We start from the raw sequence: 42,144 nt of genomic DNA, 5'->3' as shown, positions 1-42,144 counted from the left end.
AATTCCTCTGACTAACATATGATCGGCTAAAAATTTCATTAAAGGCATTCCTTCAGCCCAACCGTAGGCACCAAAAACTTCAGCTAGTGTCTGTCCTTGCTTCTTAGAATCCAAGTGGCCTAAGGAACTACCGAGTTTAGCTAAACCGTAATGAAAAAATTCACCATTCCAGCCAGAATTTGTCATCGATTTAAATTGATAATTATCCATGCCAGGGAGGATTTGATTCAATACTACATCAACTCCAGCCATATCCTGTCCTGCTAATGCTCGGTAGTAGTGGCCATCTCCGGTTCCCAATCGCGCATGTGCTCCATTGTCTTCGATCACATGTTGGACGTTATGTTCATGACACCAATCGGCTAATACTTGAGTAAAATTTTCAGAATAGAGTTTGCTGATGAGATTCATGTATTTATAGCGAATTCTTTTTTCTGAACCGTTAGCTGTGACATTAGTTAACAATGGCAGTTGAAGATAATCCTCAGCAAAAAATTCTGTTAGCATATTAGGTCGCCAAGGTAAAACCATTTCTAATTGACCAATTTGAGCATATTTACTATGGTTATTTCCTAATTGAGGTTCATCACTAAAGAAACCAGCAATTGTGTTGCCAAATAGTTTTTGATAGTGGCGATAATGGGGTTGATAAACTTCGTTAATCAAAACCTTTGTAGCATCAGCAACCAAAGGATTTAAGTAATCTTGAGTTTCAGGCGCACCACCAGAATATGTTTCCACCAATATGAAAATTCGCCATTCTCCTTGAGGAATATTCCAGTGTAATCGTTTATCAGCAACATTATTGGTTAAATCAACCATAGTATTTAGATCAATGGAATTACTACCATTTTTTTTGGCAGCGAGAACTTTAATAATATGATCGGTTGCAACAATTTTGGCCGAACTTAATGATGCTCTTGCGTTGGGATTAAGATACTTCAATAAAATAGTAGAATCAGTTAAAGGACCACAAAAGTCCAATTGTTTAATGTATAAATATAATTTACGATATTGCTGATATTTCTTTTTGATGGCTCCATTAGCATACCCTGTTGGAAAATGTGAGTCATCTAAGATCCAAACCTTCATGTTTTTATCTTTAGCAGTTTTTAAAATTAAGTCCATATCTTGCCACCATAAAGGACCAGTAAAATCGGGATGAGGTCTTGATTCGACACAAAAAGCAGTAATCCCAGAAGCAAAAATTTTGTTGATGTTATCAACTAGTATATTTGCTGGTTCATGGTGTAACCACAAAAATGGAAAAATATGATTATCTTGATGAGATGATAAAACTTGATTTAATTGATTGTCCATGTCTATCCTCTATTCTACCGATAAAACTTGATCATCGGTAGTCAATTGTTTTTGATTGTTGATAAATTTTATATTATTAAAAGTTGAAGAATCGGTTAAAATGATGACTGTTGTTGAGTCTAATTTGGCGTCCTTAATTAGTTGCCAATCAGCTGTTGCTAGAAGCTCTCCTTTTTTAACATGGCTATTTAGATGAACTTTAATTGTAAATGGTCTTCCATTCAAGTTGACAGTATCTATACCCATGTGAATCAAAATTTCAATTCCGTTATCTGCCTTTAGACCAATTGCGTGCTTCGTATCAGGAATCATAACAACTGTTCCTGAAATCGGTGCTCTAACTTCACTTGATTCGGGTATTATTCCAAAGCCTTGTCCCATTGAACCAGAAGAGAATACCCGGTCGTTTACATCTTTTAGAGAAACAAATTTCCCCTTTATAGGAGAGTAAATGGTTGTTAATTTATTATTTGTAGATGTTGTCTCTGTTGGGTCGTCTTTGTAACCCCATAAATAGGTGCAAATAAATGTAACTACGACTGTTACAATACTTGAAACAATGTATGCCCAAAAACTATTATCTATTCCTTTAGGACTAATAAACATTGGAGCAGCAAAGATGGCATTGGCACCGAAAGCATAACACTTAGCTTTCATTAAAGCCATAATTGCCCCACCAAAAGCACCTCCGATAAAGGTCATTCCAAAGACTTTTTTGTATTTTAATGAAACGCCGTAAATCGCAGGTTCTGTAACCCCTAAAAATGATGTTACCGCTGCGCTACCTGCAATTGCTTTTAAGTCTGATTTTTTGGTTTTAGCCCACACACCTAAGGTACCTGCCATTTGAGCAAAAACAGTAATAGTTAAAATGGCGTTGATTGGATCAGAGTGCAGAGTTGTTATGTTATTCATCAAAATTGGAATGAATGCGTAGTGTAATCCTAAAACCACGATCAATTGCCAGAATGCTCCCAAGATAACACCTGCTACAACTGGTGCAAGGTTATAAATTCCAATAATTCCTTTTGATAAAAGAGAGCTCAATTCAGAAATAATTGGTCCGGCAATCAAAAATGTTGGAATAATTGCTCCCAACAAGGAACAAAAAGGAACTACAATACTACGCAAGGATTCATTTATGCGTGGAGTCAAATAGTGTTCAATAACTGATTGTATCCAAACTGCAAAGATTACAGGAAAAAGAGAAGAAGTATAGTTAGCTAGTACGACTGGAATATGAAACAGAGTGAAGGTCTTATTGGCTGAGAATGCTGTGACTAGCGTTGGATAACAAAGTATTAATCCAAGTGTTGATCCTACGAACAAATTAGCTTTAAATCTTTTGGCAGCAGAAAACCCCACTAACGCTGGTAAAAAATAGAAAGTAGCATTAGCAATTGCATACAACATAATATACGTAGAGGATTTTTCATCAACCAATTTGATTGAAGTTAATAAAGCTAACAGTCCTTTTAAAATTCCAGAGACCGCAATTATGGGAATTATTGGACCTACGACAGCAACAATCATATTAATAAATCGATTAAAAAGATTACCAGCGGTTTTCTGTTTTTTAACATCATTCTCATGAGCAGGTGATATTGCGGAATTGTCAGCTAAAGATGGATATTTTTGAATGATCGCATCGTAAATATTTTTAACTTTGTTACCGATCACCACTTGATATTGTCCGCCGCTTTTGACTACAGAGATAACACCAGTTAGATTTTCAATTTTTTGATCGTCAGCTAAGTTGTTATCTTTAAGATTAAAACGAAGTCTAGTTACACAATGGATTAAAGAAATGACATTTTTTTGACCGCCGATATGCTTAATAATTGCTTCGGCTAAGTGTTCTTCATTCATCATAGATACCTCCTTATATTTACTGTTATTATATTTGTAAGTGTTATCATTAAAAATGATGAAACTTAATTATAAGGAGGACGAAACTTAATAATAATGAATAAAATTGAAAAAACATTGCTCCGCTTATCTGCTACTGAACAGCAGTATAAGATAGATAATTTGGTTAATGATAAATATTATCGACATTTGCAAATCGTTAAGTATCAGCAAGGAAATCCCGTTTATCTATTTACTTTTAATTCAATGGAAGAAAAGTTCATGTCTAAAACTATCAAACTATCAAATTCATTGTCTAATGAAATTACTTTGATATTGGGACAACATACTCGCTATTCAGTAGTGCCACTTCATATACATGACTATATTGAAATTAATTATGTAATGCATGGTGATGTTACTGAATATATTGAAGGAAAATTATATCATCTAACTCAAAATGATTTGTGTTTTCTTAATACGCAAACAGTTCATACTTTATTACAAACGAACCAAGAAGATATTATTATTAATTTGTTAATTAAAAAGCCTTATTTTACTAGTGATTTTTTGAATAAATTGCCACAACATGGAGAATTAACGGATTTTATCATGAAGTGTATTTCTAATGAAAATAATCAATCCGGTTTTTTGATCATTAAAAATGCTGCTTCTATTCATAATATTATTTTACAAATTTTACAAGAACAAGACTCTTGGTTGCTTGGTGCAAAAACAGTAATGGAATCTTTGTTATTAGTTTTTTTTATTAATTTAACAAGAGGAACGGATTACTATTACTATCAAAACCAAAGTATATTATTTAGTATTCAGGAATATATTCAAGCCAATTTTCGTAATACTAATCTAAAAGAGGCAGCTCAAAAATTCTCTTTTCATCCCAATTACTTTAGTTCGTTAGTCAAAAAAATGACCGGTAAGACTTTTAAGCAATTAGTGCAAGAAGAGAAATTAAAAGCTGCGGCTAATTATTTAATAAAAACTGATTGGTCAGTTAATCAAATTATCAATGAGATTGGTTATAGTAATTCTAGTTTCTTTTATCATAAGTTTGAAGAAAGATATAAAATGTCTCCTTGTCAATATCGTAAAGATAAATTGCAGGACTAAATTATCAATTACTTAAAAAATGTTGACAAACCTACTATATTACTCGTTAGTCGATATTAGAGTGTTGTTTTTAGTATAAATGTGTAACATTAAAGTTTCATTGTATGAAATATGAATATATTATGGTCAGCATAACCAATTTAAAATTTAGAAATTTTAAAGCGGATGGTTCTGTAATGATTGATGAGTAACGATGATACAATGCTGCTGTAAACCGTTGTTTCCAACTCTAATCAAAAGAGATTGCTTAACTCTTTTTCTCATACTTTACTAATGTAAAAACGTGATTGTGGCACTAAAAAAGTATTTTTTTAAGATTAAGCAAAAAAATCATAAAAATACTTTCATTGATCTATCACAATTTCACTGTTGTATTAACAAAACAGGCTTTAAGGGTATACCATATTAATTCCTATTACATAGCTTTCATTTGCGATTTATATATACGCATTGTGCTATTTAAAAAATAGTTGAAATAAAAAGCTTGACTAGGCTACACTTTGGACTGTTATTCATTATCAATACTGAACAATAATTTGTATAAATAGATTATTTCTTCTAATTCTGCACGTGATACATGATCAACAATTGCTTCATCAGTGACGTGTCTTGCCCGCAAATCTAGGGCGATTGTTTGATCTAATAATACTTTTTCATATATTGTTTGGCTACTAGTTAGTCGATGATACATTGGAAAATCACGTTCTGTACTGCTAATTGGGGCCACAATCGTCATATTACTTGTTTGACAAACTAGATCATTACTTAGAGCAATGGCTGGCCGCTTATTCAGCTGTTCATGACCACGGCTTGGATTAAAGTTAACATAAAATATATCGCCTTGGCTTACCATTGAAGTTCATTGCCTTCTGACTTTTCCCAATCCAACTCGTTATCCCGCTTCCCATCATCTTGCCAGTCCTTGAATAATTCGTGAATATTGGTTGGCTTCTTTTTTATTGGAGTTAAAACGATTGACTCATTTTCAATTGTCATGGTCATATATTGGTTATCATCTAATTTCAATTGTTTAATAATGTTGCTAGGAATTCTAATAGCTTGAGAGTTTCCCCACTTGGATAAGTGTGTTTTTTCATTAATAAGTGTCATATTTTTCCTCCCGAATTATTATTACGCTCAAAGTATATTCTATGTAGATACAAAATGCAATTATTCTTCCGTGAAGTTATTAATATGCAATCAATTTGATGATGTGAATATTATGAAAACGAAACATCAGCGAATTTTTAAATTTGAAGCTTTTAGTGAACAATCAACGGTGCTGCAGTAAATTCGCAGGATGAATCCAACTTTTAATGTAGTTTTTTCCTCGCCGCGGAATGGAGAGTTGATGGCAGAAAATTGTAGTAAGGGGCAGGCATTAACGCAGTTAATGCAGGACTTAGACATCGATTTAACTCAGTGTTACGCCATTGGTGATAGCGAAAATGATCTGGCGGTGTTTCAAGTTGCTGGTCAGAGTATTACCATGACAAATGCTGTGAAAGCCGTGCAAGCACAAGCTGATTTTGTCACTAAAACCAATCTTGACAATGGAGTAGCGATGAACATTGAACGGATTTTAAATGCATAATTAAAAAGGTAACCAGTTAGCTTAGGACAGTAAATTATGATAATTTCCGCAAAACTAGGTCATCTAGAAGGCTGAATGAAGATAATAAAAAAAGAAACTGGAACCATCAGAATAATGTTCGTATCCTATCGTCAATTAAGTGAACATTAATTCATTATTGTTCTCCAAAAGTCCATATTTGTTGCCGACAGAATTGAGATTTTATTCTGCGAGTATGCAACTGTTAAACGACTTTTGATCCAGTTTCATTAGAAGTAATATTTTAGGAGCAATGTAATAAAACTTAGTTTAGTTTTATTGGGCAGTATAACCGCCGTCAATAGTAAATTCATTACCAGTAGCGTATTGGGATTCGTCAGAGCCCAGATAGACACAAAGTTGACCAATATCTCTGGGTTCACCAATATGACCCAAAGGAATTTTCTTGACAAATTCTTTTACAGCTTCTGGATGATCATCTAAAATTGGTGTTCTGATTTGTCCCGGAAAGACAGCATTGACCCTAATCGGATAATTTTGAGCGGCAGCATCTAACGCAGCTGCTTTGGTTAACATTCTAATACCACCTTTGGAAGCAGTATAAATATCATAGAAGGCAATACCAACTAGGCCGTTAATTGAAGCAATGTCAATGATCGAACCACCATTTTTTTTCATGGCAGTAAAGGAATGCTTAATACCTAAAAATTGACCAGTTAAATTAATATCCATCACTTTTTGCCAGAGCTTTAAATCAACGTCTTCAATTGATTGAGCTACTGGGGCAATCCCAGCAGCATTGACTAAGATGTCTAAGTGACCAAATTGCTTGACTACGGTGGTGATTACTTCTTGCCACTGGCTTTCAGATGTCACATCCAAAGTCTGATAAGAAGCGAGTTCATTGTGAGCCACAAATTCTTTTTCTAATTCACTTTCTTGAACATCAGTTAGAACGACGGTTGCTCCTTCTTCAACGAAGCAAGGTGCAATCCCGGCAGCAACCATTCCTCCAGCACCACCAGTCATCAGCGCAACTTTACCTTTTAAACGATTGACCATAATTGTTTGCCTCCTACAGAATTTAAAAGTAGCAGCCAGCGAGGGTATTTTGGTGTAAGTTAATTGCTAACTGCTAAATTATATCAGTTATTTTATCATTATTGTGAATAAATTATCAATCATATATTGTGAAATAATTATTAAATGTTAGCTAGCTTGGTATGATTAAGTTAATGCTTGAATTTAATCAATTGCTTTAAACAAGTATTCATAGCGCTGAGTATAATCAAAGCATATCAATAGGTATTCGTTAATAACCTCTTCTTAAGAGTTTAGATTGATTGAATTTATACTCAAGAGGTAGTATTATTTGATTGCAAAAAGGAAGGTTGAGCCAATCATGGTAGTTAAAGAAAAGAAATGAATTCAGGTTCAAATTGATAAAGATTTGGTGCTGAGAATACTGAAGCGGTTTAATGAGCTGGGATTAAATCCAACTACGGCAATCAATATGTTTTATAAGCGAATTGTGGCTGATGGTACTTTGCCTTTTAAACCTGCCTTAAATGTGGAAGAAAAAGCCAGTTTGCGTTTCCTCAAGGCGACAGAAAAGACGCCGTTGACGGAATTAAAAGATGCCAAAGAGGTGGCCGCTTGGCTTAATGATCCAGATGAGGACTAATGATTTAATCACATTATATGTTAGTTTTGTAGAAACTAATGGTGGTAAGTCGCGACCGGTATTAATTCGTCAAGTATCAATGCGAATAGTTGAAGCTTTTATAATTACTAGTAAGTATCAAACTAAAGCGGCTGACATCAAGCACCAATATTATCCAATTAAAAATTGGCAGTCGACTGGATTAAAAAAGCCATCATGGGTTGATCTTGGGCATCTCTATCTTTTTCCAAAAGCTGGATTAAAATTGAAAGTAATTTGTCATTTAAGTAAGTTAGATCAAAATCAAATTGTTACTTTTGATCTTAAATTCAAAGCACGAGAAAAGTGGCGCTTACATTGTGATTTAAAAAAGTACTCAGTTTTTGTGGATCAAAAATCAGAAAGTAAGTAACCAGACGCCAAACTTTCGGAAAATTTGTGACTATAATTTTTGCATCAAGTTCAATTGCGTGGTTCAGCTATCGCGCTTACAGGCATTGGTGGTTTACCAAAATTATTAAATGTCATGAGTGACTGCTAGTAGCCAAAGAATGGAGAAATTTTATGGATAAGTATGTTGCACAAAATCAAGTAACTATTAATAATTGGATTGCTAATGGTTGGCAATGGGGGCAACCACTGAGTCATGCTGATTATCAGATGGCTTTAGCTGGTAAATATTCTTTATTTTTAACACCCACGACACCCGTTCCGCAAGATTGGTTAGGAGATTTAAAAGATAAGAAGGTTTTAGGCTTAGCTGCTGGCGGTGGTCAACAAGGTCCGATCTTAACCGTCTTAGGTGCTCAGGTTACAATAGTGGACTTTTCAGCTAAGCAGTTAGCCTCTGAACAATTAGTGGCTACGCGAGAACATTACAAGATTGATACAATTCAAAGTGATATTAGTCAAACACTACCTTTTATGAATAATTATTTTGACTTAATTATTCATCCCGTGGCCAATGTTTATATTCAAGATGTGTATCCAATCTGGAGGGAAGCTTATCGGGTTTTAAAGCCAGGTGGTGAATTATTATCAGGGTTGGATAATGGAATGAATTATCTGGTTGATGCTGAGGAGAAACAAATAGTACAACATTTACCATTTAATCCTTTAAAAGATAAACACCAAATGCAACAAATCAAAAAAGAAGCGGCTGGTATCCAGTTTTCACATTCGATTGAAGAACAAATTGGTGGTCAGTTAAAAGCAGGATTTACGTTGCGAGATGTATATAGTGATACCAATAACGCTGGACGTTTAGCAGCTTTAAATATTCCCTCTTATTGGGCAACCAGAAGCCAAAAGCCTAAAAATTAATATTAATTTTAATTCCAACGGGTCATTTAAATAATTTTAAATTTATAATTAAAAGAGCAATTATTTAGTTGTCCAGTTTGGTATTAAGTTTAAAGTTAATATTAAATCTCATGAGCTTTGCTTAAACCAACCATAAGGAAGTCACAAGGAAGAAATTTCATATGGTAAATTATTGATGTGGTTAAAATCAAAATTTCGTTTTCTGAAATCTATTAGTTGAGTAAGAAAGTGTAATAGCTATGGAAAAGTTTTTAAAGATTATGTCTAGTTCTCTAAGAGAAGTTACGGTATTAATTATTTTAAAAAATAACATTCGAATAAATGTAAATAAATATCCTGATCTCAATGATTTAGGATATTGGGTGCCGACAAAGAGTGAATCTAGATTACTTTTAAGAACTAAATTAGCACAAACGACTGTAGCTAACAGGTTTCAGCAGATAACCAAGCTATCTGATCAAAATTTTGATATTGGGGTTGTATCGAGTATAAATAGTATTTGGTAATTCGTATATATTTATTTAATATGATTGATGCCAGTTGTAATAAGAAGACTTAACTAGTCTGAGGTCGTGACAATAAGCTTAAAGCTCTGATATTATATCAAATTACACGAACCTTGATTCATTATTGCTTTCCAAAAATCAACAGTTTGTTCCTAATGGAATTGAATGTTGGTTTGCTTCCGTTGTTTATCCTAGTTTAAAAGTAGGTTGGAACAATGTTTGTTTTAAGATATTTTGGAAAAGATTAACTAGCATCACGCGTATATAAAAGTATTTTATTTTTAATTGAATATTGTTAAAATAAGTTAGTAGTTTAGCTAACTATAGTGAGCAAAATTTTTTAAAATATTGATTTGTCAATTTTTAGAGAGCTGTTAGATCAATGAAATTTAGAATTAATAGGTTCTATGTTGGTATCGAAAAGTTTTAGATAGTTGTTAGATCAATAGGGTTTAGATTGAAAAGGAAGGATATTGTCTTTCCTTTTTTTCTTTTTTTAATTTTTGATCTGGTTCAGCAGTGGCAAGTTGATACTGAATTAAGTTGAATTTAACACGGTCTCGGAAGTCACAATGATTGTTGTATTTGCGGGGGCGTTTACTAGTATTAGTGGAGATTTACTTATTACACTTTAGCCATTTATTCGATTTACAATTATTGGTCCGTTGGTCGATTAAAACATTTATTTTTGATAAATTTGGTTTTGATTATAGTCTTTAAGATTTGTTGACGTAAGCGATAATTTTCTTTAGGTAGATGTTCACTTTACTGAGCTCTTTTGGTTATTAGTTGCATCTATACATAAAGAATTGTTGATATCGGTTTGATTAAAGAATGTTAGTACTAAATTGGCTCTTGGCTTACTGTTATTTTCGACTACCTAGAATAATAGCGATTAAACCATAAATGCCAAAGCTTAAGTAGCTAAAGGTTAGACTCCAGTTACTCAATGTAGGGAAAAGTAAACTCGTCATTGGTGGAGCTAAAACTAAAAGCGAATTAGCAATCGTGACAATTCCACCTAAACGAGCAGCTGGAAAGACGCGAATTACTTGGGCAGAAAAATGTGGTGAGATTAAGCCCAATAAAAAGGCAACACTAGCGACACTCCAGAAAATTAGATAGATGTTGTTCAGCAATAAACCGACTGTAGTTAAACTCAGCCAGCAATCGGCGCTGATGGCTAATTTTTTAATGGCAGTGTTGGTCAGTATTTTATTACTTTGACTGTTACCTAGAATCATCATGCAAGTTGTTAGCCCGGATAATAAAGCAATTTTGATCGAATGTGGCACCAATAAAAGATTGTGATTGTGCTTGAGAAATAAGACAAAAATGGGGGTTAAGCCACCAAAGAAGCCATTCAGCAAAACTAATTGACTTAAAGTGTTCCATAAATGCGGTTGGGTCTTTAATAATTTGAAATTTTGCAAAGTAGTTATCCAGGTTGAAGTTTGCCTATTATTAGGAATTTGGCGTTTGGTTGCCTTTAAAGTTGGTTGCAAAGCCCGATATCCGAAACCAACTACTGAAAAGATTCCCACATTAACGAGCGCTATTAACTTAGGAGGCCACAAAATTAGTAAAATTGAACCTAAAAGTGTTGCTAACACATTAACTAATTGATTGGTTAAACTAATTAATCCTTGAGCCTGTTCTAAGTCTGGTGAACGCACTAAACTTTTCGTGAACGGTATGACTAATGAAGCTGAGTAGTTGCCCAATAGATCAGAGCAGAAGTTCAAACTAGCCATCATGATTAATAGTATTAAGGTAGCGTGTCGACTGACTATAATAGCGATTAAGCTATAAAAAAAGGCGCGCAAGAGGGAACTATGACTCAGTAAACGTAATTTATTGGCCTGTTGATCAGCTAAACTGCCTAGAAAGAAGCTAAAAACAATTGGTAATGTCTCACTGACAGAGACAATAGTAACCGCGATTTGATTTTGTGGTAGGGTGGCAGCAATTGTTAGCATCGCCGTGTAAAACAAACGATCTCCTAATTTGGAAAGCAAATTGATGCCAGCAATTTGTACGAAGTTAATGTTTTGTCGAATAAACTTAAGCATGTTTCAATCAATCCTTTAGTTTTGATAAAGTTATTATTCAATGCTTAAATGGACTTAACTTGAAAAAGTTAACTTTTCTTAACTAGGTGGTGTTGAAATGTATGGTCCAACGATAAAAAAAATTCGTTTGGCAAAAGACTTATCGCTCAAAAGCGTTTATTTAGGAATTTGTTCCAAGCCGAACGCAATTCAATTTGAAAAAGGGCTACGGATGCTAGCTGCGGATAAATTTAACCAAATTTTGGATAACTTAATGATTAGTTTGGAAGAATTTCAATGGATTGATCAGGGTTATCGGCCACAAAGAGCTGCTTATTATCAGTTTCTAGCAACGCGAGCGTTTAACAATGGTGATGTCCAAGATTTTGCGCGCACGATACAAAACTTAGAGAATAATCCCGGTAAAATGCAAAGCATTCAATTAGCGAGTTATCGTTTATTAAATTGCTATCAACAAAAGCAGTCTTTGCCGAAATCAGAGTTACGGTTAGTTACCAATTATTTTGCTAATTTGGCGACTTGGACTTTAGCGGATGTGAAATTTTTTGCGAATAATTGTTATATTTTGCCGTATCGTTTGATGATCAATTTATTGACTGAAGCCCTCAAAGTGCAACAACGTTACCAGCATTATCCACATGGTGATGAAATTTTTGCTACATTATTACTAAATTGTGCCGATCGGATGATTGAACAATGTGACTTTGATCAGGCAAAACAAATTTTACAATTGAGTTCAGAACTAGTAATAGGTATTACCCTGAATGGATTTCATTTGTTACAAAAATATGAGTTAGCTAAAATTTTATTCTTGAAAGAAGACCCCCTTCAAGGTAAACAGCAATTATTACAAATTAAAACCATTGCAGAATTTTTAAATGATCAATCTTTAGCCACAGAAATTAATAAGTTAATTAAAACTAATTAATTTTATTTCTCTTAGATAATTTAGATACAAATAGATTGACAAAATTGATCTAATTGTAGATTTTATAATAATTACACGGATTATAATCTGCTTTTTAATCGGCATAACAATACTGCTTTACTTGAGTTTGATAAATATGTTATTTTATTATTAAATTAATATATTACCATTAAAATAAAAAACTATTTATTATAGAATCAATATATTAATTTTAAAACAATTCAGAATATGGGGAAACTAATGATTAAAATTGACATGCGTAAGTTAGAAGAAAATAATTATGACTTACAAAAACAAGTTAAAGCTTTAAAAAGTGCGTTACAAGATACTAGTGCCAAAATGAAAGCAGTGCCGAATTCAGAAGGCTTCAGTGGGAAAACGCAACAACAAATGTCCGAGTATGTAGAAGCGACTCATGTCCGTGAACCGCAAGAATTAATGAATGAGTTAGATCAATTAGCGCAGGGCATGCAACGCTTAATTAATGATTTTAAGGCAGATGTTGATAGTAGTAGTCAAGCCAAAATTGATACCGATAACTTAGATGATATTGAAAAAATACTGACCAGGGCTAAAGAAAGAAATCGTAGAACAGTTGCCCGATTGAACAAAGCTTACCGCTTAGCGATTGAAGCGGGCGCTAATTGTCAATTAATCGATGATCAAGCCGATGAAGCATTGGGCGAAACAATTCAGCTGGTACAACAAACGAAGCGCAAATTGTTAAATTACAATAATCGCACTCTACCGTTAGCGTTAAAAGAGTTGGATCAGAATTTAGTTGATGTTAAAAGTGAGCTAGCAGTGACTGCGGGGATTAAAGGTCAAGGCAAAGATCACTTTCAAATTGCCGCTTTTCTAGCAGAGTTAGGTCGTGATGGTTGGAATAATGTGGCATTAACTAGTTATGAACATTTCTTGAATGATAGTATCAAGAACTTAAAGGGAGTTAAATTATCAAAACAATTAAATCATTTATTTAAGCAGGCGCGTCAAGTTGGATCTGCTGCTTTTAATGCTTTATTTCGACCGTATGCACAAACGGGAGTTAGTAAAAAAGCAGCTAGTTCAGCCTTAACGATTATGCTGAAATACTTAGGAGCGACCGTGGAAAATGGTTATCTGAAGTTAACAAATGGTTTTCCAATGTTGAATCCTTTTGAAAATGAATTGTTACAAATTTTGTTGCCCAAAGTCGTGCAAACTGCTTTTCCATTCACTAAAGGCAAAAAGGGTGGTCTAGCTACAGCCAGTGGAATGTTAGCTACGGAGATTCACCAATTGCGCTATTATATTTCTGATTCTAACGCTAAATATGTCGAACAAATGGCTAAGAAATTACATGTCACTCCAGGCGAATATTTAGATGATTTAAGTCAAACTGGGCAGTTTAAAGTCGGCAGTGAAAGTGCGAGAGCACATAATAAATCGAAAACTAAAGATTTTTATCCGAGCATTGGTTCTTCAAATAATTACAAATTACTATCTAACTTTCATGTCGAATTTATTATTAATAATCAAAGCGGGAAATTGTTACATGTTGATCCGGTAACGACCATTGGTAAAAGTGGGCAAAGTTTAGCGGAATGGCAAACGGATGATTTAGCCGGTTTTGTGAATGGACCATCGTATAATTACGCCAATCAAAATGATATGAATTTACCCAATGTAGATAGTTCACATTTTAATTATGATTACTCTTATGGAAATATGGATATGCCCAATAGGAATGATATGTTAGTAAAAGATAAAACTAAAGATAAGAAAGTTCTTTATAAAACTCCTGACAAAAAGGGCAAAAATAAATATCAGCCAGTAGACAGCTATTCGGATTATCATCGTAAAAATCAAGGTAAATAAAAAATGAAAAAAAGTTATAAAAGCTTTCTGTTGGCGATGATGGTAGGATTAAGTATTTTTACCATGGGACTGAGTAGTAATCCCCCCAGTAGATCAGAAATGACACCAAAATATCAAAAAATGAGTAATAAAAAACTACAGGTCCGCAAAGATGAGGGTGCTGTTTTAACACCCAAGATTAAAGCTAAAACGACTAAAGATTTGATAGGACAATCCTTTTCCTTTAATTCGTCAGAATTTGAATATTTTCCAAGAGAAGGCGATGGCGAATACTTTTTAAAGTTAAAACCCAATCAAACCTTTGTTTTAGTATATAACGATGCCTTTAAAGTACAGACAGTGCAAGAGGGGGGAGGAGATGGAATCAGTATTGAAACTTATGCAGGTAATTACAAAATAAGTGAGAAGAAGATCAAGCTATTTATCCAAGATTATTGGATAACGATAAAAAACGCAAGCGAAATTCATCCTTTAAGAAGAGTGAATAGTTGGCCAATAACACCAAAATCGATAGGATTGAATACCAATTTGTATAATCAGTTACCGTTAGATTTACAACGAAAAATTCCATCTGATAAAGTTCATTACGATTACGATAACAATAAAGAATATGGTTTTGCGGAGAAGAATTATCCTAAAAAATATGTAAAATATTTAAAAAATTCAGGAAATTATGAAATCGCTAAATATCATAATTATTGGCAAGTACAAATACCTGGAGTAGATATGCAAGACGATCCAAAAAGAGAAGATAAACATATATTTTCTAAGAAAATTGATAAATATGGTTACCTTCACAAGTATGATCATGTTTACCCCATTCCCGATTCAGTATCTGAAGATTTAATAAACAAGTTTCGAGCTAGTGGTAGTTATTAATAATAAGCTTTTAGATGGGAGATAATTTTAAATGGATGTTGCCGCTATTTTACAAGCAATTCAGCATAAGCAAGCATTATTAAAAAAATTGCGCCAGGCACAACAAGAAGCTAAAGCGGAGGTGGATGACTTACAAAGAGTTGTTAGTGATATTCAAACAGGTCAATCTACTGCAGCACCATGGCGCGGTCAGAGAAAAAATAAATTGGAACGATTACAAACAAATAACCGATCAGTTACGAAAAATAATGAAAGTAAAAATGATGATAATTTAAGTTCCATCCAACAAAGAATCAGCCAATTAGAATCAGAAATGGCCCAACTAGAATCAGAATTGGCATTAGCCCAAAGTGCGGAGAAAAAATAATGACTACTATTAAAATTGTTCAAGCTAACTATAACCAAAATGTGCGCCAAGCGAAAAGTGCAGTTCAACAATTACAAGTCCAATCATTAACAGCTACCAATATATCTGGAACTAATTTAAAACCGTTTGTTCAAGCAATCAAATTAGAAAAGGAATTGGAACAAGTTGTTAAACGCTACGACTCAATTGCTGAACACGATACAATGGAGTATTCTCAGGTCTCAAGTGAGTTGGAAGCAGCAGATACCAAAATCGCAAATTCGTTTCAGTAAACCAATAATGATTATTTTATATTGTATTTTTGTAATTAAAGTGTTGAATGTTATAGCAATAAAATAAAACCACTTAGTATTTTGACTTCAAGTCATAAGTGCTAAGCGGTTTTTTTCAATTTGTTTGAATGAATCCAGCTTGTAAACTCGGACTAATCTCAATTAGCGTATCTAAAATTTGATACGAGTCCAGTGTTACTAGTAACAAAATTAGTTCTGTGTGGTTTAGTTTGTAAATAACAATCCAGTTATTATATGTTTTACCATGCAGAACCGTTAGGTTTGCTTCGTCCCGTTTCCCAAGCTTCTACAGTTCTAATAGATTCACCCATAATTAATGCAAATCCCTGTTGAGTAGTATTTATTTCTTTTCGCAATTTCTTAATTTCATTTCCGCTAAAAACAGGTGGCTTGGATAATATACGTTCATGAATTTCTACACCAGGATCACTTCCATCTAATAGTTGATTAAGTTCTATTAAGCTTTGATCCAATGTTGTTTTAGTCATATTGGTTATCCCTTCTTTAGTTTTTGGACTATCTTTTTCAGTACATTTTTTTCCGTATTAGAAATATTTTCTTTTTGATGTTTGGAAAAAATGTCTAAAAAATATATTTAATTTTTGGGTGCTTTTAGGGTGTACTTAAAAGAAATCGTTTAAATAATGTATTATAATTAACCTTGTATATGATTTGTGATTTTAATACTTTTTTTATGGGAGAATAAAATAAATATGTATAAAGAAAATGATGACCCTATTGCACTTATTAAATTTAATGATCATGCGGATGAACTTAATAAAGGAGAGATTTGTTTGTCTAAGATTCAAACGTTTCTTCACAGTGACAAAAATGATGACGTTTGTGATCAAGAAAACAATAAAATTTATGATTCTAATGAGGGTTTTATTACTTTTAAAGATGGCACAAAATTAAGCTATGTGGATATAGTCAAAAAATTCAGTGATTTCGATAGTGTTCAAACTTATCTTAGTAGTTTTACCATACTGTATGAAGATGATTTTGATGAAAATGAATGTATTAAAAGAGAGACAGTCGAAAGATTAAGAACTTCCTATAATCCATGTGGTGAAGAACGTAATTTCGTACTATTTAATTACAAAGAATTTAAAAGTTGGTTAGATCTTTTAAATAGCAAAAGTTTTAAAGAATTTAAAGAAAAAGATTCCAATAATGATAAATGTACTATTGATTTTGACACAGAAGATAGGAACCTTCACTTTAACGAGATTGATAAAAAAGAGCAATCAATTACTACTTTTTATGCTAATAAAGTTACTTATAGTGATTGTCCTTATTATGATACATGTAAAAATCTTACTAATTATATAAAAGCCAATGATAATAGAAATGATAGTGTTAATGAAGTTCTTAAGAAAGCTATCTTTACAAAGTCAAGTAAATATTCTGACCAAAGGGAATTTAGAATATTAATTACCAAATTTGAAAACAGTAATTTATCGCCCGAAAAAATATTTTTAAAAATTTCCTCAAAAGGTTACTCTTCGATGCTTCGTGAAAATTGTGATCTAGAGGGAATAAGAAAATCGGATGTGGCATGGAAGGTTATTCCAGATAATGAATTTAAGGATTGGTGGAAGAAGATTGAAGATAAATGAAGGAAAGAGGATTTAAACAAAAAGTGACATAACTTAATGGTTGTGCCGCTTTTTTACTTGTCTTTTAATTTAATTAAACTAGTTAAAATACGTCATAACTTACCGACATAAACACATGCTATATTTTTTGGAATGGAGTTAAAAGTATGGAAACTATTTTTATTTTAATCCGAGGAAATTCCGGGAGTGGCAAAACAGTTTTAGCTGATAATCTACAAAAATATTTAGGTTATGATAATTGTTTCTTGCTTCATCAAGATGTTATCCGCCGTGATATATTGCATGCTAACGACCGTATAGATACACCAGCAATTAGTTTAATAAAAGAATTAGTCGAATACGGGTCTAAACATTATCATGTAATTATTTTAGAGGGTATTTTACGCAAAGATGTTTATGGTGAAATGTTAGAAAATTTAATCCAACTTTTTGGTCGTAATGCTTTTGTCTATTACTTGGACGTACCTTTTTCTCTGACAGTTAAGCATAATCAAACAAAAGATTTTCCCTTTTCAATAGCAAGTTTGAAAAAATGGTGGCGGGCTAATGATTATTTAGAATATAATGACCGCCATTTGACAAATGGCGACATAAAAACTTTTTTTAAGCAAATTATCCAAGATATAACAGAAAATAATTTATAACATGAAAGGATTTTTACATGAAATACGGCTATGCACGAGTGAGTACAACTGACCAAAAATTAGAAAATCAAATCCAGCAATTAAAAGAAGCAGGTACTGAAAAAATTTACCGACACAACTACTCAACGCCCAAAGGTTAATGAACTGTTAAAAATATTAGCCCCTGGCGATACGTTAATCATTACCAAGCGCGATCGTTTCAAATCATTTTGGTACCTAATCGAAAAACAAAGTCTATACCTTCCGCTTCTATTACCAGATAATTGTTTTTTACACTTTTGTATTCTTAAGTATGTTATAATGAATACAAATATACAAAGGAGGATTTATAATGACAACAACTCCAACTACTATTCGGATAGATGACCAGTTAAAAAAAGCTGTCGAACCGCGTCTAAAAACTGCCGGATTAACATTGAATGGTTATATTAACATGGCAATTAAACAGTTCGTTATTCAAAATAAAATTCCATTTGAAATTATAGTTCCTGACGAAATACCCAATGATACCACTCATAAAGCTTTGATTGAAGCACAAGCTAAGGAAATGGGCTTAATACCAGATGACTCTCCTGAATTTGAAGATACCAATCAGATCATGGATTTTTTGAATAGTGATAGCCAATAATGAATAACGTTAATTACAAGATCAAAATCGAACCGCAGTTTCAAAAAGATTATCAAAAATTTAAAAAACACCATCCAGAATTGATTTCAGAGTTTAGAATTGCGTTAAGTGAATTACAGCTTCATGGCCGTGTTCCTGATTCTTATAGTCCACATAAATTGGATAATCGGGGTGGTTTATATAATGATACTTTAGACTTTCACTTGTCAGAGGGCAAAGTAGACGTTGTAATCATTTATCTGCCACATAATACTAATCCGGTAATTAGGTTAATTCGAATAGGAACGCATAAAGAGCTTTTTCAAGGTAAAATAAAGTAATGGATAGAAAAAGCGATCAGTGATCGTTTTTTTATTTATCCATCGTTCATGAATTTCTACACTTGGATTATTTCTATTTAATAGTTGATTAATTTCTATTAAATAAACTTTGCTCTAACACTGTTTTAATTATATTGATTATCTTAAAAGATTCTTAACCATATTCGCCAAAAGTAAGTATTAATGATTGACAAGATGTGCTGCAGGTTAATAAAAAACAACATTCCGTTATTGAAATCTGTCAGGTATTAGATAGTCCAACGAACTTCATCATTAGCTGCCTTTATTAGAGATAGTCGAATATATTCTGATATGGTTAAACCTTGTTTGGCTAAATTTACTTTAGCACGTTCACTAATCTTGCTATTAACACGAGTGGAAATAGTTTTATCTTTCAGAGTTGAATTACTCAAGCCATTGCCCCTTCTTGTTTGTTAACGCTTATATTTGTATTACATTTTGGTGCTAGTATAAATTTATGTGTGTTGAATTAGATTAATATATAGATATTAGTTGACAACAATAAAGCAGCATCTTAAAAATCTAGATATACTTCGAAGCCAATCTAGGAATTCTTAAGTTTACAATCAACAAAGGAGCAATTTGTAATGAAAAAGTCTTTGATTTTAGTAATAAAGTGGTTGGTGATACCCGCAAAATTAACTTTTCAATTAATATTCCTGGCTGGGTTACTACTATTATCTTAATACTGTTTGTATGCTGGTTAATTTTAAAATAAATAACATAAGAATATATTTTTAATAATGCAAAGGGAGTAAATTTAATGGAAAACACAAAGAATAGTCAAACCGAAGCTAATAAGCGCTGGCAAGAAAAAAATCGTGATCGTACTAAATATTTGCGAAACCGATCAACTGCTAGAAGTTTTATTAGAAAATGGGCAACTCTTACAGATATTCAAGAATTAGAGCAACTTATCGTTGAACGTAAAGAATTGCTAAGCAAATAGATTTTAAAATGTGCTTTCATTGGTCGTTTGACAGGCATATTTTTACTCTTTTGGGGTGGATCAATGTGGACGCGCTTTTTTCTGCGTAAAATATGCAGGTTGCACCTCGCAACGGAACTATATATTTACCAGATTTACTTTACAAATGGTTTCATTGATTATTTATGGGTGTCTAATAGCACTTTTTACTAAGCGGTTGAATGATAATTTAATATTTTAGATGTTGTTTTGAGGACTTTCCTGTGATTTGTATATGAAATTAATTCAGTACGTTTGATACAAGCTAAAGTAACTTCAACGTCTAGAAAAATATTCTTTGGTTGATGTTCGCATTGAAGTGATGCATTAATACTGTTAATTAAAGATTTAGGAGTCAGCGTCAAGTGAAATTATTTCAACGTCTTTTCCATAATGAATACAAATATAAGAACATGTTTGTCTTTGTTTTAGTCTTCTATTTAGCAATGGGCGTCTCCAAATACGCTCAAGTTTTGTTCTTTCAACAAAATCATGGCCTGTTGAATTATTCTATCTCTTATTCGGCGATGGCAGTGGCAGGCTCATTGTCCTTTTTAATCAGTAACAATTTGGTCAACTTGGGGTTAAAAAAGATTGTCAAAGTTTTTTTGCCGATCTATGCTGTGGGGATGTTGTTAAGAGTGATTCCTAATAACGCTTTTATAGCGTTGATTTCGGGTATTATTGCCGGTTTCGGAGCCAGTATCACGTTACTAGTGATTCGTTCTTGGATTTATTTTGAGTCAGACCAAGATGAAGCAGCTAAAGAAGCATTGGTCTCATCGCGGTATACAATCATGCAAATTGCTACTTTAATGGCCACTATTGTTGCTGGCTGGTTGATTTCTATAGTGCATGCTGCAAATTATATGTACTTGCTTTTAATTGCTATAGCAGCTGTCTTGATGTGGAGTCTGTCATTGACTAGCAGCATTCCTGACGGTAGGGTTCAAAAAAAGCCGCATAATTTGTTTGTGGCTTTACCAACTAATCGCTTGGCCGGCATACTATTATTTTTACTGGTTTTCTTGTTGGGATTAACTAATGCTTTAATTGATCCCATTTTGCCGGCCATTTTACGGAAGACAGGTCTAAAAATTAGTGCCGTAACTGTTTGGACGACAATTTTTAGTGTCTTAACGGTTTTAACATCACTTTATTATCAACGCAGACACTTGCGGATATCTGCAGGATGGGCCTTTCTTATCAATGAAGTCATTGTTGGTTGTAGCATGTTGGTAGCATTGCTAGAATTTGGCAAGGGCATCTATATTTCATTAATTGCTTATACAATTATGTCAATTGGTATTGCAGGCTTTTTTATCTTTAAAGAGTTGATGGAATACGATATGTTTCCTAAATCCGAAAGCTTTCTGTATTTGGGAATAGCCCAATCAGGCTTTTTGGTAGGTGATGCCTTAGGCTCACCGGTAGGAACTCTGTTGTTTCAACAGTCAGGTATCAAATGGTTAATATTAATTTACGGAGTGTTGACGATAGTTTGTGGAGTAGGTTATAGCTTGTTTTATGTTTATTTACGAAAATCAAACAATTCTTCATCTAATTAGCAATTGTTTGAGTAGTTATTAAAATTCAGAATAACTCAGCATTACTTCTTTCTTTAGTGTTTTATTTTATCTAAATCTCAAAATTAGGACGAATTTTGGAAGAATTACTTTTTCGAGGCTATGTACAAAACATGTTCAACTTGGATCCAAGGATAAATATATTATTGTCGGCGGTCATTTTTGGTTTAATGCACGTTTCCAATGATCCAATTTATTTTATTTCTAAAGTGGTTATGGGATTGATTTTAGCCTTGGTTTACTGGAGAACTAGGAATGTCAAAGCAAGTATGTTTGGTGCATTTGATTAACAATCTGACTTCTTTAATTTAAAAAAATAAAGCCTCCCTTACTCTATCGGAAGGCTTTGTACATAATGAAATTTAATTACATTGGATTAAACTGAATTGATAATTGCTGATTTGTAGCCTGAGCAATTTCTGCTAATAATTTTGTTGAAGCGTTCATATTGCCACTTTCAATTCTAGCAATCGTGGATTGAGGTTTATTTATTAATTTAGCAAATTCTCGTTGACTCATGCCAAAACTGTCACGTAAACTACGAACTTTAACAGCAACTTCTAAATTAATATCTTCTTGCTCTACTGCTTTTGCAAATTTTGGATCGGTAGTACTTCTTTTTTCAATATATTCATCATATTCATCAATTTTTGTCATTATTTATTCCTCTCCTAAAAATTTCCTTCTTCTATTTTGGGCAATCTTTTTTTCACGTTCGGGAGTTTTTTGAGATTTTTTAGTAAAAACATTAGTAATTACATAATGGTCATCTTTTACTTGGAAATAGATTGCCATTTGAATATTAGCAGCTCTTTTAGAACGTATTTCATATAAATTGTCTTCTAATTTTGTAATCCATTCTTAACGAATAGCAATACTTAATCCGTATTGTTCAATTTTTTGAATAGTAGTAAGCAGCATCTTTATAATTTAAACTGTCTAGAAACGATTCAAATTCGTCATAATCATAATAGCCAAACTCTATCTTCTTCACATTTATCATGATGGCAAATTAGCGTTCAAAAAGCAATAGTTTGCAGGAGTTAAAATTTCAACTTTTTTAGTTAAGTAGTTTTTAGGGTGTAGTTATATTATCCATCTATGGCTTCTTCATTAATTATGATAATCAATAATTTTGACGTCAATAAAATCATTTTGGTTCCTAATTAATTGAAAAACCAAGCCTGTACTGTTCATTAATTCTAGTACTATATTGTCCGTTTCTATTACCAGATAATTGTTCTAAATGGGGCATTCTTAGATCGTTAATGTTGTTTGCATTGTCTAACATAATCAACTTTCGCAATGCTGTTTCTTGGATTGTCTGTGGCAATCTTTTTGAGAATTTTTGATTGTATATTTTTTCGGTTTATTTGTTAGCAAAAGATTGTATCATATTTTACTTTCTAATAATTTAATTTAACTATGATTAAATCTGCTTACGATGTACATGTAAAGAAGATGGTAAAAAATTCTTATGTTTAAAAAAGGTGTTTTTAGGGTTACTTTTAAAGAGGTAAATTAGAAGTTATTTAGTTGTTGTGAAAATGGATGATATTTGATGAATATTCTTGGTGAAAGAAAAGATGCTGTTGCACTTATTAAATTTAATTGTAATGCAGAGAAGTTAAATAACGGAATTTTATACTTTCCTAGTACGCGTGGTGTTAGTTAATTTTTTTCAAAGTATCTATAAATAAACATTGTTCCGATCGACTTCTGAATCCTGCTAAACAACGGGCACGGTTATGTTTAATATCAAGCATTTTGTTCAATTGAGCAAAAACTGTTTCAATTTTTGAAAACGAGCAAGGAAACACGTTTTTTTAAGGACGTGATGAATTGTTAGAATTCGAATAGGATAAACCTCTACTAAGTTGCAAGACAAAGCTTAACAAGTTAAGTCTGTTCCCAGAAGCTCGGTATTTTAGTGCCGATGTAGTTCACGAATAATAATGTGTGTACTTTTTGTCACATTTGAAATAATAAAATATTTACAATTCTGTATTTTGTCAGATAAATTGGGTAAAGATCTGAATATCAATTTTTCACAAACTTTAACTGATGCCATAGCGGATCTAAAAATAAATCATAACTAATCAATAGCCTAAAGCCTGAATCTTCGGGTATAATAAATTAAAAAGGAGAAATATTAATGATAGGATTACACATTTTTTTCGGAATAATGATCGTTGTAGGTGCTATTGCCACTGCAATTTCTTTTCAAGGTGACACTGCTAAGCTGACTAAAGCGCAAAAATTTTCTTTGATTCTGACAATATCTGCGATTGGGCTAACTATCGTTACTGTTATTTCAGTGTATGCATCTATTTACATTGGCTTATTACTGTTATTGGCACTAGTGACCTATGAGTATTTTGCTTTTGTACGGGTAGTCCACAGCAAGTAGTAATGGCTGAAAAGCGTGTTTTATAGAAGCACGCTTTTTTTATTATATAAGGTGAAAATAAACCACAAGTTTTACTTGTGGGGGGCAGAAATAGCTTTAGCGTTAAAAACTCCCTTTCGATATAATAGTTTTTGGCTACCAACCAATACTGTTATCGAAAGGGAGTTTTTCTAATCTTGAAACAAGATACTAATAGCCTAGCACATACAAGATGGAATTGTAAGTATCACATTATTTTTACGCTTAAATATCGTCGAAAAGTAATTTATGGAGAATTACGGCAAGACATTGGCCGAATCTTAAGAAGGTTGTGTGAATTGAAAGAAGTGGAAATTATTGAAGCTCATGCCATGCCAGATCATATTCACATGTTGGTGAAAATACCGCCAAAAATTAGTGTTTCTAGTTTTATGAGCTATCTAAAGGGTAGAAGTGCAGTTATAATACATGAGCGGCATGCCAATTTAAAATATAATTATGGCAATCGTAGCTTTTGGGCGCGAGGATTTTATGCTAGTACGGTAGGATTAAACCAGAAGACGATTGAAAAATATATACGTGATCAAGAATGGAAGATCGGATCAAAGATAGTATTAGTAAGAAAGAATACATTGATCCATTTAAAAAGTAAGAACAAATAAAAATTATGAGCAGTAGCGGTTGGTAGTGTTTTGTTGGGCCCCTTAAAGTGTTTTTTTGCGTCGGGTGGGAACCCTTTTAGGGCTAAATAAAAAGCCACCAGCTCAGCTGGTGGATCTTTACTATTAAAATTCAGAATAACTCAGTATTACTTTTTTCTTTGGTGTTTCATTTTATCTAAATCTCAAAATTAGGATGAATTTTTGAAAAATTACTTTTTCAAGGATATTTATACATGAAGAAGTATATCAAAGCAATTCAAAAATTAACTATTAAAGGTGTTGTCAACTATAAAGATAAGATAATTGGGCAATCTAGGGAGATCATAAACCAAGAAATTTTTGAAAATTAGCAAGAACACATATTATTTTGTTTCTATAATATTGAGTGTTGATGAATAATTTCATTGGCACTTTTTTATATAAAACAATTTATTCTTGAATATAAAAACAATATTGCCGTCCCTGCGTGATAATTAATCATCCAACCTATTGCAAAACTTTTAATTATTTGTCTAAAATTTGATGCGTGCCAGTGGTTACTAGTAACAAAATTAGTTCTGTGTAATCTAGTTTGTAAATAACAATCCAGCCATCATATGTTTTACCATAATTACCATACCTCGAAGGATGAAATTCTCTGTATCCTTGCCATTGACCTTTTAAAGCATGATCCTTAATTTTGTGAAGAATATTAGAATCTTGTTCGATGATAGCTTTTATACATGGTTTTAGTATCTTAACAGGAAAATGTTTTTTAGCTAGTTTTTTTAATTCTCGTTCGAATGATTTTGTGATCTTAATTTTCATCTATTTTGTCAATCCAATCGTTGAAATCTGCGATTGAACCAACCTCAGTTACTTCATTGTTTTCAGCTTCATGCTTGGCCTCTAGAGCTTCTGATGAATCTAAAAAACTGACCAAGCGTACTTCATTATTAGCTGCCTTGATTAGAGATAGTCGAACATATTCTGAGACAGTTAAACCTTGTTTTGCTAAATTCGATTTAGCACGTTCACTAATTTTGCTATTAACGCGAGTAGAAATAATCTTATTTTTTAGAGTTGAATTACTCAAGGCATTATTCCTCCTTGTTTATTAATGTTTACATTTGTATTACTATTAATAATAGATTCAATTTAGTATAAATACAAGTATCTGAATTCAGAACAGGACTTTCTTAATTAAAAAAGTTCTTCTGATGATGTGGCCTACTTTTACCTTGATTTTTATTTTTAGTTTTCTGTAATCATATTCTCCGGAAATTTACAACTGTTGAATTTTTTGGAGGTGCCAGATTATGAATTAATCTTCAAGTTTTTATATTGCTTCCTTAAATTGAATACTATTATTTATTTTTGTTTTGAGGATTAATTGACATCTAATTAATAATATTTTGATAGTTTTATCTTTAAAAAACATGGATACGAATAAATCCTTCCCAGTAAGGAAGGATTACATAATCTCTTTAAGTTAATAAATTCTTTTTTTAACTTTCTGTTCTGACGTTTAAGAGCCAACGGATAGTTAAGGCCATAATGATCATTGTGGCGGCAAATAACCCAATACCGAGATAATTTTTAAAGGTTTTGAATAGGAGACCCCCGATTATACCAGCGCAGGTTTCGCCTAAATACATAGCAGAATTGGATAATGAAGAAATAGTACTGCCAGCATGGGGCACCGTCGTTTGAAACATGGTCATGAATAAGGGCAAGATTAGTCCGTTTAACAAATAAATTAAGATTAAAATAATTTCTGCAAACCAAAAGTTCGCGGCAGTAATGGTTAGTAAATCTACAATGATTAAAAGTAACGCAATACTCATGAACGATTTTTTTAGGCCAAAATGTTGAACGATTTTATCGCTGATGAGAGAGCCAATTAAATTACCCAGGCCAGCAACCAAGAGTGCTGTACCAATTGTTGATAAAGAGAGCTGAAAGTCCGTCTGAAACCAAGTTGAGACAAAGGTCATGACCGTAAACGCGCCTGTTTGAAAAATTAAGTAAACGATTAATTGGCTTAAAGCTTGGTTGTTAGTTAAAATTTGTTGATAGATTTGAATAAAGGAGAGGTGTTTGCGGGATTTAATTTCTAATTCGGGTAAAGTTAAAAATAACAATAGTAATAACAAGAAAGCTGCCCCTGAGATAACATAGAATGGAGCGTGCCAAGAACTAGCGGCTAAAATAACTGCCAATGGGAATCCCAATGACCTGTGCGACAGAGATCCCTGCTGTGGCGTAACCCATGACTTTGACTACTTGTTTTCGCGGAATCACTACGGGAATTGAGGCCCAAATTTGTGGTGTCACAAAAGAAGCACTGACGCCAGCCAAAAAGCGAAAGATCAGCATTAAAGGAAAACTGTTAGCAAATGCGCAGAGTAAAGTTGCAAGAGCAAAACTTAATAAGCCCCATAACATGACTTTTTTGCGATCATGGCCGTCAGAAATGGGTCCGGAAATTAAAGCAAAGATTGCATAGCCAATGGCATAAGCACTCACCAACCAACCGGAAATTGCAGTTGGAATATGATAAATGTGGCTCAAAGTAGGTAATAATGGCGAAATTAAAAATGTATCCGTACCAATTAAAAACATTGTTAAAAAGAATAAACTAGCATATTTTTTCATCTATTGAGGACTTCCGTTTCATTTAATAATAAAGTTGTAATTCGCTATTTCTAAATATATCGAAATTAGTTTTAAAATTTTTTAGTTGTCCGTCAAAGTTGTTAAAAATCCGGGCAAGTACTGTGCGAATGTAGCTTCGTTGATGCTGATCAAACGTGTTTGTGCATCTTTACGGGTCTTGGTTAAACCGGCCTCCCGCATAGCTCGTAAATGATATGAAACGGTGGAATCACTTAAGTTTAAGTGCGTTGCAATTTCACCACAGGTCATTTCACGGTGATTGTTAGACAGGATGCGAATAATTTTTAAGCGTCCTTCGTCGGCTAAAGCTTTGAGGATTTTTACTCTAATTTCGTCAGAATTCATTTTTTACTCCTTGTTTGTATTTTTAGAAATATCGAATTAATAATTTGTATTAAAACATTATCGAAGTTAAATGTCAAATTTTAAGTTTAATCAATTACTCTGATGTGCAGATTAACTAGTAATTGAATTTGGAGAATAATGACCTTACTGCCTAGCTGAAATGTGCTAATATTTGCTTTGGAACATGATTAAACTGCCACCAAAGAATTTGTTACTATAGAGCGGTAGTTCACGGAAGGAAAATAAAAAATGTTCAAGAAAATTCATGATTATGTCAAAGAAAACTATGAAGCTGGCAATTATGATAATGTGCAAGTGGCATATACAGCTTGGCAGCAACAAAAAGCTCACCAGGACCACGCATTGGTGACAGATTTTGCCATGGGCGAACAGCAGGCTCAAAGCGATTATCAGCAACGGGGATCTTTCAAAGTTTATCCTGAATTAGCAGTTGATGTCTTCAACGAACTCTTTGATCATCGGGCGGGTGAAATTGCAGAGTTTATTAAGGGCTATAATTCTTACAAAACAAAAGTTGAACATTCTTAATTAGTTAGTCAATCGCTGACTTATTAAAATTTTAAACTTTGTTTGTGACCTCAAAAGTAGGTCTTTGATTAGAGCAAAGGAGAGAATATAGCAATGAAAAGTGCTTTTTTATGTTAAGCGTTCTACTTTTTATATTAGTTTCTGTAAATGCAATTTCTCTAGCTATCAATTGGCATTGGTTTGCATTTGTATTAAGCATAATTTTTGGGACATAATTTGGATGTTTTTATTTTAACAAAAAGATAAAAAATGAGTTAATCTGAATTTTGCTAAAAATTGATATTAAAATTTTTTCTAATCAAAAAAAGTTTTTCATAAATGTCCTTATTGTAATCATGGCAATTATTATTGATCGACATTTATGGTAAGACTGTTTTTACATAATTAATGATTAAATAGGGAGCGCTGTTTATTGAACTTTGATTTAAATGATAATATTTTTGACATTATTGGTCGCTAGTAAGAAATAAGCCAGCGGCGTAGCAAACTAGTAAATTACCAATAATTAGACCTAAGAACAGAAAAGATAATCCAATGACTAAAGTCCAATTATGAATAGTCATTAAAGACAGCCAGTAACAGCTGATGATGCCACTAACGATTCCTAGAATTAACCCAGGTGTGTATGCTTGAGCGATTAAAGATTGTAAAATATGACCAACAATGTGGTAATCATACGCTAGTATTAACGCCGCATATAAATCGAGCCTCAGGGGATTTTGGAGAATAAACCACGTAAATAAAAGTAAAATGATTAATTCTTCTAAGATAATAGCAGCAAACCTGGAAGTAGAAATCTTAAAGATGGCATGCGGAATTTTTAATTTTAATTTCAGCAAAATTTTACTTTGAAGTAATGGTTTGATGTGGGGTAAAAAAATTATTTCCTCTAGTTTGTGAAGCATAAATAATCCTGGAAACAATGCGATTAAATTAGTGAAATTGCTCGTCATTTGAAATCATACTTTTTACTGAAAGCCGCCGTAATCAGCAGTGCGATGGTGATGACCACCAGTAATAATAAGGTAGTGCCGCCAAGGAAGTCTAATTTTTGCAGCAAGTAATATGCTACAATGCCCACTAACCACCACCAGAAATTCCAGAAAAAGTGGAGTCTTTTTTTGATTAGGAACACACTGACGAATAAAATGGCAAATAGTGGCGTAAAAATAGCGCCGATAAAATTCAAAAAGTTTTGGTAGTACTTTAAAGAAACATTGAGTGCAATTAATAAGCCCAAGACTGTGATACCAACAGCCCAATAATTGACATGTTTTAAATGCCAGATATTATCTAAACTAGTTGCTGCGGAGTAAGCATCCATAAAGGTTGTTGTAACGGTCGCAAAGATGATGATTAATAAGGCGATGATGCCCAAATTGGTTTGCGCTAAAGTTTGATTAAAGTTAGTTTGACCAGACTTTAAGACAGCTAATAATCCTAGGACAAACATGGCACAGCTGCCTAAAAAATAGCCAACAACGCTGACTAAACTTTCCTTTAGCGGTTGTTGTCCTTGGTAAGTATAATCGCCAATCAATGGCAACCACGATAAAACCATCGTCACATTAAGTTCGATAGCACTGCCAAAACTGATTGGTGTAAGTTTTAATTGTTGCGCATGGGAAAATGTGTGTGTCAGCAAAATCCCAGCTACTAAAAGCATCCCAATGGCTAAGAGAATAACTACTAAATTATTGATCCGAAATAACCATTGATGATTCAATAGTAGCCAGATAATAATTAACCCGGCTACAATTACTGCCATCACGACAGCACTGTGATAATTAAATAATTTTTGCGATAAACTATTTAAGGCTAATTGCGCATTGACAATCATGACCGCTGTCCACCCCAGCAGCTGTAAAGCATTGAGACCAGAGAAAATTATCACTCCCGACTTACCAAAAATACTTTTGGTAACAGCCATGGCGGGTTGATGCTTGAGCCCAGAAAGGTAAGCTGCCGGTAATAAAAATAAGCAGCAACCAATTAAGTGTCCAATGATAATGGCACTGATTCCTTTCCCCCAACTTAAAGGAGCCATCAAGGTTCCAGTGACGATTTCGGCGATGGAAATCGCTGTTCCCAACCATAATAAAAATAAGTTGCTTAGTTTTGTTTGCTGCATTTTGCTCACACTTTCCTTGTAAATACACATTTGTGGCAATAAAAAAAGTATTCTTTGGCGTTTCAGCAACAACTTCGCAAAAAGAATACTTTTAATTGATCACAATTCCTACGTTTGTCTTAACAAAACAGGTTCGAAGGGTCTGATTTTAATCATTCTCAGCACAGTGGCTCCCCTTTGCGATAGCTAGATATTTATATAAAGTTAGTGTATAACGTTTACATAGAAAATACAATCTTAAATCTTAAAATTTTTAACTGAGTGCTTATTTAATTTAAAGCGGGCTTCGTTTGATTAGCTAAAATCCATTGGCGGTTGGAGCCCAGACGAATATATGTTTGTTGATTAATTGTTTTTACGCCAAAAGTAGCATAAGTCATATTAGTATTAACGATCTTGCCAGTTTTAACTCCGAATTGGTTGACCAAATCATTATTAGTGTTTACCGTAACAACTTTTGGTAATAAATACACTGCTGCAGCTGAGACCCACTGATTATTACCTAAATCTACGGCGTAGACATACTCTGATTGATTAGCAAAATCTACTTGATTAATTGTCCAATCAGATACTTTATCACTTAACTTTCCAACCGACTGAGTAAGTTGTGGATCTTTGTACACTGGAATCGGCTGACCATTAGAAAAAGCTTCTTTATAAATGTATGCACCTGATTTTACTTCATGGCTGACTGCATTAAATGGGGCACTGACCCATTGATTATCACCTAAGTTATAAGCTGTTGTTTTACCAGAAGCGTCAACGTTTTTTTCATAAGTTTGCCAAGCACTAATTTGAGATAGGAGTCTAGTGCCAATGGGTTTACTTAATTGTGGATCTTGATAAGTCATATTCCTCTGTCCATGTGAATAATAAATATCATGACTAGGTACGACAACTGCTTTGGTTGATATTATTGGTAAACTAATTGCGATAATTATCATGGCAAGCAATCTACTGCTTAAAGATTTTAAATTTGATTTCATGGCTACTAATTTCCTTTTTTCTATTTAACTTTTTAACTTTCAAAAATATATAATTTTAACTAAATTAATTTATATAAGCCTCATTTAAATTAGCCCACTGACGGTTTGACCCCAACTTAACATAATTTTGACCATTAATATTTTTTATACCATAGACTTTATAAAAATCAGAAGCTTGTATTTTATTTGTTGGTGTTCCCCATTGATTAAATAATTGTGTTCCAATGTTAAAGTCATACATCCAACGAACAGCAACGACGTTATTGGTGGTATCAACCCATTGATTAGCTCCTAAATCAACACGTGTAATCGGATTGCCGCTTGCACTATTGCTGGCAAATTTACTTACTTTCCAATCAGCAATTTTAGGATCTAGATAACCAGTGATATGCCATAATTGTGGTGAATCATAGATTGGAACCCGTTGATAGTTAGAATACGCTTCTAACAAGTTATTTGGCTTTTTGTTTTTGACGACACCGCCGACAAAAACATCGGTACTTTTGACCCATTGATTAAAACCTAAATCAAAGGAATTAAATGGTACGTATGTTGTATCGTCTTTAGGACGACTCTTTTGACTAATAGCAGTGACTGCCCAATCATTGATGTTAGTTGCTAAGGTTTTACCAGTTGGTTGGGTGCACTCAGCATTATAATAGATTGGCACCGCTTCCTTTCCAGAACTGATCTGAAAATTGCCGATTGATCTAACATAAAGTTGTGCATTAACTCGTTGACCAGTTAAAAGTAAACAACTAAAAATGACAATAACTAAACTATTAATTAATGACGATTTTATTTTCATGATTCTGATCCCCCCTTTTTTTAATATAAATTAATTATATCGCAAATATATGCTTTTTTATCAATTTTCTTAAAGTTTTTACATAATTATCATTAAAATGTTTATTGCCTTTATAAAATCTATTTTTTAAGCATATTTTTGTGATATTTTGGATATAAGTTAGTAAAGGGATAAATTATCAACTGCACTTTTTATTTAGACTTAGTAATTATTACTTTCAGTTAATACTGATACAGTTGATGTTACTAATTACAATAGATATCTAATTTTATTGATGTGCGTAATCGTAACAATTATGGTTAAGAAGACTAGTAAATGAATTACTTTGTAACTACCAATACATGAAAATGTGACACAAGCTGATTTTTAACTATAATGTCTGATTTTGAATCTTGCAATTAAAATATCCTTGACAAATCGCAATTAAAGTTTTAACATTCATATTAAATTTAAATGATAATAAAATTAGAAAAAAGCAATGACAAAGTAAGTAGTTACAAAACTGCGGTTAGCGAACCTGGTTTAGTGCGAGCAGGGACAAAGTTTTGTCAATGAAGATCACTTTGGAGCTATCAACTGAATTAAGTAAGCCTGATCGGCCGCCACCGTTATCAGAGGTAAGCAAATCGTAATTGATTTAAAGTTGCTGTTTGTTAAGTTAAACATGAGGTGGTACCGTGCATAATTGCACCCTTTTAAGAACAATTCTTATAGGGGTGCTTTTTTTATGGAACTGTGACAATCAGATTAATGATCGTATTTTGATAATTGAACGAGCATTAATTTATATTACGTTTCTAGCAATAAAAGCTACGCCTAACCTTATTTAGTTGAGATGAGGTTAGGACAATAAGATTAAGGCTCATATCAAAACGACTTTTGTCTCAGCCTCTTAATAATTTTATTTTTCAAATAGAAAAGGAGTTAATTGATGATGTCGGGTAGCAAAATTTTAACTTTAAAGAATGGTTTTCATTTATTTACGCGCACAGTTGGTGAAGGTTCCGTCAAATTATTATGTGTCCATGGTGGTCCCGGTAGTAATCATGAAGAATTTGAGAATTTCCATGAGCATTTAACTGGTGTGCAAGTTTCCATGTATGACCAATTGGGTTCGTTTTATTCAGATCAACCTGATTTTTCCGATCCTCAAAATCAAAAATATTTAACTATTGACTATTATTTGTCAGAGTTGGAGGAAGTTCGCCAGCAATTAGGTTTAGACGATTTTTACTTGCTGGGCCATTCTTGGGGTGGTGTCTTGGCTCAAGAGTATGCTCTAAAATATCCAAAACATCTTAAAGGTTTAGTATTGATGAGCATGATTGACAATATTCCTGAATATATTACGCATATTAATGCACTGCGTGAGCAAATGTTTTCTCAGTTTTGGGTAGATTACATGAAAGATGTTGAAGCCCAACAGCGTTTTGACGATCCTAAATATAATGAGTTAGTGACACAATTATACAAGGTTTATGTTTGTCGTCATCCTGAAAATGGCGGTCATCATACTGTTAGTACCAATGCCACGGCGGTTTACAACTATTTTCAAGGTAATAATGAATTTGTGATGACCGGCACTTTGAAAAATTGGGATCGGCGCTCGGACTTGTACCAAATCATGACGCCAACGCTGTTAACTTTTGGTGATCACGATACGATGCCACTTTCTGTTGCTCGACGGATGCAGCAAACTTTACCTAATGCCCGTTTGGTCATTACCCCGGATGGTGGTCATTGTCACAGTGTTGATAATCCACGGGCTTTTTTTCAAACATTGGGGCAATTTTTAGATGATGTTGAAGCTAATCCGCAGTTGAATTTGAAAGAAGGGTTAAGTCATGAAAACTAAATGGAGCTTGTTGATTGGTGGGGTGTCTTTAGTATTTTTAGCTGGTTGTGGTTCTAAAACCACCACCTCGTCTTCTAATCAACAAATTAATTTGATGCAAACTGGTGATTTGTTATCACTCGATACCTCCGAGCATGCTGATTTACAAACTTGGAATACTTTAGAAAATTCCATGGAGGGTTTATATCGCGCCAATAAAAAGAATCAACCCTCAGCTGCCATGGCTACCAAAGTTGTTAAACCAACGAACCAGGGATTAACTTATACTTTTCCTTTAAGAAAAAACGCTAAATGGAGTAACGGGCAACCAGTGACTGCGCAAGATTTCGTGACTGCCTGGCGCCGTTCAGCTTCACCGACTGCTAAGTCGGGCTACAATTATATTTTTGCCGGCATTAAAAATGCCCAAGCGATCGCTAAAGGCCAGAAGAAGCCTCAAGAGTTAGGCGTCACTGCTCTTAACGACCATACTTTACAAGTACAATTAGAACATCCCATGCCATATTTTGACAAAATGATGGTGATGCCAGCATTCTTCCCCGAAAATCGGACTGCTTTAAAACAATTCAAATCTAAATATGGTACACAGTCTAAGTATTTATATTACAATGGTCCCTTTAAAGTTACGCAATGGAACGGTAATAGCGACAGTTGGGTGTTAAAACCTAATCCACATTACTATGCTAAAAAGCAAATTCATCTGAAGACGATTAAGTATCTAGTGGTTAAAGATGCTAATACTGCCAATGAATTATTTAGTCAAAAGAAATTAGATGATGCTACGATTACGGGTGTCACTGCTAAAGGCTTGCAAAAATCGAAAAATTTGATTCATCAGCGCCGGGCGGGGAATTACTATTTGCGGGTTAATCTCAGTAATCAGCAACCATTAACTAATGTGAAAATGCGCCAAGCAATCAGTTTAGTTATTAATCGAAAAGCTTTGACTAAAAATGTCTTAGCTGATGGTTCTCAGCCAGCTTACACTTATACTGCCAAGGATTTAACGACCGATCCCACTACCGGTCAAGACTTTGCGACAGAAACGACGCCATCAAGGACTTATGATTTAAAACAGGCTAAGACTTTATGGCAGCAAGGTCGTCAAGAAACACATTTGAAAAAGCATGTAACTTTGCAACTATTAGGTGATGATCAAACAATTACTAAGAATGTTGCCCAATTTTTACAAAACTCTTTGGAAAAAAATTTATCTGGTGTTACTGTTGATTTACGCAATGTTCCAGAAAAAACTAGTTCCAGTGAAATGCATAGCGGTAAGTTTGCATTGGGCCAAACTTTATGGTTAGCAGATTTTGCTGATCCTATTAGTTTTATGGGGATTTTGGAAAGCTCCAATCCACAAAATTATGGAAAATATCATGATGTAACTTATGATCAATTATATCAACAAGCTAGTTTGAATAGTAGTAATACTTCTAAGGAATATTGGCAAACTATGCAGCAATTACAACTGCATTTAAATCAATCAATGCCAGTTATTCCGTTATATCAGATGGTAGAAAGTCATTTAGTTAATCCTAAATTAAAGGGAGTCTTACGACATACTGTTGGTGAAGATGATTATACGCGGGCTTATTTAAAATAATATATAATTAGTTTTAAGCTAAAAAACAGGATAATCCTAAATTTATTTTCTACCATTATTCAAGTAAAACTTTGATTAATTGGGATCTAATTTTATCTTAACCCTTAGGTTTATTATTTTAAGATGTTGAATTACCTGTGTTCTATGATTTTTGGCAATACCAAATCAACACCTTAACCAGCGATTTTTAAGGTGCTAATAAAAATTTAAATTAATCATTATCTTAGTTGATAATTATACTTTTGATTTGTTAAAATAAGGTGATATATCGTTCTGATGAGGCGGTTTATCGCAGCTATGGCAATCTTCTTGGTCATTTTTGATCCCGAAGATTGCTTTTTGCTTTGATAAAAGTCACAGATATGATTCCTGCTTGAAAGATGTGTTCCCGCCGAGACAATATTCAATAATGGTTCGATATAGGCATTGACTTTATTAGGTGATTTAAAACGTCTAATATCTCCTAATTCGGCGATTATTAAATTAGCACTGACTTCGCTGATTCTAGGAACACTACATAAAATCTCAAATTCAGGTAATTCTTGCGCTAATTGACTCATCATCCACTGCTGAATAAGAGACTTGTGCTATATCTCCATTAAATTTTGTGCGCTGATTTGAGCACGTTTCTGTGACATAGATTTCGGTGTAGAAGCTAAAAAAATCTGAGTCAAACTGTCTAAATTTTGTTTCTTAACCAAACTAGCTATGGGAAATAATTGAACTAAATTCCAATACATCTCACCGCACGGATAACTCAATAAATGTTCAATTTCCGGGAAAGTCAATTGTAAGATACGATGCAGCCGATTTTTAGCTCTAATTAAATCAGCAGTTAATTCCTGGTAAAAACGAATCATATCTCTTAATTCTATGTAAACCGGATCTTGTTGATATTGTGCAACTCTATTCAAAACAAATAAATTATAAGCATCAGCGCGATCCGTTTTATACGGTCGTAACTTGTCAATTTGTTTCTTGGCCTGTAAAGGATTTAAGCAGAGATGTACTGATAATGATTATTTGATAGAAAAGCTTGTAAACGCCGTGAATAAACACCAGTGGCTTCAAAAACAATTTCTGGTTGATTCATTGTTTTTAAATCGGCTAACAATTGTTCAAAGCCCAAGTAATCATTGCTAATTTTATATTGTTTAATCACCTGTTTTTCAACAAATACTGCAACATTAGAAGATTGACTACTAACATCAATGCCAAATACTACTCGCATAATTAATACCACCTTATGATATGAAACGGACTTATCAATCTAATTTTCTATACACGACGTTTTACGTCCAACATTTTTCGAACAGATTTAGATAAGATTATGAAATTGCCAGTTTTGGTTGCGGCGTCTGGCGCCAAAGAAAGTTTCGACTTATCAATTTCATACCCACTTTTAATTATCTATCCACCACTAAGCTTAGAATGTTTTTATGTTGCTTGTTTAATAATTAATAAATTATTACTGGTACTAAGTAATTTTTTTATGGCGTTTATTCAACAAGATTTGACTAACCTTGTTAGATTTTGGGGGGCATATTAAATCGTGTATTATATTTTGGCTTTTTGATTAACGGTATCAATTCTAATTGGGATTTTCTGGTAAATCAAGCAAACTAAGTTAGTAGCAATTGGAACTTGCATGTACAATTAAGGCATACGGCTAATAATTTATTTAAATTAACATTACAACGTTTTAATCTTGAATTAAATATAAGAGATTTTTGGTTATACTTAACAAGTAGGTCTGACATGGATATTAATTTCTTATTATAAGTAACTAAAAAGCATATCCTAGTTAGGTTTTTATTTTAATTATTTTTTAACTGTAAATCATAAGATTATCCAGCTAATCATATTGCTGTTAAAAATAATAATGTTTTTTCTTGTTATCATTAAAATCACATGAATTAAGTGATGCTAATAATACTTATTTAAAATAAAAAAATGCATATGTAGGTAATATATAAAAATAAGTGACTTAACCAACACCTAATCCACAATTATGTTGATATGCATATTGATTATATTAATGTTGCATGATTTTTAAATCAATTATAATCAAAAAAATATATAAAAGATGGGCTATATAATTTAAAAAAATGAAAGTTAACTAGTACTAAATGTTTTTATAAAAAAGAAAAGTTTGACAAAAAAGTAAGCTGATTTAATAAATATTATAACTAAATCAAATGGAAATTAGTAATATTAATTATCAAAAGAAATGGATAAAAAATATAAAGATTCAAAAAGAGTCAAAGCAAGATAGTGCTATGAGCTAAAAAAACATTATTATTTTTAACAGCAATATGATTAGCTGGATAATCTTATGATTTACAGTTAAAAAATAATTAAAATAAAAACCTAACTAGGATATGCTTTTTAGTTACTTATAATAAGAAATTAATATCCATGTCAGACCTACTTGTTAAGTATAACCAAAAATCTCTTATATTTAATTCAAGATTAAAACGTTGTAATGTTAATTTAAATAAATTATTAGCCGTATGCCTTAATTGTACATGCAAGTTCCAATTGCTACTAACTTAGTTTGCTTGATTTACCAGAAAATCCCAATTAGAATTGATACCGTTAATCAAAAAGCCAAAATATAATACACGATTTAATATGCCCCCCAAAATCTAACAAGGTTAGTCAAATCTTGTTGAATAAACGCCATAAAAAAATTACTTAGTACCAGTAATAATTTATTAATTATTAAACAAGCAACATAAAAACATTCTAAGCTTAGTGGTGGATAGATAATTAAAAGTGGGTATGAAATTGATAAGTCGAAACTTTCTTTGGCGCCAGACGCCGCAACCAAAACTGGCAATTTCATAATCTTATCTAAATCTGTTCGAAAAATGTTGGACGTAAAACGTCGTGTATAGAAAATTAGATTGATAAGTCCGTTTCATATCATAAGGTGGTATTAATTATGCGAGTAGTATTTGGCATTGATGTTAGTAGTCAATCTTCTAATGTTGCAGTATTTGTTGAAAAACAGGTGATTAAACAATATAAAATTAGCAATGATTACTTGGGCTTTGAACAATTGTTAGCCGATTTAAAAACAATGAATCAACCAGAAATTGTTTTTGAAGCCACTGGTGTTTATTCACGGCGTTTACAAGCTTTTCTATCAAATAATCATTATCAGTACATCTCTGCTTAAATCCTTTACAGGCCAAGAAACAAATTGACAAGTTACGACCGTATAAAACGGATCGCGCTGATGCTTATAATTTATTTGTTTTGAATAGAGTTGCACAATATCAACAAGATCCGGTTTACATAGAATTAAGAGATATGATTCGTTTTTACCAGGAATTAACTGCTGATTTAATTAGAGCTAAAAATCGGCTGCATCGTATCTTACAATTGACTTTCCCGGAAATTGAACATTTATTGAGTTATCCGTGCGGTGAGATGTATTGGAATTTAGTTCAATTATTTCCCATAGCTAGTTTGGTTAAGAAACAAAATTTAGACAGTTTGACTCAGATTTTTTTAGCTTCTACACCGAAATCTATGTCACAGAAACGTGCTCAAATCAGCGCACAAAATTTAATGGAGATATAGCACAAGTCTCTTATTCAGCAGTGGATGATGAGTCAATTAGCGCAAGAATTACCTGAATTTGAGATTTTATGTAGTGTTCCTAGAATCAGCGAAGTCAGTGCTAATTTAATAATCGCCGAATTAGGAGATATTAGACGTTTTAAATCACCTAATAAAGTCAATGCCTATATCGAACCATTATTGAATATTGTCTCGGCGGGAACACATCTTTCAAGCAGGAATCATATCTGTGACTTTTATCAAAGCAAAAAGCAATCTTCGGGATCAAAAATGACCAAGAAGATTGCCATAGCTGCGATAAACCGCCTCATCAGAACGATATATCACCTTATTTTAACAAATCAAAAGTATAATTATCAACTAAGATAATGATTAATTTAAATTTTTATTAGCACCTTAAAAATCGCTGGTTAAGGTGTTGATTTGGTATTGCCAAAAATCATAGAACACAGGTAATTCAACATCTTAAAATAATAAACCTAAGGGTTAAGATAAAATTAGATCCCAATTAATCAAAGTTTTACTTGAATAATGGTAGAAAATAAATTTAGGATTATCCTGTTTTTTAGCTTAAAACTAATTATATATTATTTTAAATAAGCCCGCGTATAATCATCTTCACCAACAGTATGTCGTAAGACTCCCTTTAATTTAGGATTAACTAAATGACTTTCTACCATCTGATATAACGGAATAACTGGCATTGATTGATTTAAATGCAGTTGTAATTGCTGCATAGTTTGCCAATATTCCTTAGAAGTATTACTACTATTCAAACTAGCTTGTTGATATAATTGATCATAAGTTACATCATGATATTTTCCATAATTTTGTGGATTGGAGCTTTCCAAAATCCCCATAAAACTAATAGGATCAGCAAAATCTGCTAACCATAAAGTTTGGCCCAATGCAAACTTACCGCTATGCATTTCACTGGAACTAGTTTTTTCTGGAACATTGCGTAAATCAACAGTAACACCAGATAAATTTTTTTCCAAAGAGTTTTGTAAAAATTGGGCAACATTCTTAGTAATTGTTTGATCATCACCTAATAGTTGCAAAGTTACATGCTTTTTCAAATGTGTTTCTTGACGACCTTGCTGCCATAAAGTCTTAGCCTGTTTTAAATCATAAGTCCTTGATGGCGTCGTTTCTGTCGCAAAGTCTTGACCGGTAGTGGGATCGGTCGTTAAATCCTTGGCAGTATAAGTGTAAGCTGGCTGAGAACCATCAGCTAAGACATTTTTAGTCAAAGCTTTTCGATTAATAACTAAACTGATTGCTTGGCGCATTTTCACATTAGTTAATGGTTGCTGATTACTGAGATTAACCCGCAAATAGTAATTCCCCGCCCGGCGCTGATGAATCAAATTTTTCGATTTTTGCAAGCCTTTAGCAGTGACACCCGTAATCGTAGCATCATCTAATTTCTTTTGACTAAATAATTCATTGGCAGTATTAGCATCTTTAACCACTAGATACTTAATCGTCTTCAGATGAATTTGCTTTTTAGCATAGTAATGTGGATTAGGTTTTAACACCCAACTGTCGCTATTACCGTTCCATTGCGTAACTTTAAAGGGACCATTGTAATATAAATACTTAGACTGTGTACCATATTTAGATTTGAATTGTTTTAAAGCAGTCCGATTTTCGGGGAAGAATGCTGGCATCACCATCATTTTGTCAAAATATGGCATGGGATGTTCTAATTGTACTTGTAAAGTATGGTCGTTAAGAGCAGTGACGCCTAACTCTTGAGGCTTCTTCTGGCCTTTAGCGATCGCTTGGGCATTTTTAATGCCGGCAAAAATATAATTGTAGCCCGACTTAGCAGTCGGTGAAGCTGAACGGCGCCAGGCAGTCACGAAATCTTGCGCAGTCACTGGTTGCCCGTTACTCCATTTAGCGTTTTTTCTTAAAGGAAAAGTATAAGTTAATCCCTGGTTCGTTGGTTTAACAACTTTGGTAGCCATGGCAGCTGAGGGTTGATTCTTTTTATTGGCGCGATATAAACCCTCCATGGAATTTTCTAAAGTATTCCAAGTTTGTAAATCAGCATGCTCGGAGGTATCGAGTGATAACAAATCACCAGTTTGCATCAAATTAATTTGTTGATTAGAAGACGAGGTGGTGGTTTTAGAACCACAACCAGCTAAAAATACTAAAGACACCCCACCAATCAACAAGCTCCATTTAGTTTTCATGACTTAACCCTTCTTTCAAATTCAACTGCGGATTAGCTTCAACATCATCTAAAAATTGCCCCAATGTTTGAAAAAAAGCCCGTGGATTATCAACACTGTGACAATGACCACCATCCGGGGTAATGACCAAACGGGCATTAGGTAAAGTTTGCTGCATCCGTCGAGCAACAGAAAGTGGCATCGTATCGTGATCACCAAAAGTTAACAGCGTTGGCGTCATGATTTGGTACAAGTCCGAGCGCCGATCCCAATTTTTCAAAGTGCCGGTCATCACAAATTCATTATTACCTTGAAAATAGTTGTAAACCGCCGTGGCATTGGTACTAACAGTATGATGACCGCCATTTTCAGGATGACGACAAACATAAACCTTGTATAATTGTGTCACTAACTCATTATATTTAGGATCGTCAAAACGCTGTTGGGCTTCAACATCTTTCATGTAATCTACCCAAAACTGAGAAAACATTTGCTCACGCAGTGCATTAATATGCGTAATATATTCAGGAATATTGTCAATCATGCTCATCAATACTAAACCTTTAAGATGTTTTGGATATTTTAGAGCATACTCTTGAGCCAAGACACCACCCCAAGAATGGCCCAGCAAGTAAAAATCGTCTAAACCTAATTGCTGGCGAACTTCCTCCAACTCTGACAAATAATAGTCAATAGTTAAATATTTTTGATTTTGAGGATCGGAAAAATCAGGTTGATCTGAATAAAACGAACCCAATTGGTCATACATGGAAACTTGCACACCAGTTAAATGCTCATGGAAATTCTCAAATTCTTCATGATTACTA

General features: G+C 33.2%; 42 protein-coding genes, 6 pseudogenes and 1 riboswitch. Of the genes and pseudogenes, 25 read left to right on the top strand and 23 right to left on the bottom strand.

What is annotated here, in order from left to right:
• Positions 1-1,320: glycosyl hydrolase (locus AC3B7A_RS09470; RefSeq protein ID WP_489756664.1), on the bottom strand; the 1,320-nt coding region annotated here is incomplete at its 3' end.
• A gap of 9 nt (positions 1,321-1,329) precedes the next feature.
• Positions 1,330-3,192, bottom strand: coding sequence for a beta-glucoside-specific PTS transporter subunit IIABC (locus tag AC3B7A_RS09465; RefSeq protein ID WP_489755736.1), 1,863 nt, complete (start codon positions 3,190-3,192; stop codon positions 1,330-1,332).
• 93 nt (positions 3,193-3,285) lie between these two features.
• Between AC3B7A_RS09465 and AC3B7A_RS09460 the strand changes: the two genes are divergently transcribed.
• Positions 3,286-4,299: an AraC family transcriptional regulator gene (locus AC3B7A_RS09460; RefSeq protein ID WP_489755737.1), complete on the top strand. Its 1,014-nt coding sequence runs from the start codon at positions 3,286-3,288 to the stop codon at positions 4,297-4,299.
• Between the two features lie 508 nt (positions 4,300-4,807).
• Here the strand turns inward: AC3B7A_RS09460 and AC3B7A_RS09455 are convergent.
• Together AC3B7A_RS09455 and AC3B7A_RS09450 are read right to left on the bottom strand one after the other, a co-directional pair.
• Complete coding sequence (locus AC3B7A_RS09455; protein WP_489755738.1) at positions 4,808-5,152, bottom strand: type II toxin-antitoxin system PemK/MazF family toxin; 345 nt, start codon at positions 5,150-5,152, stop codon at positions 4,808-4,810.
• Positions 5,146-5,409 (bottom strand): AbrB/MazE/SpoVT family DNA-binding domain-containing protein, encoded by a 264-nt coding sequence (locus AC3B7A_RS09450; RefSeq protein ID WP_489755739.1) that lies wholly within the window; start codon positions 5,407-5,409, stop codon positions 5,146-5,148. Before AC3B7A_RS09450 ends, AC3B7A_RS09455 begins: the two co-directional genes overlap by 7 nt.
• Before the next feature lie 190 nt (positions 5,410-5,599).
• On the opposite strand from AC3B7A_RS09450, the gene AC3B7A_RS09445 reads away from it, so the two are divergent.
• Complete coding sequence (locus AC3B7A_RS09445; protein ID WP_489755740.1) at positions 5,600-5,893, top strand: HAD family hydrolase; 294 nt, start codon at positions 5,600-5,602, stop codon at positions 5,891-5,893.
• Between the two features lie 294 nt (positions 5,894-6,187).
• Here the strand turns inward: AC3B7A_RS09445 and AC3B7A_RS09440 are convergent, their stop codons facing one another.
• Positions 6,188-6,934 (bottom strand): SDR family oxidoreductase, encoded by a 747-nt coding sequence (locus AC3B7A_RS09440; protein WP_489755741.1) that lies wholly within the window; start codon positions 6,932-6,934, stop codon positions 6,188-6,190.
• A 364-nt stretch (positions 6,935-7,298) separates the two neighbouring features.
• Here AC3B7A_RS09440 and AC3B7A_RS09435 point away from each other — a divergent pair, with 364 nt between their 5' ends.
• The 4 genes from AC3B7A_RS09435 to AC3B7A_RS09420 all read left to right on the top strand — a co-directional run bounded on the left by AC3B7A_RS09435 (position 7,299) and on the right by AC3B7A_RS09420 (position 9,364).
• Complete coding sequence (locus tag AC3B7A_RS09435) at positions 7,299-7,556, top strand: type II toxin-antitoxin system RelB/DinJ family antitoxin (RefSeq protein WP_489756572.1); 258 nt, start codon at positions 7,299-7,301, stop codon at positions 7,554-7,556.
• Positions 7,546-7,947: a hypothetical protein gene (locus tag AC3B7A_RS09430; protein WP_489756573.1), complete on the top strand. Its 402-nt coding sequence runs from the start codon at positions 7,546-7,548 to the stop codon at positions 7,945-7,947. The genes AC3B7A_RS09435 and AC3B7A_RS09430 overlap by 11 nt, the downstream gene beginning before the upstream one ends.
• Positions 7,948-8,099: 152 nt before the next feature.
• Positions 8,100-8,858, top strand: a complete 759-nt coding sequence (locus AC3B7A_RS09425; RefSeq protein WP_489755742.1) for a class I SAM-dependent methyltransferase — start codon at positions 8,100-8,102, stop codon at positions 8,856-8,858.
• Positions 8,859-9,097: 239 nt separating this feature from the next.
• Positions 9,098-9,364, top strand: a complete 267-nt coding sequence (locus AC3B7A_RS09420; RefSeq protein WP_489755743.1) for a hypothetical protein — start codon at positions 9,098-9,100, stop codon at positions 9,362-9,364.
• 866 nt (positions 9,365-10,230) lie between these two features.
• Here the strand turns inward: AC3B7A_RS09420 and AC3B7A_RS09415 are convergent.
• Positions 10,231-11,436, bottom strand: coding sequence for an MFS transporter (locus AC3B7A_RS09415; RefSeq protein ID WP_489755744.1), 1,206 nt, complete (start codon positions 11,434-11,436; stop codon positions 10,231-10,233).
• Between the two features lie 97 nt (positions 11,437-11,533).
• Here AC3B7A_RS09415 and AC3B7A_RS09410 point away from each other — a divergent pair, with 97 nt between their 5' ends.
• The 5 genes from AC3B7A_RS09410 (at position 11,534) to AC3B7A_RS09390 (ending at position 15,742) form a co-directional block, all read left to right on the top strand.
• A complete protein-coding gene (locus AC3B7A_RS09410) occupies positions 11,534-12,364 on the top strand; it encodes an Rgg family transcriptional regulator (RefSeq protein ID WP_489755745.1) in 831 nt (276 codons plus the stop codon).
• Between the two features lie 240 nt (positions 12,365-12,604).
• Positions 12,605-14,224: a DUF3114 domain-containing protein gene (locus AC3B7A_RS09405; protein ID WP_489756663.1), complete on the top strand. Its 1,620-nt coding sequence runs from the start codon at positions 12,605-12,607 to the stop codon at positions 14,222-14,224.
• Positions 14,225-14,227: 3 nt separating this feature from the next.
• Positions 14,228-15,103: a hypothetical protein gene (locus AC3B7A_RS09400; protein ID WP_489756662.1), complete on the top strand. Its 876-nt coding sequence runs from the start codon at positions 14,228-14,230 to the stop codon at positions 15,101-15,103.
• 31 nt (positions 15,104-15,134) lie between these two features.
• The gene (locus AC3B7A_RS09395) at positions 15,135-15,470 is read left to right on the top strand and encodes a hypothetical protein (protein WP_489756661.1); all 336 of its coding nucleotides are present in this window, start codon (positions 15,135-15,137) and stop codon (positions 15,468-15,470) included.
• Positions 15,470-15,742 (top strand): DUF5344 family protein, encoded by a 273-nt coding sequence (locus tag AC3B7A_RS09390; RefSeq protein WP_489756660.1) that lies wholly within the window; start codon positions 15,470-15,472, stop codon positions 15,740-15,742. Before AC3B7A_RS09395 ends, AC3B7A_RS09390 begins: the two co-directional genes overlap by 1 nt.
• A 260-nt stretch (positions 15,743-16,002) precedes the next feature.
• Here the strand turns inward: AC3B7A_RS09390 and AC3B7A_RS09385 are convergent, their stop codons facing one another.
• Entirely contained in the window at positions 16,003-16,251 is a 249-nt protein-coding gene (locus AC3B7A_RS09385) for a helix-turn-helix domain-containing protein (RefSeq protein WP_489756659.1), read from the bottom strand.
• Between the two features lie 225 nt (positions 16,252-16,476).
• Here AC3B7A_RS09385 and AC3B7A_RS09380 point away from each other — a divergent pair, with 225 nt between their 5' ends.
• The 5 genes and pseudogenes from AC3B7A_RS09380 to AC3B7A_RS09360 all read left to right on the top strand — a co-directional run bounded on the left by AC3B7A_RS09380 (position 16,477) and on the right by AC3B7A_RS09360 (position 18,974).
• On the top strand, positions 16,477-17,382 hold the full coding sequence (locus AC3B7A_RS09380) for a hypothetical protein (protein WP_489756658.1): 906 nt from the start codon (positions 16,477-16,479) through the stop codon (positions 17,380-17,382).
• A 146-nt stretch (positions 17,383-17,528) separates the two neighbouring features.
• Complete coding sequence (locus AC3B7A_RS09375) at positions 17,529-18,026, top strand: zeta toxin family protein (RefSeq protein ID WP_489756657.1); 498 nt, start codon at positions 17,529-17,531, stop codon at positions 18,024-18,026.
• A 17-nt stretch (positions 18,027-18,043) separates the two neighbouring features.
• Positions 18,044-18,227: pseudogene (locus AC3B7A_RS09370) on the top strand (recombinase family protein); the annotation flags it as partial.
• 130 nt (positions 18,228-18,357) lie between these two features.
• Entirely contained in the window at positions 18,358-18,654 is a 297-nt protein-coding gene (locus tag AC3B7A_RS09365; protein ID WP_489756656.1) for a type II toxin-antitoxin system RelB/DinJ family antitoxin, read from the top strand.
• Entirely contained in the window at positions 18,654-18,974 is a 321-nt protein-coding gene (locus AC3B7A_RS09360; protein ID WP_489756655.1) for a type II toxin-antitoxin system RelE/ParE family toxin, read from the top strand. The genes AC3B7A_RS09365 and AC3B7A_RS09360 overlap by 1 nt, the downstream gene beginning before the upstream one ends.
• Before the next feature lie 260 nt (positions 18,975-19,234).
• Here the strand turns inward: AC3B7A_RS09360 and AC3B7A_RS09355 are convergent.
• Positions 19,235-19,387 (bottom strand): annotated as a pseudogene (locus AC3B7A_RS09355) (RelB); the annotation flags it as partial.
• 371 nt (positions 19,388-19,758) lie between these two features.
• On the opposite strand from AC3B7A_RS09355, the gene AC3B7A_RS09350 reads away from it, so the two are divergent.
• The 3 genes from AC3B7A_RS09350 (at position 19,759) to AC3B7A_RS09340 (ending at position 21,838) form a co-directional block, all read left to right on the top strand.
• A complete protein-coding gene (locus AC3B7A_RS09350; RefSeq protein ID WP_489756654.1) occupies positions 19,759-19,944 on the top strand; it encodes a hypothetical protein in 186 nt (61 codons plus the stop codon).
• Between the two features lie 383 nt (positions 19,945-20,327).
• Positions 20,328-21,530 (top strand): MFS transporter, encoded by a 1,203-nt coding sequence (locus AC3B7A_RS09345; protein ID WP_489756653.1) that lies wholly within the window; start codon positions 20,328-20,330, stop codon positions 21,528-21,530.
• Between the two features lie 95 nt (positions 21,531-21,625).
• Positions 21,626-21,838 (top strand): CPBP family intramembrane glutamic endopeptidase, encoded by a 213-nt coding sequence (locus tag AC3B7A_RS09340; RefSeq protein ID WP_489756652.1) that lies wholly within the window; start codon positions 21,626-21,628, stop codon positions 21,836-21,838.
• 76 nt (positions 21,839-21,914) lie between these two features.
• Here AC3B7A_RS09340 and AC3B7A_RS09335 read toward each other — a convergent pair whose 3' ends face one another.
• The 3 genes and pseudogenes from AC3B7A_RS09335 to AC3B7A_RS09325 all read right to left on the bottom strand — a co-directional run bounded on the left by AC3B7A_RS09335 (position 21,915) and on the right by AC3B7A_RS09325 (position 22,845).
• Positions 21,915-22,196 (bottom strand): helix-turn-helix domain-containing protein, encoded by a 282-nt coding sequence (locus tag AC3B7A_RS09335; protein ID WP_489756666.1) that lies wholly within the window; start codon positions 22,194-22,196, stop codon positions 21,915-21,917.
• Between the two features lie 12 nt (positions 22,197-22,208).
• A pseudogene (locus tag AC3B7A_RS09330) lies at positions 22,209-22,542 on the bottom strand (type II toxin-antitoxin system RelE/ParE family toxin).
• Positions 22,543-22,710: 168 nt separating this feature from the next.
• Positions 22,711-22,845, bottom strand: a complete 135-nt coding sequence (locus AC3B7A_RS09325; RefSeq protein WP_489756665.1) for a type II toxin-antitoxin system RelE/ParE family toxin — start codon at positions 22,843-22,845, stop codon at positions 22,711-22,713.
• Between the two features lie 858 nt (positions 22,846-23,703).
• Between AC3B7A_RS09325 and AC3B7A_RS09320 the strand changes: the two genes are divergently transcribed.
• Both AC3B7A_RS09320 and tnpA read left to right on the top strand, forming a co-directional pair.
• Positions 23,704-23,958 carry a hypothetical protein gene (locus AC3B7A_RS09320; RefSeq protein ID WP_489756651.1) on the top strand — a complete coding sequence of 85 codons (255 nt, stop codon included), beginning with the start codon at positions 23,704-23,706 and terminating at the stop codon, positions 23,956-23,958.
• A gap of 176 nt (positions 23,959-24,134) precedes the next feature.
• Positions 24,135-24,589, top strand: a pseudogene (gene tnpA, locus AC3B7A_RS09315) (IS200/IS605 family transposase).
• A 514-nt stretch (positions 24,590-25,103) separates the two neighbouring features.
• Here tnpA and AC3B7A_RS09310 read toward each other — a convergent pair.
• From AC3B7A_RS09310 to AC3B7A_RS09290, 5 genes are all read right to left on the bottom strand, one after another.
• The gene (locus tag AC3B7A_RS09310) at positions 25,104-25,406 is read right to left on the bottom strand and encodes a type II toxin-antitoxin system RelE/ParE family toxin (protein ID WP_489756650.1); all 303 of its coding nucleotides are present in this window, start codon (positions 25,404-25,406) and stop codon (positions 25,104-25,106) included.
• Entirely contained in the window at positions 25,396-25,674 is a 279-nt protein-coding gene (locus AC3B7A_RS09305; protein ID WP_489756649.1) for a type II toxin-antitoxin system RelB/DinJ family antitoxin, read from the bottom strand. The genes AC3B7A_RS09310 and AC3B7A_RS09305 overlap by 11 nt, the downstream gene beginning before the upstream one ends.
• A gap of 412 nt (positions 25,675-26,086) precedes the next feature.
• Positions 26,087-26,800, bottom strand: coding sequence for an MFS transporter (locus AC3B7A_RS09300; RefSeq protein WP_489756648.1), 714 nt, complete (start codon positions 26,798-26,800; stop codon positions 26,087-26,089).
• Positions 26,778-27,236, bottom strand: coding sequence for an MFS transporter (locus AC3B7A_RS09295; RefSeq protein ID WP_489756647.1), 459 nt, complete (start codon positions 27,234-27,236; stop codon positions 26,778-26,780). Before AC3B7A_RS09295 ends, AC3B7A_RS09300 begins: the two co-directional genes overlap by 23 nt.
• Before the next feature lie 81 nt (positions 27,237-27,317).
• Positions 27,318-27,602 (bottom strand): ArsR/SmtB family transcription factor, encoded by a 285-nt coding sequence (locus AC3B7A_RS09290; protein WP_489756646.1) that lies wholly within the window; start codon positions 27,600-27,602, stop codon positions 27,318-27,320.
• A gap of 249 nt (positions 27,603-27,851) precedes the next feature.
• Here AC3B7A_RS09290 and AC3B7A_RS09285 point away from each other — a divergent pair, with 249 nt between their 5' ends.
• Positions 27,852-28,151 carry a hypothetical protein gene (locus tag AC3B7A_RS09285; RefSeq protein WP_489756645.1) on the top strand — a complete coding sequence of 100 codons (300 nt, stop codon included), beginning with the start codon at positions 27,852-27,854 and terminating at the stop codon, positions 28,149-28,151.
• Between the two features lie 446 nt (positions 28,152-28,597).
• Here AC3B7A_RS09285 and AC3B7A_RS09280 read toward each other — a convergent pair whose 3' ends face one another.
• The 4 genes from AC3B7A_RS09280 to AC3B7A_RS09265 all read right to left on the bottom strand — a co-directional run bounded on the left by AC3B7A_RS09280 (position 28,598) and on the right by AC3B7A_RS09265 (position 32,076).
• A complete protein-coding gene (locus AC3B7A_RS09280) occupies positions 28,598-29,104 on the bottom strand; it encodes an HXXEE domain-containing protein (protein WP_489756644.1) in 507 nt (168 codons plus the stop codon).
• Positions 29,101-30,282 (bottom strand): putative hydroxymethylpyrimidine transporter CytX, encoded by a 1,182-nt coding sequence (gene cytX, locus AC3B7A_RS09275; protein WP_489756643.1) that lies wholly within the window; start codon positions 30,280-30,282, stop codon positions 29,101-29,103. The genes AC3B7A_RS09280 and cytX overlap by 4 nt, the downstream gene beginning before the upstream one ends.
• An 88-nt stretch (positions 30,283-30,370) precedes the next feature.
• Positions 30,371-30,469: riboswitch (TPP riboswitch) on the bottom strand.
• An 82-nt stretch (positions 30,470-30,551) separates the two neighbouring features.
• Positions 30,552-31,226, bottom strand: coding sequence for a hypothetical protein (locus AC3B7A_RS09270; protein WP_489756642.1), 675 nt, complete (start codon positions 31,224-31,226; stop codon positions 30,552-30,554).
• Positions 31,227-31,332: 106 nt separating this feature from the next.
• Positions 31,333-32,076 (bottom strand): hypothetical protein, encoded by a 744-nt coding sequence (locus AC3B7A_RS09265; protein ID WP_489756641.1) that lies wholly within the window; start codon positions 32,074-32,076, stop codon positions 31,333-31,335.
• 931 nt (positions 32,077-33,007) lie between these two features.
• Between AC3B7A_RS09265 and AC3B7A_RS09260 the strand changes: the two genes are divergently transcribed.
• On the top strand, positions 33,008-33,931 hold the full coding sequence (locus AC3B7A_RS09260) for a proline iminopeptidase-family hydrolase (RefSeq protein WP_489756640.1): 924 nt from the start codon (positions 33,008-33,010) through the stop codon (positions 33,929-33,931).
• Positions 33,921-35,540 (top strand): peptide ABC transporter substrate-binding protein, encoded by a 1,620-nt coding sequence (locus tag AC3B7A_RS09255; protein WP_489756639.1) that lies wholly within the window; start codon positions 33,921-33,923, stop codon positions 35,538-35,540. Before AC3B7A_RS09260 ends, AC3B7A_RS09255 begins: the two co-directional genes overlap by 11 nt.
• A 218-nt stretch (positions 35,541-35,758) precedes the next feature.
• On the opposite strand, the pseudogene AC3B7A_RS09250 reads toward AC3B7A_RS09255, so the two are convergent.
• Positions 35,759-36,771: pseudogene (locus tag AC3B7A_RS09250) on the bottom strand (IS110 family transposase).
• 1,716 nt (positions 36,772-38,487) lie between these two features.
• On the opposite strand from AC3B7A_RS09250, the pseudogene AC3B7A_RS09245 reads away from it, so the two are divergent.
• Positions 38,488-39,500: pseudogene (locus AC3B7A_RS09245) on the top strand (IS110 family transposase).
• 218 nt (positions 39,501-39,718) lie between these two features.
• On the opposite strand, the gene AC3B7A_RS09240 reads toward AC3B7A_RS09245, so the two are convergent.
• Positions 39,719-41,338, bottom strand: a complete 1,620-nt coding sequence (locus AC3B7A_RS09240; protein ID WP_489756639.1) for a peptide ABC transporter substrate-binding protein — start codon at positions 41,336-41,338, stop codon at positions 39,719-39,721.
• Positions 41,328-42,144 (bottom strand): proline iminopeptidase-family hydrolase (locus AC3B7A_RS09235; protein ID WP_489756638.1); only part of this gene is annotated, 817 nt, incomplete at its 5' end. The genes AC3B7A_RS09235 and AC3B7A_RS09240, both read right to left, overlap by 11 nt.

Source organism: Bombilactobacillus sp. ESL1202 (assembly GCF_058107125.1).
This window is presented reverse-complemented; position numbering and strand designations above follow the sequence as displayed.

Bases quoted from the DNA above. Each gene is read 5' to 3' on its own strand.
- AC3B7A_RS09465 (WP_489755736.1), bottom strand. From the start codon at position 3,192: ATGATGAATGAAGAACACTTAGCCGAAGCAATTATTAAGCATATCGGC.
- AC3B7A_RS09460 (WP_489755737.1), top strand. From the start codon at position 3,286: ATGAATAAAATTGAAAAAACATTGCTCCGCTTATCTGCTACTGAACAG.
- AC3B7A_RS09455 (WP_489755738.1), bottom strand. From the start codon at position 5,152: ATGGTAAGCCAAGGCGATATATTTTATGTTAACTTTAATCCAAGCCGT.
- AC3B7A_RS09450 (WP_489755739.1), bottom strand. From the start codon at position 5,409: ATGACACTTATTAATGAAAAAACACACTTATCCAAGTGGGGAAACTCT.
- AC3B7A_RS09445 (WP_489755740.1), top strand. From the start codon at position 5,600: ATGAATCCAACTTTTAATGTAGTTTTTTCCTCGCCGCGGAATGGAGAG.
- AC3B7A_RS09440 (WP_489755741.1), bottom strand. From the start codon at position 6,934: ATGGTCAATCGTTTAAAAGGTAAAGTTGCGCTGATGACTGGTGGTGCT.
- AC3B7A_RS09430 (WP_489756573.1), top strand. From the start codon at position 7,546: ATGAGGACTAATGATTTAATCACATTATATGTTAGTTTTGTAGAAACT.
- AC3B7A_RS09425 (WP_489755742.1), top strand. From the start codon at position 8,100: ATGGATAAGTATGTTGCACAAAATCAAGTAACTATTAATAATTGGATT.
- AC3B7A_RS09420 (WP_489755743.1), top strand. From the start codon at position 9,098: ATGGAAAAGTTTTTAAAGATTATGTCTAGTTCTCTAAGAGAAGTTACG.
- AC3B7A_RS09415 (WP_489755744.1), bottom strand. From the start codon at position 11,436: ATGCTTAAGTTTATTCGACAAAACATTAACTTCGTACAAATTGCTGGC.
- AC3B7A_RS09410 (WP_489755745.1), top strand. From the start codon at position 11,534: ATGTATGGTCCAACGATAAAAAAAATTCGTTTGGCAAAAGACTTATCG.
- AC3B7A_RS09405 (WP_489756663.1), top strand. From the start codon at position 12,605: ATGATTAAAATTGACATGCGTAAGTTAGAAGAAAATAATTATGACTTA.
- AC3B7A_RS09400 (WP_489756662.1), top strand. From the start codon at position 14,228: ATGAAAAAAAGTTATAAAAGCTTTCTGTTGGCGATGATGGTAGGATTA.
- AC3B7A_RS09395 (WP_489756661.1), top strand. From the start codon at position 15,135: ATGGATGTTGCCGCTATTTTACAAGCAATTCAGCATAAGCAAGCATTA.
- AC3B7A_RS09390 (WP_489756660.1), top strand. From the start codon at position 15,470: ATGACTACTATTAAAATTGTTCAAGCTAACTATAACCAAAATGTGCGC.
- AC3B7A_RS09385 (WP_489756659.1), bottom strand. From the start codon at position 16,251: ATGACTAAAACAACATTGGATCAAAGCTTAATAGAACTTAATCAACTA.
- AC3B7A_RS09380 (WP_489756658.1), top strand. From the start codon at position 16,477: ATGTATAAAGAAAATGATGACCCTATTGCACTTATTAAATTTAATGAT.
- AC3B7A_RS09375 (WP_489756657.1), top strand. From the start codon at position 17,529: ATGGAAACTATTTTTATTTTAATCCGAGGAAATTCCGGGAGTGGCAAA.
- AC3B7A_RS09365 (WP_489756656.1), top strand. From the start codon at position 18,358: ATGACAACAACTCCAACTACTATTCGGATAGATGACCAGTTAAAAAAA.
- AC3B7A_RS09360 (WP_489756655.1), top strand. From the start codon at position 18,654: ATGAATAACGTTAATTACAAGATCAAAATCGAACCGCAGTTTCAAAAA.
- AC3B7A_RS09350 (WP_489756654.1), top strand. From the start codon at position 19,759: ATGGAAAACACAAAGAATAGTCAAACCGAAGCTAATAAGCGCTGGCAA.
- AC3B7A_RS09320 (WP_489756651.1), top strand. From the start codon at position 23,704: ATGATAGGATTACACATTTTTTTCGGAATAATGATCGTTGTAGGTGCT.
- AC3B7A_RS09310 (WP_489756650.1), bottom strand. From the start codon at position 25,406: ATGAAAATTAAGATCACAAAATCATTCGAACGAGAATTAAAAAAACTA.
- AC3B7A_RS09295 (WP_489756647.1), bottom strand. From the start codon at position 27,236: ATGAAAAAATATGCTAGTTTATTCTTTTTAACAATGTTTTTAATTGGT.
- AC3B7A_RS09290 (WP_489756646.1), bottom strand. From the start codon at position 27,602: ATGAATTCTGACGAAATTAGAGTAAAAATCCTCAAAGCTTTAGCCGAC.
- AC3B7A_RS09285 (WP_489756645.1), top strand. From the start codon at position 27,852: ATGTTCAAGAAAATTCATGATTATGTCAAAGAAAACTATGAAGCTGGC.
- AC3B7A_RS09280 (WP_489756644.1), bottom strand. From the start codon at position 29,104: ATGACGAGCAATTTCACTAATTTAATCGCATTGTTTCCAGGATTATTT.
- cytX (WP_489756643.1), bottom strand. From the start codon at position 30,282: ATGCAGCAAACAAAACTAAGCAACTTATTTTTATTATGGTTGGGAACA.
- AC3B7A_RS09270 (WP_489756642.1), bottom strand. From the start codon at position 31,226: ATGATAATTATCGCAATTAGTTTACCAATAATATCAACCAAAGCAGTT.
- AC3B7A_RS09265 (WP_489756641.1), bottom strand. From the start codon at position 32,076: ATGAAAATAAAATCGTCATTAATTAATAGTTTAGTTATTGTCATTTTT.
- AC3B7A_RS09260 (WP_489756640.1), top strand. From the start codon at position 33,008: ATGATGTCGGGTAGCAAAATTTTAACTTTAAAGAATGGTTTTCATTTA.
- AC3B7A_RS09255 (WP_489756639.1), top strand. From the start codon at position 33,921: ATGAAAACTAAATGGAGCTTGTTGATTGGTGGGGTGTCTTTAGTATTT.
- AC3B7A_RS09240 (WP_489756639.1), bottom strand. From the start codon at position 41,338: ATGAAAACTAAATGGAGCTTGTTGATTGGTGGGGTGTCTTTAGTATTT.